This is a genomic window from Halocynthiibacter sp., from assembly GCF_049608145.1.
GTDB lineage: Bacteria > Pseudomonadota > Alphaproteobacteria > Rhodobacterales > Rhodobacteraceae > Halocynthiibacter.
This window is the reverse complement of the sequence record NZ_JBMYXF010000001.1, coordinates 1-56,607: the sequence shown is the minus strand read 5'-3', so window position 1 is coordinate 56,607 and position 56,607 is coordinate 1. Positions and strand designations below refer to the sequence as shown.

Annotated in this window: 60 protein-coding genes (1 of these 60 only partly in view); 36 read left to right on the top strand and 24 right to left on the bottom strand. The window is 53.1% G+C overall.

All coding sequences use genetic code 11. The features are described 5' to 3' along the window. The 10 genes from ACPGUT_RS00300 to ACPGUT_RS00255 form a co-directional block, all read left to right on the top strand. Window positions 1-548, top strand: the 3' end of a protein-coding gene (locus ACPGUT_RS00300; RefSeq protein WP_423988159.1) for an OmpA family protein. It extends 1,336 nt beyond the left edge of the window; only the last 548 of its 1,884 coding nucleotides appear in the window; its start codon lies off the left edge, out of view; it ends in the stop codon at window positions 546-548. Further along, a complete protein-coding gene (locus ACPGUT_RS00295; RefSeq protein WP_423988157.1) occupies window positions 541-870 on the top strand; it encodes a hypothetical protein in 330 nt (109 codons plus the stop codon). The genes ACPGUT_RS00300 and ACPGUT_RS00295 overlap by 8 nt, the downstream gene beginning before the upstream one ends. A 1-nt stretch (window position 871) precedes the next feature. After that, window positions 872-2,713, top strand: coding sequence for a hypothetical protein (locus ACPGUT_RS00290; protein WP_423988155.1), 1,842 nt, complete (start codon window positions 872-874; stop codon window positions 2,711-2,713). A 109-nt stretch (window positions 2,714-2,822) separates the two neighbouring features. Next, entirely contained in the window at window positions 2,823-3,191 is a 369-nt protein-coding gene (locus ACPGUT_RS00285; protein ID WP_423988154.1) for a diacylglycerol kinase family protein, read from the top strand. Between the two features lie 116 nt (window positions 3,192-3,307). Beyond that, window positions 3,308-4,288: a biotin synthase BioB gene (gene bioB, locus ACPGUT_RS00280; protein WP_423988152.1), complete on the top strand. Its 981-nt coding sequence runs from the start codon at window positions 3,308-3,310 to the stop codon at window positions 4,286-4,288. Beyond that, window positions 4,285-5,415, top strand: a complete 1,131-nt coding sequence (locus tag ACPGUT_RS00275; protein WP_423988150.1) for an 8-amino-7-oxononanoate synthase — start codon at window positions 4,285-4,287, stop codon at window positions 5,413-5,415. The genes bioB and ACPGUT_RS00275 overlap by 4 nt, the downstream gene beginning before the upstream one ends. Further along, complete coding sequence (gene bioD, locus ACPGUT_RS00270; protein ID WP_423988149.1) at window positions 5,412-6,035, top strand: dethiobiotin synthase; 624 nt, start codon at window positions 5,412-5,414, stop codon at window positions 6,033-6,035. Before ACPGUT_RS00275 ends, bioD begins: the two co-directional genes overlap by 4 nt. Then, window positions 6,036-7,334: an adenosylmethionine--8-amino-7-oxononanoate transaminase gene (gene bioA, locus ACPGUT_RS00265; RefSeq protein WP_423988147.1), complete on the top strand. Its 1,299-nt coding sequence runs from the start codon at window positions 6,036-6,038 to the stop codon at window positions 7,332-7,334. Then, a complete protein-coding gene (locus ACPGUT_RS00260) occupies window positions 7,331-7,948 on the top strand; it encodes a pimeloyl-ACP methyl esterase BioG family protein (protein WP_423988145.1) in 618 nt (205 codons plus the stop codon). The genes bioA and ACPGUT_RS00260 overlap by 4 nt, the downstream gene beginning before the upstream one ends. Further along, window positions 7,945-8,700: a methyltransferase domain-containing protein gene (locus tag ACPGUT_RS00255; protein ID WP_423988143.1), complete on the top strand. Its 756-nt coding sequence runs from the start codon at window positions 7,945-7,947 to the stop codon at window positions 8,698-8,700. Before ACPGUT_RS00260 ends, ACPGUT_RS00255 begins: the two co-directional genes overlap by 4 nt. Here the strand turns inward: ACPGUT_RS00255 and ACPGUT_RS00250 are convergent. The 10 genes from ACPGUT_RS00250 to ACPGUT_RS00205 form a co-directional block, all read right to left on the bottom strand. After that, the gene (locus ACPGUT_RS00250) at window positions 8,697-9,305 is read right to left on the bottom strand and encodes a GntR family transcriptional regulator (RefSeq protein WP_423988142.1); all 609 of its coding nucleotides are present in this window, start codon (window positions 9,303-9,305) and stop codon (window positions 8,697-8,699) included. The two genes, ACPGUT_RS00255 and ACPGUT_RS00250, sit on opposite strands and share 4 nt — an antisense overlap. Before the next feature lie 95 nt (window positions 9,306-9,400). Further along, window positions 9,401-9,856 carry a molybdenum cofactor biosynthesis protein MoaE gene (locus tag ACPGUT_RS00245; RefSeq protein ID WP_423988141.1) on the bottom strand — a complete coding sequence of 152 codons (456 nt, stop codon included), beginning with the start codon at window positions 9,854-9,856 and terminating at the stop codon, window positions 9,401-9,403. Between the two features lies 1 nt (window position 9,857). After that, on the bottom strand, window positions 9,858-10,109 hold the full coding sequence (gene moaD / locus ACPGUT_RS00240) for a molybdopterin converting factor subunit 1 (protein ID WP_423988140.1): 252 nt from the start codon (window positions 10,107-10,109) through the stop codon (window positions 9,858-9,860). Beyond that, a complete protein-coding gene (gene pgsA / locus ACPGUT_RS00235) occupies window positions 10,099-10,773 on the bottom strand; it encodes a CDP-diacylglycerol--glycerol-3-phosphate 3-phosphatidyltransferase (protein WP_423988138.1) in 675 nt (224 codons plus the stop codon). Before pgsA ends, moaD begins: the two co-directional genes overlap by 11 nt. A gap of 97 nt (window positions 10,774-10,870) precedes the next feature. Beyond that, on the bottom strand, window positions 10,871-12,781 hold the full coding sequence (gene uvrC / locus ACPGUT_RS00230; protein ID WP_423988137.1) for an excinuclease ABC subunit UvrC: 1,911 nt from the start codon (window positions 12,779-12,781) through the stop codon (window positions 10,871-10,873). Between the two features lie 356 nt (window positions 12,782-13,137). Next, window positions 13,138-14,097, bottom strand: coding sequence for a calcium/sodium antiporter (locus ACPGUT_RS00225; RefSeq protein ID WP_423988383.1), 960 nt, complete (start codon window positions 14,095-14,097; stop codon window positions 13,138-13,140). Between the two features lie 176 nt (window positions 14,098-14,273). Further along, complete coding sequence (locus ACPGUT_RS00220; RefSeq protein ID WP_423988136.1) at window positions 14,274-15,068, bottom strand: S49 family peptidase; 795 nt, start codon at window positions 15,066-15,068, stop codon at window positions 14,274-14,276. A gap of 83 nt (window positions 15,069-15,151) precedes the next feature. Next, a complete protein-coding gene (locus ACPGUT_RS00215) occupies window positions 15,152-15,790 on the bottom strand; it encodes a nucleotidyltransferase family protein (protein ID WP_423988135.1) in 639 nt (212 codons plus the stop codon). Next, complete coding sequence (locus tag ACPGUT_RS00210; RefSeq protein ID WP_423988134.1) at window positions 15,787-16,791, bottom strand: molybdopterin-binding protein; 1,005 nt, start codon at window positions 16,789-16,791, stop codon at window positions 15,787-15,789. Before ACPGUT_RS00210 ends, ACPGUT_RS00215 begins: the two co-directional genes overlap by 4 nt. A gap of 9 nt (window positions 16,792-16,800) precedes the next feature. Then, window positions 16,801-17,355, bottom strand: a complete 555-nt coding sequence (locus ACPGUT_RS00205; protein ID WP_423988133.1) for a LuxR C-terminal-related transcriptional regulator — start codon at window positions 17,353-17,355, stop codon at window positions 16,801-16,803. A gap of 90 nt (window positions 17,356-17,445) precedes the next feature. Here ACPGUT_RS00205 and ACPGUT_RS00200 point away from each other — a divergent pair, with 90 nt between their 5' ends. After that, window positions 17,446-18,750, top strand: coding sequence for an acetylornithine deacetylase/succinyl-diaminopimelate desuccinylase family protein (locus tag ACPGUT_RS00200; protein ID WP_423988131.1), 1,305 nt, complete (start codon window positions 17,446-17,448; stop codon window positions 18,748-18,750). A 14-nt stretch (window positions 18,751-18,764) separates the two neighbouring features. Here the strand turns inward: ACPGUT_RS00200 and panC are convergent, their stop codons facing one another. Continuing rightward, window positions 18,765-19,631 (bottom strand): pantoate--beta-alanine ligase, encoded by an 867-nt coding sequence (panC, locus tag ACPGUT_RS00195; RefSeq protein ID WP_423988129.1) that lies wholly within the window; start codon window positions 19,629-19,631, stop codon window positions 18,765-18,767. 5 nt (window positions 19,632-19,636) lie between these two features. Continuing rightward, window positions 19,637-20,467, bottom strand: a complete 831-nt coding sequence (panB, locus tag ACPGUT_RS00190) for a 3-methyl-2-oxobutanoate hydroxymethyltransferase (protein WP_423988127.1) — start codon at window positions 20,465-20,467, stop codon at window positions 19,637-19,639. A 158-nt stretch (window positions 20,468-20,625) separates the two neighbouring features. Here panB and ACPGUT_RS00185 point away from each other — a divergent pair, with 158 nt between their 5' ends. The 7 genes from ACPGUT_RS00185 (at window position 20,626) to ACPGUT_RS00155 (ending at window position 28,772) form a co-directional block, all read left to right on the top strand. Further along, window positions 20,626-22,116 (top strand): ABC transporter substrate-binding protein, encoded by a 1,491-nt coding sequence (locus ACPGUT_RS00185; RefSeq protein WP_423988125.1) that lies wholly within the window; start codon window positions 20,626-20,628, stop codon window positions 22,114-22,116. Between the two features lie 63 nt (window positions 22,117-22,179). Then, window positions 22,180-23,130 carry an ABC transporter permease gene (locus tag ACPGUT_RS00180; protein ID WP_423988124.1) on the top strand — a complete coding sequence of 317 codons (951 nt, stop codon included), beginning with the start codon at window positions 22,180-22,182 and terminating at the stop codon, window positions 23,128-23,130. Further along, the gene (locus ACPGUT_RS00175; RefSeq protein ID WP_423988122.1) at window positions 23,127-23,960 is read left to right on the top strand and encodes an ABC transporter permease; all 834 of its coding nucleotides are present in this window, start codon (window positions 23,127-23,129) and stop codon (window positions 23,958-23,960) included. Before ACPGUT_RS00180 ends, ACPGUT_RS00175 begins: the two co-directional genes overlap by 4 nt. Beyond that, entirely contained in the window at window positions 23,957-25,558 is a 1,602-nt protein-coding gene (locus tag ACPGUT_RS00170; protein ID WP_423988120.1) for an ABC transporter ATP-binding protein, read from the top strand. Before ACPGUT_RS00175 ends, ACPGUT_RS00170 begins: the two co-directional genes overlap by 4 nt. Then, window positions 25,555-27,012 (top strand): aldehyde dehydrogenase family protein, encoded by a 1,458-nt coding sequence (locus ACPGUT_RS00165; protein WP_423988119.1) that lies wholly within the window; start codon window positions 25,555-25,557, stop codon window positions 27,010-27,012. Before ACPGUT_RS00170 ends, ACPGUT_RS00165 begins: the two co-directional genes overlap by 4 nt. Window positions 27,013-27,021: 9 nt before the next feature. Next, on the top strand, window positions 27,022-27,762 hold the full coding sequence (locus ACPGUT_RS00160; protein WP_423988118.1) for a glucose 1-dehydrogenase: 741 nt from the start codon (window positions 27,022-27,024) through the stop codon (window positions 27,760-27,762). Between the two features lie 5 nt (window positions 27,763-27,767). Next, window positions 27,768-28,772: a P1 family peptidase gene (locus ACPGUT_RS00155; RefSeq protein WP_423988382.1), complete on the top strand. Its 1,005-nt coding sequence runs from the start codon at window positions 27,768-27,770 to the stop codon at window positions 28,770-28,772. 100 nt (window positions 28,773-28,872) lie between these two features. On the opposite strand, the gene hemN is transcribed toward ACPGUT_RS00155, so the two are convergent. Then, window positions 28,873-30,225: an oxygen-independent coproporphyrinogen III oxidase gene (hemN, locus tag ACPGUT_RS00150; RefSeq protein ID WP_423988381.1), complete on the bottom strand. Its 1,353-nt coding sequence runs from the start codon at window positions 30,223-30,225 to the stop codon at window positions 28,873-28,875. A 100-nt stretch (window positions 30,226-30,325) separates the two neighbouring features. Between hemN and ACPGUT_RS00145 the strand changes: the two genes are divergently transcribed. Then, window positions 30,326-31,453, top strand: coding sequence for a phosphonoacetaldehyde reductase (locus ACPGUT_RS00145; RefSeq protein ID WP_423988116.1), 1,128 nt, complete (start codon window positions 30,326-30,328; stop codon window positions 31,451-31,453). Between the two features lie 55 nt (window positions 31,454-31,508). Here ACPGUT_RS00145 and ACPGUT_RS00140 read toward each other — a convergent pair whose 3' ends face one another. The 3 genes from ACPGUT_RS00140 to ACPGUT_RS00130 are packed head-to-tail and all read right to left on the bottom strand — an operon-like array spanning window position 31,509 to window position 33,122. Then, window positions 31,509-32,417 (bottom strand): rhodanese-related sulfurtransferase, encoded by a 909-nt coding sequence (locus tag ACPGUT_RS00140; protein WP_423988115.1) that lies wholly within the window; start codon window positions 32,415-32,417, stop codon window positions 31,509-31,511. A gap of 59 nt (window positions 32,418-32,476) precedes the next feature. Continuing rightward, the gene (locus tag ACPGUT_RS00135) at window positions 32,477-32,878 is read right to left on the bottom strand and encodes a hypothetical protein (RefSeq protein WP_423988114.1); all 402 of its coding nucleotides are present in this window, start codon (window positions 32,876-32,878) and stop codon (window positions 32,477-32,479) included. Between the two features lies 1 nt (window position 32,879). Beyond that, complete coding sequence (locus ACPGUT_RS00130; protein ID WP_423988112.1) at window positions 32,880-33,122, bottom strand: hypothetical protein; 243 nt, start codon at window positions 33,120-33,122, stop codon at window positions 32,880-32,882. Window positions 33,123-33,225: 103 nt separating this feature from the next. On the opposite strand from ACPGUT_RS00130, the gene pncA reads away from it, so the two are divergent. The 3 genes from pncA (at window position 33,226) to pncB (ending at window position 37,500) form a co-directional block, all read left to right on the top strand. Then, window positions 33,226-33,831, top strand: coding sequence for a bifunctional nicotinamidase/pyrazinamidase (gene pncA / locus ACPGUT_RS00125; RefSeq protein ID WP_423988110.1), 606 nt, complete (start codon window positions 33,226-33,228; stop codon window positions 33,829-33,831). Window positions 33,832-33,907: 76 nt separating this feature from the next. After that, complete coding sequence (locus ACPGUT_RS00120) at window positions 33,908-36,157, top strand: ATP-binding protein (RefSeq protein WP_423988108.1); 2,250 nt, start codon at window positions 33,908-33,910, stop codon at window positions 36,155-36,157. A 50-nt stretch (window positions 36,158-36,207) separates the two neighbouring features. After that, window positions 36,208-37,500 (top strand): nicotinate phosphoribosyltransferase, encoded by a 1,293-nt coding sequence (gene pncB / locus ACPGUT_RS00115; protein ID WP_423988107.1) that lies wholly within the window; start codon window positions 36,208-36,210, stop codon window positions 37,498-37,500. A gap of 8 nt (window positions 37,501-37,508) precedes the next feature. On the opposite strand, the gene ACPGUT_RS00110 is transcribed toward pncB, so the two are convergent. Continuing rightward, window positions 37,509-38,861, bottom strand: coding sequence for a FliI/YscN family ATPase (locus ACPGUT_RS00110; protein ID WP_423988106.1), 1,353 nt, complete (start codon window positions 38,859-38,861; stop codon window positions 37,509-37,511). A gap of 91 nt (window positions 38,862-38,952) precedes the next feature. Here ACPGUT_RS00110 and ACPGUT_RS00105 point away from each other — a divergent pair, with 91 nt between their 5' ends. Genes ACPGUT_RS00105 through ACPGUT_RS00065 form a run of 9 tightly spaced genes read left to right on the top strand, consistent with a single transcriptional unit; the run spans window position 38,953 to window position 43,531 of the window. After that, on the top strand, window positions 38,953-39,339 hold the full coding sequence (locus ACPGUT_RS00105; RefSeq protein ID WP_423988105.1) for a FlgB family protein: 387 nt from the start codon (window positions 38,953-38,955) through the stop codon (window positions 39,337-39,339). A 12-nt stretch (window positions 39,340-39,351) separates the two neighbouring features. Then, on the top strand, window positions 39,352-39,744 hold the full coding sequence (flgC, locus tag ACPGUT_RS00100; protein ID WP_423988103.1) for a flagellar basal body rod protein FlgC: 393 nt from the start codon (window positions 39,352-39,354) through the stop codon (window positions 39,742-39,744). Window positions 39,745-39,755: 11 nt separating this feature from the next. Then, complete coding sequence (gene fliE, locus ACPGUT_RS00095) at window positions 39,756-40,046, top strand: flagellar hook-basal body complex protein FliE (RefSeq protein ID WP_423988102.1); 291 nt, start codon at window positions 39,756-39,758, stop codon at window positions 40,044-40,046. A 9-nt stretch (window positions 40,047-40,055) separates the two neighbouring features. Beyond that, window positions 40,056-40,322, top strand: coding sequence for a flagellar biosynthetic protein FliQ (locus ACPGUT_RS00090; RefSeq protein WP_423988100.1), 267 nt, complete (start codon window positions 40,056-40,058; stop codon window positions 40,320-40,322). Between the two features lies 1 nt (window position 40,323). Beyond that, complete coding sequence (locus ACPGUT_RS00085) at window positions 40,324-41,043, top strand: flagellar hook-basal body complex protein (RefSeq protein WP_423988098.1); 720 nt, start codon at window positions 40,324-40,326, stop codon at window positions 41,041-41,043. Window positions 41,044-41,055: 12 nt separating this feature from the next. After that, window positions 41,056-41,841: a flagellar basal-body rod protein FlgG gene (gene flgG / locus ACPGUT_RS00080; RefSeq protein ID WP_423988097.1), complete on the top strand. Its 786-nt coding sequence runs from the start codon at window positions 41,056-41,058 to the stop codon at window positions 41,839-41,841. Continuing rightward, complete coding sequence (gene flgA, locus ACPGUT_RS00075; protein ID WP_423988095.1) at window positions 41,841-42,266, top strand: flagellar basal body P-ring formation chaperone FlgA; 426 nt, start codon at window positions 41,841-41,843, stop codon at window positions 42,264-42,266. Before flgG ends, flgA begins: the two co-directional genes overlap by 1 nt. A gap of 12 nt (window positions 42,267-42,278) precedes the next feature. Next, the gene (gene flgH, locus ACPGUT_RS00070; RefSeq protein ID WP_423988094.1) at window positions 42,279-43,007 is read left to right on the top strand and encodes a flagellar basal body L-ring protein FlgH; all 729 of its coding nucleotides are present in this window, start codon (window positions 42,279-42,281) and stop codon (window positions 43,005-43,007) included. Between the two features lie 14 nt (window positions 43,008-43,021). Further along, window positions 43,022-43,531 (top strand): flagellar basal body-associated FliL family protein, encoded by a 510-nt coding sequence (locus ACPGUT_RS00065; protein WP_423988092.1) that lies wholly within the window; start codon window positions 43,022-43,024, stop codon window positions 43,529-43,531. Between the two features lie 5 nt (window positions 43,532-43,536). On the opposite strand, the gene ACPGUT_RS00060 is transcribed toward ACPGUT_RS00065, so the two are convergent. The 7 genes from ACPGUT_RS00060 to ACPGUT_RS00030 form a co-directional block, all read right to left on the bottom strand. Further along, window positions 43,537-45,087, bottom strand: a complete 1,551-nt coding sequence (locus ACPGUT_RS00060) for a polyamine aminopropyltransferase (RefSeq protein WP_423988091.1) — start codon at window positions 45,085-45,087, stop codon at window positions 43,537-43,539. A gap of 78 nt (window positions 45,088-45,165) precedes the next feature. Next, window positions 45,166-45,741 carry a hypothetical protein gene (locus tag ACPGUT_RS00055; protein ID WP_423988089.1) on the bottom strand — a complete coding sequence of 192 codons (576 nt, stop codon included), beginning with the start codon at window positions 45,739-45,741 and terminating at the stop codon, window positions 45,166-45,168. Window positions 45,742-45,773: 32 nt separating this feature from the next. Further along, window positions 45,774-47,066 (bottom strand): rhomboid family intramembrane serine protease, encoded by a 1,293-nt coding sequence (locus tag ACPGUT_RS00050; protein ID WP_423988087.1) that lies wholly within the window; start codon window positions 47,064-47,066, stop codon window positions 45,774-45,776. Continuing rightward, on the bottom strand, window positions 47,066-47,467 hold the full coding sequence (speD, locus tag ACPGUT_RS00045) for an adenosylmethionine decarboxylase (RefSeq protein WP_423988085.1): 402 nt from the start codon (window positions 47,465-47,467) through the stop codon (window positions 47,066-47,068). The genes ACPGUT_RS00050 and speD overlap by 1 nt, the downstream gene beginning before the upstream one ends. 108 nt (window positions 47,468-47,575) lie before the next feature. After that, the gene (locus ACPGUT_RS00040) at window positions 47,576-50,086 is read right to left on the bottom strand and encodes a hypothetical protein (RefSeq protein WP_423988083.1); all 2,511 of its coding nucleotides are present in this window, start codon (window positions 50,084-50,086) and stop codon (window positions 47,576-47,578) included. A gap of 118 nt (window positions 50,087-50,204) precedes the next feature. Next, window positions 50,205-50,858 carry an ABC transporter ATP-binding protein gene (locus ACPGUT_RS00035; RefSeq protein WP_423988081.1) on the bottom strand — a complete coding sequence of 218 codons (654 nt, stop codon included), beginning with the start codon at window positions 50,856-50,858 and terminating at the stop codon, window positions 50,205-50,207. Window positions 50,859-50,869: 11 nt separating this feature from the next. Then, entirely contained in the window at window positions 50,870-52,150 is a 1,281-nt protein-coding gene (locus ACPGUT_RS00030; protein WP_423988080.1) for a sugar transporter, read from the bottom strand. Window positions 52,151-52,329: 179 nt separating this feature from the next. On the opposite strand from ACPGUT_RS00030, the gene ACPGUT_RS00025 reads away from it, so the two are divergent. The 5 genes from ACPGUT_RS00025 to ACPGUT_RS00005 all read left to right on the top strand — a co-directional run. Then, window positions 52,330-53,061: an ABC transporter permease gene (locus ACPGUT_RS00025; protein WP_423988078.1), complete on the top strand. Its 732-nt coding sequence runs from the start codon at window positions 52,330-52,332 to the stop codon at window positions 53,059-53,061. A 201-nt stretch (window positions 53,062-53,262) separates the two neighbouring features. Further along, on the top strand, window positions 53,263-54,405 hold the full coding sequence (locus ACPGUT_RS00020) for an NAD-dependent epimerase/dehydratase family protein (RefSeq protein WP_423988076.1): 1,143 nt from the start codon (window positions 53,263-53,265) through the stop codon (window positions 54,403-54,405). Then, entirely contained in the window at window positions 54,405-55,319 is a 915-nt protein-coding gene (locus ACPGUT_RS00015; protein WP_423988074.1) for an NAD-dependent epimerase/dehydratase family protein, read from the top strand. The genes ACPGUT_RS00020 and ACPGUT_RS00015 overlap by 1 nt, the downstream gene beginning before the upstream one ends. Further along, entirely contained in the window at window positions 55,301-56,296 is a 996-nt protein-coding gene (locus ACPGUT_RS00010) for a class I SAM-dependent methyltransferase (RefSeq protein ID WP_423988072.1), read from the top strand. The genes ACPGUT_RS00015 and ACPGUT_RS00010 overlap by 19 nt, the downstream gene beginning before the upstream one ends. A 7-nt stretch (window positions 56,297-56,303) precedes the next feature. Next, window positions 56,304-56,607, top strand: a 304-nt coding sequence (locus tag ACPGUT_RS00005) for a hypothetical protein (RefSeq protein ID WP_423988070.1), incomplete at its 3' end; no start/stop codon positions are given.

Here is a 56,607-nt window from a genome sequence, read left to right as displayed (position 1 = left end):
CCGATATTGCCCGTGTGCTGTCTGAAAAATTGGGAACCTCGGAAGATTTCGCAATTGATGTAGAATATATCGAAGCCCTTGACCCCCAGGCAGATCTGCCCACACCAGAAGAATGTGTCAGCAATATCAACGCAGTTCTAACAGAAACCAAGCTAGCGTTTTCTCCGGGTTCGGCGAATATTGCATCAGGCAGCGGCGATACATTGCGCGCCATCGCGGATATTCTGAACAGCTGTTCCCACGTGAAAATGGAAATTTCTGGTTACACAGACAGTCAGGGTCGCGAGGCGATGAACCTGCAACTTAGCCAGTCCCGCGCGGATGCGGTCTTAAACGCCCTGATGGCGCGTCGCATTCTGACAGCCGGACTGACAGCAAAGGGTTATGGCGAAGAAAGCCCAATCGCTAGCAACGAAACCGAAGCCGGCCGCGAGGCCAACCGTCGTATCGAATTTGTCCTGGTGGAAGATGCCCCTGTAGAAGAAACCACAGAAGGCAGCACAGGCGAAGAACAACCGGCAGAGACCACAGAGGCTGAAAATGAATAACAGAACTGAACTGATCCTCATCATCGCTGTCATCCTGTTTGTGACGTTTCTTCTGGGCTGGTTTGCCCATTGGCTGGTGAACAAATTCACCCGCGTCTCCCAAGGAGATCTGGGAGAGCTGGATCAAATGGCACAATCCCTACAAGAAGCCGAAGAAACCCGCGACCAGGCCATCACCTGGGCCCATCAGCGCGAAGCCGAAGTTACCAGCCAACTGGCCCAGACCGAAGCGGAATTGTCCGCCGCAATGGATGGGCTGCGCGCCGCGCCCCAAGAAGCCGAAGAACTGCGCAGCTGGATCGAACGCCAGAACCAAAGCTGATATGGCAGGACCAGTCAGCACAGCAAAGCAGACCCGTTTCTTGGGCGGTTTGTTTGTCGTGTTTCTGGTCGCGAATGCCCTTATCAGTTTTTCCGGGCAGGCCTCTCTGCAGGCTTTAGGCGCGGGGCTGGCCATTCCTGGCGGAGGGTTCCTTCTTTCCATATTTGATGATGGCGGTTTACGCTGCCTGGGCCTTCCTGCCTGGGCCGGACATCTTGCAGCCTTTGTGCTGGTAGCTGCCGTTTTTGCAGGGTCTGTCATTTTCTGGTTTGGCGCAGGTAATATCATTCTGCCACCCTTGGTCTGGATCGGCAGTGCAGCCCTATCTGCCTGGTTGGCCCCGCCTGTCTATCTGCAGGCCAGCCACTGGCAGCTCCATTCCGGCCCAGTGCTGTTGTTGATCATAACAATCCTGCCCGTCCTGCTATCATACGTCAGACCGAAATCATCACGGCCTGCGGCAAGCACTTTCCAGCGCTCTATCTCATCGCCATTGGATCATAAAACCCTAGCCCTTGGACGCTTTGCGCTTGATCGCGCCCTGCAGCCGGTCGATCAGTTTGAAGGGTTTCAGTTCATTGATCAGTTTCAGACCGCCGCCACACGATATCAGATCGCCCAGGCAGGTTATGCACTGGCCTTATTAAACAGCCGCCTGCCCGCATTCCGTGGATATCTGCACCGGGCGCAGATGAATTTAATCCAAAAGCAGTGTGACCCGCGCATCTGGCGGTACTGGCAATATGAAAACGCCTGGGGAAACTTTGATCTAAACCCCGATCCGGTTGCCCGTGATAACATTATGTACACAGGTTTTCTGGCCGCCCAGATCGCGATGTTTCAGCGCCAAACCGGTGACATGCGATTTTCACGCCCGGGCGCCCTATCCCTAAAGTCGGGCAAACATCATTTTAGCCATGACCACAGCTCCCTGATTGATGCGCTGTTTCGGGGTTGGCAAACATCAGAGTACACCCTGATGCCCTGCGAACCGAACTGGATTTACCCACTTTGCAATGCCATAGGCGCAAGCGCTGCCATTGGCACAAACCAAGCGAAATGGCAGACTATCGCCCCCGGGTTCCGGCAGTCACTGGATCAGGAATTCACGGCAAAAGACGGGCGTATTCTGCCGTTCAGATCTTCCCGAACAGGTATTCCATCCCCACATATCGGCGGCGCAGTGGCAGAAGCCTATCCTGCACTATGGTGGAACACCAGTTTCCCTGATGTCGCTGCACATCAATGGGACATCGCCCGCAGAAATGCCGTTGATGGCATCGAACTGAACCTGAAACACTTTTGGAAAGTTGATACGGGCGACTATCGGTTGTCCCGCGCCGCAAGCCTTGCTGGCTTCGCCGCCGCTGCCGCGGAAATGGGCGATGGCGATGCGCGGGGCCTTGCACTTTCCGCCCTTGAAGACACCTGCCCCCATCACATAAGCGGCAACGCCCTAATGCGACCAAACGCTTCTGTTTTTGCCCATATGACGGAACTGATCGCCCGCCTCAATGAGGGCAATTCTATTCGCAACCTTATGCGCAAACCACTTGGCGCCCCAGACGGTCCCCTGCTGGATACGCAACATTATCAGCACCTAATCGTTTCCCGCGCAGAACATAAACACACAACGCTGCAGATCACCCTGCATCCAGTATCCCAGTGGGCGCAGGATCTGCATCTGCGCATCAGCAATCTAAAAACAGAGACCCCGGTCACCTGGCGTGGTTCAATTTCCGGTGGGGCAACCCCTGATTCTGACGGGGTGATCGACATTCCACTTTCCCCAGAGCTTTCCCACAAAAGTGAAATCCAGATTATCGTAGAGCAGCAAACATGACCTGTTGTATTTTCCTTGCAGGCTTTCTTGGCTTGATTCCCGGGGTGCTACGTCACCGAAGCCAACGATCCGCCCGTGCAGTCACTTGGACACCTGAAAAGGACACGCAATGCAGGCTATAAAAACCTTCCTTTTCAATCGTCTTAAAAGTGTTGGTTATGCATTGGATGGCCTGCGGTTTATGCTGGGCAGCCAGCATAATGCGCGGGTGCATCTTGTTTTGGCGTGCTTCACAGTCGCGCTGGCCTTCATCACAGGGCTATCGCAACAGGACTGGCTATGGGTTCTTCTAATGATCGGACTTGTCTGGTTTGCCGAGGCCATGAACACAGCCTTTGAACACCTGTGTGATGTGGTTTCACCGCAGTTTTCAGAAGACGTGCGCCGGGCAAAAGATGTCGCGGCGGGGGCTGTGTTGATCTGCGCCGCACTTGCCGTTGTCACCGGGTTGATCATCTTTCTTCCCTACTGGATTTAACGCCCTTCACGCTGATCATCGTTCACTTTTTAAGGCGGGGACGAAAGTTTGCTTGTGTTTTGAAAAATTATCGATAAAAAATTACACCAACATGATATGGGGTGAAATTATCGATAATGAATAATACAGCACAAAAATGGACCCGCGAAAGCGCACAAAAGCTTTATGATCAACCATTTATGGAACTTCTGTATCAGGCGCAGACCGTACATCGTACGCACTTCGATCCAAACCGCGTACAGATGTCTCGCCTTCTATCGATAAAAACTGGCGGCTGCGCCGAAGATTGTTCTTACTGTTCGCAGTCCGCACGCAACGGGGCAAACCTGCCTGCATCCAAGCTAATCGAAGTGCAGCGCGTTCTTTCAGAGGCCAAAAAAGCACGAGATGCCGGGGCAACCCGATATTGCATGGGGGCCGCTTGGCGCGAGCCCAAAGAACGTGACATGGATGCGCTGGTGGCCATGATACAAGGCGTTCAGGATCTTGGCATGGAAAGCTGTATGACCCTTGGCATGCTGGACAACAGTCAAGTGATCAAACTGAAACAAGCGGGTCTTGACTATTACAACCACAATATCGACACCTCTGAACGCTACTACCCAGAGGTCATCACCACCCGCACATTCGCCGACCGGATCGACACGTTGAACCGCGTACGCGAAGCCGGGATCAAAGTGTGTTCCGGTGGAATTCTGGGTATGGGCGAAGAAAAAAGTGACCGCATTGATATGCTGATCACCCTTGCGAACTTGCCCGAAGCCCCTGATTCCGTTCCCATTAACATGCTGATGCCCCAGGCCGACACACCCTTGGCCGATGCGGAACCCATTGAACCCTTTGATTTCGTACGCGTCATCGCCCTTGCCCGGATCATGATGCCAACATCCCACGTACGGCTGTCCGCGGGGCGCACTGATATGTCCGACGAAATGCAGGCTATGTGTTTCTTCGCGGGGGCGAATTCTGTCTTTGTAGGTGATACATTGCTGACCGCAGAAAACCCCGAAAGCAGCGAAGACATGGCGCTGTTCAACAAGCTGGGCATCCTGCCAATGGAAGCGGAATGCAAGGCAAAGGTTGAGGCAGCCGAATGAATGCTGTCACCCGGTTGGGCGGTATGCTGCAGGCCCTGTCTGCACGCAGCCGCCGCCGATACCTGACACCTGCACAGGGGCTGGATTTTGCATCCAACGACTACCTTGGGCTTGCATCATCAGTCGCCCTAAAGACGGCCGCACAACACTTGCTGGATCAGGGCGTGCCCCTTGGTTCTGGCGGGTCGCGCTTGCTGCGAGGCAACCACGCGCAACATGAAGCGCTGGAAGCAGAAGCCGCCGCCTTTTTCGGCACCCAAGCTGCTTTGTTCATGGGCGGGGGCTTTCAGGCCAACCAAGCAATTTTCGCAACACTGCCCGCCGCCGGAGATCTGATCCTACATGATGCGTTGATCCACGCCAGCGCCCATGAAGGCATCCGCACAGGTCGGGCCGATAGCGCCGGCTTTACGCATAACGACCCAGCAGATGCACGTAAGGTGCTTGCGCGATGGCGCAAAGCTGGCGGCACGGGACAGGTCTGGATTGCCGTGGAAAGCATCTATTCCATGGACGGCGATTTGGCCCCCCTTGAAGATCTGGCCACAATTGCCCGCGCAGAAAATGCGGTGTTGATCGTGGATGAAGCCCATGCCACCGGGATCTTTGGACCAGCAGGCCGGGGGCTGGCCCATAACCTGAACGCAGATGTTTTGACCTTACATACCTGCGGCAAAGCGCTTGGCGTAGCGGGTGGGTTGATTTGTGGTGCTCAGGTCATGATCGATACGCTGATCAATCGCGCACGCCCCTTCATTTTCGCAACCGCCCCTTCGCCGTTCAACGCGGGCCTTGTGCGCGCCGCCCTTGGTTTGCTGAAAAGTAACCAGGATTTGCAGGCAACAGCACATAACCGCATGATCCACGCCCATAGCGAGGCGCGGCGTCTGATCGGGCTTACGAACCTGCGCAGCCAAATTATCCCTGTGATCATTGGTCTGGATGATCAAACAATGGCACAGGCCGCACGTCTTCAGGAACAGGGGTTTGATGTGCGCGGCATTCGCCCCCCCACCGTGCCTAGGAACACCGCAAGATTGCGGGTGTCTGTCACTGGCAACGTGGATTGCGCTGATATCACCGCCCTATTTGAGGCTATTTCCAGACAAAAACCGGAGACAAAATGAAACGACTGGTTATCACCGGAACCGACACTGACATCGGGAAAACCGTATTTGCAGCCGGGCTGACTGCGGCCCTGAATGCAACCTACTGGAAGCCGGTTCAATCAGGCCTTGCGGGCAAAACCGACAGCGAAATCGTCGCGGAATTGTCTGGCCGCCCAACCTTGCCCGAAGCCTATCGCCTGCCCCTACCCGCATCCCCCCACCTGTCCGCAGAAAACGCCGGGGTTGAGATTGAAATTGATCGCCTGTTACCACCAACCATCACAGAAACCCTGATCATCGAAGGCGCAGGCGGACTGATGGTCCCCCTGAACCGATCCATCTTTTATCTTGATTTGTTTGCGCACTGGAAGGCCCCGGTCATTCTGGTTGCGCGCACCGCCCTTGGCACGATCAACCACACAGCCCTGTCCCTGATGGCCCTGCGCAACGCTGGCTGTGATGTCATCGGCGTTGCTTTTGTTGGCGCGGCGGAACCCGCCGTTGAACAGACCATTGTTCAGATGTGCAACATCCCACATCTGGGACGCCTTGACATGATCAGCCCCCTGACATCTGCCGGCCTGACCCGCGCATTTGAGGCCATAGATCTGGCGACAATCCGAAAGGCCCTGGGATAGATGCAAACAGATCTGACACCGCTGGAATTTGATGCCCGCCACCTGTGGCATCCCTATACCAATGTTGCAAAACTAGGGCCGATGCATCTTGTGACCGAGACTTCAGGCATCTGGCTGACGCTTGCGGATGGCACCCGCGTGATCGACGCCATGTCATCCTGGTGGTGCAGCATTCACGGCCACCGGAACCCAGTGATCACCAACGCCATGAAGCAACAGCTGGATCAAATGCCCCATGTGATGTTTGGCGGGCTGACCCACAATCCCGCAGTCGATCTGGGGCGAAAATTGCTCGGGCTGTTGCCAGACGGGCTGGATCGGATTTTTTATTGCGACAGCGGATCTGTGTCTGTCGAAGTTGCCCTAAAAATGGCCGTGCAATATCAGATGGCCAGGGGGCATACGGGCAAGACAGGCTTTGCCACGATCTGCGGCGGCTATCATGGGGACACATGGAAAGCCATGAGCGTCTGCGACCCTGAAAATGGCATGCACGGACTGTTTCGCGGCGCCTTGTCGATCCAGCATTTCCTGCCGCGTCCACCTGTACGCCTCGGGGAAACATGGCCTGAAGATCCCAAGGAAAACGGGTTGACCGCGCTGGATCAGCTGCTGACCGAAAAGGGATCTGAAATTGCTGCCCTGATCCTTGAACCTATGGTTCAGGGGGCTGGTGGCATGTATTTTTACCATCCGGAATGGCTGCGCCAGGCAAAGGCGTATTGCGATGCCCACGATGTCTTGCTGATCTTTGATGAGATCGCCACTGGGTTCGGTCGTACAGGCAAACTATTCGCCATGAACCACGCCGAAATCACACCGGATATTCTGTGCCTTGGTAAAGCCCTGACAGGTGGGCATATTTCCTTTGCCGCGACGGTCACAACGGAAACCATTGCGCGGGGAATTGGTGAAAGTGCGGCGGGTGTCTTTATGCACGGCCCCACCTATATGGCCAATCCGCTGGCCTGTGCGGCGGGCATTGCCAGCCTCAGCCTTCTGGAAGACGGGATCTGGGAAAATCAGGTGGCCCGGATCGAAACACAGATGCGGGATGAACTGGAAGCCGCCCGCGCGCTCCCCGGTGTTGCAGATGTACGCGTTCTTGGGGCGATTGGCGTGATCGAAATGCAGGAAACTGTTGACCCCGCACAAGCCCACCAACTGGCCCCAGATACCGGTATCTGGCTACGACCATTCGCAAAAAACATCTACTGCATGCCGCCCTTCATCATTTCCCCTGACGACTTGAGCCGGGTGACATCCGCAATGGTTTCGCTTGCGAAAGGGGCGTCATGAAACAGCAATGGCTACAACGTTCTGGCACAGACGACCTACTGCTGATTTTTGGCGGCTGGGGTATTGGCATTGAGCCTTTCGTGGGGGTCAATGGACCGCGAGATGTGTTGTTCGTCGACGATTATCGCGAATTAGACACTATTTCCGCCCTAAATGATTATGCGCATGTGTCTCTTCTTGCCTGGTCTTTTGGCGTGGCTTCCGCGACACATTGGATCACACAGACCGGCGCAAAGCCTGATTATCTTGTGGCAGTGAACGGAACCTTCTGGCCTGCAGATGCCACCCGTGGCATCGCACCTGACGTGGTTGAGGCAACCGCTAGCGGATTGAACACCACAAATTTTACAAAATTCTGTCGCCGGGCTGGGTATCGGGGTGAGATCCCAAGGCTAAACCATGACACTGCACGTGACGAGTTACGGGCGATTGTAAAACGCGGACCGGCCCCGGAAATTGCCTTTGACCGGATTTGGATTTCCGAACGTGACCGCATCATTCCACCCACAGCCCAGAAAGCCGCCTGGAGCAGCCAGAACCACGCAATCCGGCATATCAACACAACACACACACCCTTTGCAACAGGGCTGACCTGGCAGAGGTGGCTGACATGAAAATGGCCCCTGCAGATCATGTGGAACACAGTTTCAGCCGCAGCTTTCAGACCTATCACAACTGCGCACGACAGCAGGCCCAAGTCGCAGATCATTTGGCCTGCCGACTGTCTGTGCACACACCCAACCGCCGTTTCAAAAATGGTTTAGAAATCGGTTGCGGCACAGGGCATCTAACCCGGGCGTTGTTACGTCATTTCAGCTTTGACACCCTGTCCCTGAATGAGCTGGTGCAAGATGCCCGCGGGGTTGCAGATGATGCAGGTGCTGCATTTCTGCCCGGCGACATCCGTGAAATTCCATGGCCAGACCATCCCGACCTGATCACCGCCGCATCAGTGATACAGTGGATGGAAAACCCAGGGGATCTGCTACGTCACGCAACCGAGGCCTTGGCCCCAGGGGGATGGCTGGCCGTTTCGGGGTTTGGCGCAAAACAGTATCAGGAATTACCCCAAGCGGACGGATCACAGCGGGCCCCCGGCCTGTGTTCGCCGCAGGATCTTGCTGAATGTTCTGACGGATTGGAGATCCTGGAGTGCCAGGAAGATGTTCGTCAGATTTGGTTTGATACCCCACTTCAAGTGTTACGACATCTACGCCAAACCGGGGTGAATGCCGGAAAATCACGCCATTGGACACGCCGGGATTTGAACCAATTTTGCGATCGATATGACCAGAGATATGCAGTTCAGAATCGCGTACCACTGACCTATCACCCGACGTGGATTATCGCGCGCAAACCCGGTTAAGTCAGTCTGGCCAGGTGACGCTGTAAAACTGATGACGCCCGGTTTGCGTCCCGGGCACGGATGGCTGTGATGATGGCCTGGTGGTCCGGGTCAGAACGGGGTTTCCAACGATTTGCGTGGCGGGCCAGGAAATGTCGGGCATAAAGCAGTTGCAGATTATTAATCTCATCAATCAGGCGCGGCATGCCACATCCGGCGATAATTGCCATGTGGAAAAGACGGTTGGCATCTTCCCAATCCTGCGCATTACCGGCCGTGTCACAGCTGACCTGATGTTCAACCGCTTCCGATATCTGTGCTGGGGTTAAATGTGGGACCGAATGGATCAGGGCAACAGGTTCCAGCGCCAATCGCATGACTTTCAGCTCTTCCACCGAAGCACGATCCAGAGGTGCAACGCAGATACCCCGACGCGGCTGCACAACGGTCAGGCCTTGTGCTGCAAGGCGCAGCAAGGCTTCGCGCGCGGTGGCCTGACTGACGCCAAAATCGCGTGAAATCGCATCTTGGCGCAGTTTTTCCCCTGGGGCATAATCCCCACACACCACTTTACGGGTCAATGCCCGTGCAACCTGATCGGATTTTTTGTCGTGTGTTTCAGCCACGGTGTAATATCTTTTGATAACCCTGTTATCCGAGTTATACGACTTGCCCCACCGATAGAAGAGAAATTCGGACCTGCCCCGAATTTTGCCGTAGTTTACTGGGCTTTTTCCCACCGACTGAGCGCATCTTCATCCGCTGCTTTGCTGTCGACCCATGCGGTGTTTTCCGCAGTCACTTCACGTTTCCAAAAGGGCGCGCGGGATTTCAAAAAATCCATTAAAAATTCGGCGGCTTCAAAGGCGTCTTTGCGATGCTTTGATCCCGTAGCAACCATCATGATCTGGTCACCGGGGCGCATTTTTCCATACCGGTGAATGATAAGACAGCCAGACAATTCCCAACGTGCGCAGGCATCCTGTGCAATCTTTTCCAGCGCCTTTTCCGTCATGCCCGGGTAATGTTCGATTTCCATCACTTCAAGCGGCGCACCGGGCAGATCCCGCACAAGACCCGTAAAGGTGACAATCGCACCCGCGCCGTCTTGGGCATCGGAAAACGCCTGGGCTTCGGTGCCGAAATCAAATGGGGTGTCCTGAACGCGAATGTCCATGTCAGCCGCCTGTCATGGGCGGGAAAAACGCCACTTCGCGGGCGCCAACCAGTGAGGCATCGAAATCAGTCAGTTCTTGATCCACAGCCACCCGAAGCGAGGTCAGGTCAGAAAATGCCGCAGCGTAGCCGTCACCTTTTGCGACCAGTTCTTTCACCAGATCACCCGTTGTTGCAGCCTGTGTTTCTAGGTTTTCACGCGGCACACCAATGCGTTCCCGCAACCAAGCAAAATACAGAACATCAAGCGTCATCATCTTCTTCCTTCAGGAATGGGCGGGCCTTGGCAAAGTAATCCCACCCCGTGATCAATGTCAGAATAGCTGCGCCCCACAACAGGGCAACGCCGCCATGCCAGGTGACATATTCACCGTAATAGGCCCGGACAATATGAAATTCATCTTCGATCTCACCTGCAAAGATCTGATCGACCAAGGCAGCATCCATACCGGCAACATGTGAGACCAGAGAATGTTCAAACATCCCGCTGGCGAAGAGAACGGCAATCGCAACCATCTGCACCGTGGTTTTCCATTTCGCCAGTTTAGTCACCTTCAAAAGCCCTGCTTTTGCGCCCAGAAATTCCCGCAGGCCGGATACGAAAACTTCGCGGAAGATGATGATCGTGGCGGGCAGCAGGATCCAGGGGTTCATGCCAGAAAATCCAGTGATTACCAGCAGCGCAATCACCACCATCGCTTTGTCAGCGATCGGGTCCAGCATCGCGCCGAATTTGGTTTCCTGCGCCCAAGCGCGCGCCAGATAACCATCGACAAAATCGGTGATCGCGGCAGCTGAAAACAGCAAAAGCGCGAACCAATCCGCCCAGGGTCGGTTGAAATACAAAAACATCACCGCAACCCCAGGGGCCGCAAAGAGACGCATAACAGTCAGAATATTTGGTAGGTTCCAGATCATAGTGTCTTTGTACTCGCTTCACAAACCGGGGGAAAGGCAACAATGATACGCAGGCCCCCACGCATTCCGTCGCAGCATAGCAGGGTTAACGCGGGGGTCAGCCCTTTTCATGGAAATGCCCATAAATCACTTCAGCCAAAGCATTTGAGATACCATCCACAGCTTTCAGATCCTCAAGCCCAGCCCTGCTGACGGCTTTCGCAGATCCGAAGTGGGCCAGCAACGCACGTTTGCGTGTGGCCCCAACGCCGGCGACTTCGTCTAGCGGTGTCGCGCCGATGGCTTTAGACCGCTTCGCGCGGTGTGTACCAATGGCAAAGCGGTGCACTTCGTCCCGCAGACGCTGGATGAAATACAGCACGGGATCATTACGTTGCAGGGCAAAAGGACGTTTTCCAGTGCGATAAAATTCTTCCTTGCCGTGATCCCGATCAACACCTTTGGCCACCCCAACCATCTCGATATCTTCCACGCCAAATTCACGCATGATTTCACGTACCGCTGATACCTGCCCTGCGCCACCATCAATCAACAACAGATCAGGCCAAGCGTCCGTTTCTCGGTTGGGATCTTCTTTTTGCAAGCGTTTAAAACGGCGTGTCATGACTTCTTTCATCATGCCAAAATCATCGCCCGGGGTCAGGTCATCCCCCTTGATGTTAAACTTGCGATACTGGCTTTTCATGTAACCTTCGGGTCCGGCCACGATCATCGCCCCAACCGCATGGGCGCCCTGAATATGCGAGTTATCATAAGCTTCGATCCGCTTTGGTGGGGCCTTCAGATCAAAAGCGTCTGCCACACCACGCAACAATTTCGCCTGGGTCGCAGTTTCCGCCATCTTGCGCGCAAGGCTTTCACGGGCATTACGCATGGCGTTATCAACCAGATCCGCACGCTCCCCCCGCTGGGGCACAGACATTTCGACCTTACGACCCGCTTTCTGTGCCAGGGCCTCAGCCACCAGGTCCGGATCATCCACAACGTTTGAGATCAGAACCAAACGAGGTGGTTCGCGGTTGTCATAGAACTGCGTGATGAAAGCCTGTAAAACCTCGCTGGGATCGGCACCTTCATTCCCCTCGCCCCCCTGCCCGGTGCGCGGATAGAAATCCTTATTGCCCCAGTTTTGGTTCGCACGAATGAAAAAGACCTGCACACAGGCTTGCCCACCTTCCATATGCAGGGCGATGATATCGGCTTCGGCCACATTCTGCGGATTGATGCCCTGGGCTTGCTGCACCTGTGTCAGCGCATTGATACGGTCACGAAAGGCCGCGGCGCGTTCAAATTCCATCGCATCGCTGGCCACCTGCATTTCCTTTGCTAGGTTCGCCTGAATGCCACTGGTACGCCCCTGTAGAAAATCTCGCGCGTCTTTCACAGAGGCTGCATAATCTTCGGTGCTGATTTTACCACAGCATGGCCCGGTGCAGCGCTTGATCTGATATTGCAGACACGGGCGGGTGCGGCTGTTGAACATACTATCGGTACAATCGCGCAGCATAAACACACGCTGCAACTGGTTCAGGGTCCGGTTTACAGCCCCACCAGATGCAAAGGGACCAAAGTAATCGCCCTTCGCCTTACGTGCACCACGATGTTTTTTGATCTGCGGGAATTCATGATGGCCCGTCAGCATGATCATGGGAAAGCTTTTGTCATCCCGCAGCAGCACGTTGAAATGTGGTTTCAGCTGCTTGATCAGGTTCTGTTCCAATAGCAGCGCTTCGGTTTCGGTACGCGTGGTCAGAAACATCATGCGCCGGGTCTGGGAAATCATCCGCAGAATACGCGGGGTATGGCCATTCGGGTTTGCGTAATTTGACACGCGCTTTTTCAGGCTGCGCGCTTTACCCACATATAGGATTTTCCCGGTCTCATCCAACATCCGGTAAACACCGGGCGAGTTGTCCAACGTCTTCAGATAACTGTGCACACAGGCATGACCAACCAGAGGTTTGCCAGCTTCATCTATTGGGAAATCAGTGTTTTCAGTGTCTGTCATTCGGATTTTTGTGATTCTGTTCTGGCTGCAATCTTATCGTAGCTGACACAAGATAAAACATATCAACTGTTTCTGTGGATAACTCCGGGGGTAACTTTCCCTGAGTGTGACCAGACTGCGGAAAATAACGGCTTTCGTCGATTTGCCTAATTTTTAGGCAGTTTTTCAAGTTATTGTTTTTAAAGGTAATTTTAACTTCACCCTCCAAACAACTGATAACATTAATATTTTTGTTACGGTATTGTAACGCCTCTTTAACGCCGTGCACAAGTTGTCGCAGGATTTGAATTTCCGTCATCTTCACTGCTGTGGTTAACGTTTTGTTAACGCATCTCAGACAAGCGAATCCAGCGCCGTTAGCTCAGGATTGCGCAAATATATGCGACGTAAAGCACACAGAAGAAGATGCCCCAAGCCCGGGTGATATTCCAGCGCAGAAAGACAAAAGGGAACAGCATCAGCGACGCTGCCAGCATCACCCAGATATCCAATTTCAGGAATTGCGGATCCACGGGAATATCCCCGATCAGAGAGGCGATCCCGATAATAGCCAGCAGATTAAACATGTTTGACCCGATGACATTTCCCAAGGCCACATCCGCCTGACGGCGCAGAGCAGCCATCACTGTTGTCGCCAGTTCCGGCAAGGATGTGCCCACAGCGACCAGTGTCAGGCCGATGACGGTTTCACTGATACCAAAGTCACGGGCGATATCCACCGCCCCTTCGACCAAAAGCTCCGCCCCCAAAGGCAAGCCAATCAGGCCCAACACCAGAAACAAGCCGATCTGCCAGCCCGGCATGTTTTCATCGGCACCTTCAAGTTCTTCGAGTTCATCACAAGGGGCACAGTCACGCCCGGCCTTGCGGTGGCGGTTCGCCTCGCGTGCCTGATCGAACAAAATATAAGCCAGGACAACCAGCAGACCGATCCCATGCATCCAGGTCAGCGGCCCGGCAAAGCAGACACCGATAAAAATCAACGTGGCCAAGATCATGTACAGGTAGGTTTTGCGCGTATTACACTCACTGGAATGCAATCCGGTCATAATCGCGGGCACACCCAGAACCAGCAAAACATTCGCTGTGTTTGACCCAACAACATTGCCCATCGCGATACCCGGCGCACCTTCGGTCACCGCCTGAATGGCAATTAGTAATTCGGGTGCAGAGGTGCCAAAAGCCACGATTGTCAGACTGACAATCAGCGCAGGAATGCCCATGCGCAACGACAAATTCACAGCGCCTTTCACAAGCACATCGCCCGCCAAAAGCAGAATAATCAGGCCAAGCCCCACGAAGATCCAGTCCATCACAGTCGTCAGCCCTTTTTGGTTCCGCACGCACAGGGTCCGCGACCAATGCGAAAGCGTCCGCAGCGCGGACATTTCTGTTTCTCAATTGCTGCCTGCCCCGGAAAGCGCAGTTTGCCAAACATGGCAAGTACCATCATTCCAACCAGAAACAGAACAACAATTTTAATAATCATCCGTTAAAGCCCGTATCGCGCGAATTCAATTCGCTCTTCTACGGCGCCCGCCATACCTTCAGCAGCACTGGCCCCAAACCGGCCCAGAAGACCGCGTTTTACGCCATATGTTCGAAAGTTACATTTCTCACCAAACCGGTCTTTCATCACGGTTTTCATGTGACCAAGGCCATCAGCAAGCCCGGCTTTCACCGCCTGCGCCCCGATGCGTACTTCGCCATTAAACAGGTCCTGATCCGCGTCCAATTTACCGGCACGTCGGGTTTTCACATGATCGATAAAGACATCGTGAATTTGTTCGAGGATTGTCTTCAGGCGATCCACATCTTCGGGATTTTCAGCCTTAAACGGATCCAGCATCGATTTTGACGTACCCGCGGTATAGACGCGCCGGTGCACACCATGACGTGCAATAAAATCTTCCAGACCAAACCCGGCGGAAATCACCCCGATTGATCCCAGAACAGAACTTTGATCCGCATAAATTTCATCTGCTGCAGCGGCCAACCAATAGCCCCCGGATGCTGCGACATCCTCTACAAAAGCAAAAACTGGCACGCTTTTCTCATCTGACAGGCGGCGAATGCGTGCCCCGATCAGGGATGACTGCACCGGCGATCCCCCCGGAGAATTGATAATCAGCGCCACAGCCGAAGGCTTGCCTTTGGAAAAGGCCTTTTCCAGAACTGGGCCGATCTTTTCATCAGACAGGCCACGGTTGCCGGCCGAGATCACGCCAGACAAGCGCACCACAGCAACGGTTTTTTCAGATTTGAGAAATGGGATCCAGCGTTTCATCCTCTTCATGTAGGCGGGCGGGCCATCGGGAACAAGGTTCTTCGCGCATGCCATGCGACAAATTGTGTCGCCGGGGCCACGCATTATGACGGGAATTCCTGTTGTTTTTTCCCCTGCCGCGCCTCCCAGGTCGTCCAAGCGTCGGGCGTATCTAGATCTGTAATCGCTCCATCGCGTGGCGTATTGATATGCTGCACAATCCCTTTTTCCCGCTGTAAAATGCCCCTAGCCCCCTGATCCCCCTGTGCCCGACCCAGTTCTGCAAACCAGCTGCTGCCGAACAACACAGGGTGCCCGGGCGTCCCGTCGGCGCTGGCGGCCCGAATGATAGCTTGTGACCTCACGTCATCCGGCACGTCAGCAAAGCAATGAATCAACGCATTGTAATGATCTACCGTCAGATCTGGCATATCAGCCAAAGCGATGATCACCGCGTCCCCGCCTTTCATGTCCGCGATACCCGCAGCCAGAGATGCCCCCATACCATCCTGCCAATTGACGGCAAAGATCGGGCAGGCGCGGCTGGCATTCACAATTTCCAGACGTTCAGGTTTCTCACCGGGCAGCACAACAGACACATGTTTTGCCGCGCTGGCACAGGCCTTTTGCAAAGAACGTTGCAAAAGAGGCTCTCCCCCCGCAAGACGCATCAGCTTGTCTTCGCCCTGCATTCGTCGGGATGCGCCGGCCGCCAACAGTATGATGTGCACATCAGCCGTCATTTTGCTTGTGTCCGCCGTGGTGCGCCACGTTCAGGAACATCTTTCAGCAATCCACCCGCCCCCATCGCCGCGAAATCTGCATCCCCAAGTTCCAGCCCCGCCGCCACACGTTCCAACACCCAATCCGCACCATTCAAGGCCAAGGCACGGGCACATCCCGGAAGACCAATCACAGGTTTGCCCAGAAGCTCGCCCAGAAACAGCAGATTTCCCGGGTCGACGGGCATGCCAAATCGCGTAACAATTCCCCCCGCTTGACACAGTCCCGCAGGCGCAACATCCGCGCGATCTGAGGTTGCAGAGCCTGTCAGGATCAGAAACACATCCGGGGCATGGGTGGCCTGCATTTCTGACAATGCCGTCTTGAGATCCTCTTCGTGATGATCGCAGACCTGCACCTGAACAAGCTGCCCCCCCAAACGTTCAACACGTTGACGGGTGGCATCTTCTGCCTTGGCAATCAGGCTTTCCTTCATGCCCCGCACACGGGTCAGCACAAGCCCCCAGCGCAGCGGGCGAAACGGGGCAAGTGACATCAGCGGCGGGGTATCACAGGCCCGTCTCACGGTCTCTGCAGGAATAAAATACGGGATCATTTTTGCGGTCGCCACAAGAGAGCCTGCGCGCACATGGCTGTATTCTGGCAATGTCGCCAGTGTTACCGCCTCATCCACCTGGTTCAGGGCGATGACCCCGGGCACATCGACCTGCAGAAGACCATCCATCCCCGCGATCAGATTTACACGCCCATGCACAGGATCTGCACAATGCAGGCCTTCCCCCCTGATTGTCGCGGCAATCCGTGCGGCGGCCTCATTTTCCCCGACATCACCGGGATCGGCCCGGGCGATAGAGACCCCGTCAACACCCGCAGCAGTCAGCGCGACGATATCTGACGCCCCCAGAATACAGCCCTTTTTCAGACGCAGATCATTGATGTTCAGACTATGGGCAAGGGTTGCGCCTTCAGCCTGGTCAACCGGGCAATATCCAAATTTCATGCAGCCCCCTCAAAAATCACCACGTGACAATTTTGACAAAAGCTCGGTCACATTGCGTACGTCCAGCTTCTTCAGCAAACGCGCCCGTACATCTTCAATAGTACGCGGTGACAAGCCCAGCGCCTTGGCAATTTCTTTACTGGTTTTTCCCTGACTCAGGAAAACCACAACTTCCCTTTCGCGCGGGGTTAGGCGCACGCCCGCAGTCGCGTCTGAAATTGCCGCATAGGACATCACAACACGCGCCAACGGATCGGCCGGGGTTAATGTACGGGCGCGAAACCGACACCACGTCGCAACCCCGCCTTCCTTTGCCAGCAGACGTTCATCTGTGTAAATTTCGCCACGTTTCAGTGCATCCATGCCAATATCGCGAAAATCTTCAAACTCCCGCGCACTGCCGTATAGTTCGCGAAACGACAGGCCAATCAACATGCCTTTGCTACGCCCGGTCAGGTCCGCAAACACCTGATTCACGCTGCAGATCATGCGGTTTTCCGTCAAGACAATACCAAGAGGCGCCAGATCAAAGGCAAGAGCATCCACATCTGTTGAAATATCCATACCGGCCCTCCTGCGCCGTGATCCTACGGTATTGATACCGTATCATTTCTGCGTAAACCTGCAAGTGCGATTTAGGGACAGGAACATCCATTGACCACGATTGACAACATCTCTGATCTGATTGCCCGGGAAATAGAAGCCCGGCGCGATGATCTGATTGCTTTGACACAGGATCTGATCCGTATTCCAACCCTGAACCCACCAGGTGAAAATTATCTTCTGATCTGCGAATACTTGGAAAACCGACTGAAACGTCAAGGCTTTTCTGTGGAATTGGTCCGCGCCTATGGCACCCCTGGAGACAGTGATAAGTACCCACGTTGGAATATGGTCGCGCGATACGAAGGCAAATATCCCGGCGAATGCGTCCATTTCAACAGCCACACCGATGTCGTAGATGTGGGCCAAGGTTGGACATTTGATCCCTTTGGCGCAGAATTGCATGATGGCAAAATTTACGGACGCGGGGCCTGTGATATGAAAGGCGGACTCGCGGCGTCGATCATCGCAGCAGAAGCCTTTATTGCGCTTTTCCCAGACTTTGCCGGATCCATCGAAATCTCGGGGACTGCGGATGAAGAAAGCGGCGGCTTTGGGGGCGTTGCCTATCTGGCCGAGAAAGGGTTTTTCGCGCCCCAGCGTGTACAACATGTCATCATCCCAGAACCCTTGCAGAAAGATCGCATCTGCCTGGGCCACCGCGGTGTCTGGTGGGCCGAGATCGAAACACATGGTGAAATCGCCCATGGGTCCATGCCCTTCCTTGGGGACTGCGCCGTCCGGCACATGGGGGCGGTTGTGAATGAAATGGAAGAAAGCTTGTTTCCGGCCCTCGCCCAAAAACGCACCGACATGCCCGTCGTTCCCTTGGGCGCGCGGCAATCGACCATGAACATCAATTCCATCCACGGCGGTCAGGCGGAGCAGCCCGAAGATTTCACCGGCCTCCCCTCACCCTGTGTGCCTGACAGTTGCAAGATGATCGTCGACAGACGTTTCCTAATCGAAGAAGACATCAACGATGTGCAACGTGAGATCACAGATGTGTTGGATAAGGTCGCCGGGGAACGCGAAAACTTCCGCTATGACATCCGTGAAATGCATCGGGTTCTGCCGACGATGACCGAAAAATCTGCACCCGTTGTAGAAACCGTGTCCCGTGCGATTTCAGATGTGATGGGGAAAGACGCCGAATATGTTGTTTCCCCAGGCACCTATGACCAGAAACACATTGATCGCATCGGCAAGTTGAAAAACTGCATCGCCTATGGACCTGGCATTCTAGAACTGGCCCATAAACCGGATGAATATATTGGTGTCGATGACATGGTCGAAAGTGCGCGCGTCATGGCACAATCCTTGGCCGAACTTCTGCCCCGGCCAGGGATGGATTAACCATGTCTGCGCGATTATCCCTTCACAGGCACTTCGATATTGTCGATCAGCCGCACACCCGCAAGCCAGGCCGCCGCAAACAGGCGGGCCGGGCGCGTGGGAGCTGTCAGAAGAGTGAAATCATCATGGGCGCGGATCTCGAAATATTCCACTTCGGTGAAATCCGCGGCCCGCAACCGGGTCATCGCAACACCCTGCAACGTCGAAAATTCTGCGCCGCCCACCAACGCCTCAACCGTATCTGTCATTACCTCATGCAAGGTTGCGGCCTTCATCATGGCATGGTCCGACAGCAACAGGTTGCGCGACGACATCGCCAAACCGGTTTCTTCGCGCACGGTCGGGCACCCGATGACTTCGATATCAATGTCCAGATCCCGCGCCATGCGGGTAACGATCATCAGCTGTTGAAAATCCTTTTCCCCAAAGAAAGCCTGATCCGCCGCTGTCTGCAAAAACAGCTTAGCAACCACCGTTGCAACCCCATCAAAATGTCCGGGGCGATGCGCCCCTTCCATCACGTCAGTCAGGCCCGACACGGAAACATTTGTTGTGAAATCAGATGGATACATCTGTTCCCCACCGGGAACCCAGACCACATCCACCCCCACGGGCGTCAATTTGCGCGCATCTTCCACCTCGGTGCGGGGGTAGTTCGCAAGGTCTTCCGGGTTATTGAACTGTTTCGGGTTCACAAAGATCGTCACAATCACCCGGTCACAACTCTTTCGCGCAGCCCGTGCCAAGGACAGATGTCCATCGTGCAGCGCGCCCATAGTTGGCACAACGCCAATGGTTTCACCGGCGCGTTTCCAAGCACGCGTGATCTGGCGCAATTCATCCAGCCCGCGAATGATCCGGGGCGGCTGTTGTGATGTCATATCCATCATCCCTTTCCGGGTGCCTGATCCGCAAAGATATGCTCTGGCCCCGGGAAGCTGCGCGCGCGCACTTCCCGGGCGTATTCGGCAATCGCGGCCTCACCCTGCGTGCCAAGCTCTGCATATCTTTTTACGAATTTCGCCTTAAACGCCGTGAACAAACCCAGCATATCATCCACCACCAAGATCTGCCCGTCACAGCCCGCCGATGCCCCGATCCCAATCGTCGGAATATCAATGTCAGAGGTGATCTGATCCGCAAGATTTGCTGGCACTTTCTCAAGCACCACAGCAAAGGCACCAGCCGCTGCCACAGCCTTTGCATCTGTGATCAGCGCAGCACCGGCATCACCGCGCCCCTGCACCTTATAACCGCCCAATGTATTGATCGACTGCGGTGTCAGGCCGATATGGGCCATGACCGGAATGCCGCGCATCACCAGAAACGCGATGGTTTCGGCCATATGCGCGCCACCTTCCAATTTAACCGCCCCCGCCCCAGTTTCCGCCATCAGACGGGCGGCATTGCGAAACGCGTGTTGCGGGCTTTCTTCGTAACTGCCAAAGGGCATGTCGATAACCATCATTGCCGATTGCAGCCCACGTGCCACGGCCTGACCATGCATGATCATCATGTCCATGGTCACACCCAAGGTCGACGGCAGTCCGTGCAGCACCATACCAACGCTGTCGCCCACCAAGACAAAATCGCAATGATCATCCATCATCTGCGCCATTGGCGTGGTATAGGCGGTCAAACTGACCAGCGGATCCCCCCCTTTGCGCCCCCGAATGTCATCGGGAAGCGGGGCGGTTTTATGGGCTGTGGCACTCATCAGGGGCTCCGGCACTTTGCGGCATTGCCCAAAACATATAACACTGACGACACCGTAATTCTACGGTATAAACCAAATAAGACGTAGGGGAACTGCCGCAAGACTTGCGCAACGGCCAATTCGCAACAAAACTACGGCCAGAACAGAGGGAGATGACAATGAAGAAACCAGGGACATTTACCAGAATAACCGCAGCCGCTTCTTTTGCCGCACTGATCGCAGGTGGGGCATTTGCCGCTCAGACTGAATTGACCATAGGTCTCCAGCTGGAACCGCCACATCTGGATCCGACCAGCGCCGCTGCTGGGGCAATAGATCAGGTGGTGTATTCCAACATTTTTGAAGGTCTGACACGATTTGGCCCGGATGGCGCTGTAAACCCTGGCTTGGCCGAAACCTGGGAAATTTCCGAAGATGGTCTGACCTGGACGTTCAATCTGCGTCATGGCGTGACTTTCCACGATGGCACAGATTTTGAGGCAAGCGATGTGGTTTTCAGCCTGGATCGCGCCCGGTCCGAAGACAGCACCAACGCACAAAAAGCCCTATTTGAAGGCATTGCATCCGTAGAAGCCGTCGATGCGCATACCGTCAAAATCACCCTGACCGCACCCAACGGGAACTTCCTGTTTAATCTGGCCTGGGGCGATGCCGTGATTGTTGCTCCAGAAAGCATTGAAAACATCACCACAAAACCCGTGGGCACGGGCGCGTTTACCTTTGCCAATTGGGTACAGGGCGATGCGATCACCATCCTGCGCAATGACGCCTATTGGGGGGATGCGCCTGCGCTGGAAAGCGCGACATTTAAATTCATCTCAGAACCTTCTGCGGCGCTGAACGCCATGATGGCAGGTGATGTGGATGCGTTTTCTGGCTTTCCGGCCCCTGAAAACCTAAACCTATTCGAAGCCGACCCGCGCTTTCAAGTTCTCGTCGGTTCGACCGAAGGGGAAACAATCCTGTCGACCAACAACAAAATGCCGCCCTTTGATAATGTGAAGGTGCGTCAGGCCCTGGCCCACGCGATTGATCGCCAGGCAATTATCGACGGGGCAATGTTTGGCTATGGCACGCCTATTGGCACGCATTTCGCCCCCCACAACCCGGATTACGTCGATCTGACGGGGCAATCCGAATATGACCCGGAAAAAGCCCGCGCCCTGCTGGCTGAGGCGGGTTTTGCCGAAGGGTTTACTACCACGCTGAAACTGCCGCCCCCCTCTTACGCCCGTCGCGGCGGAGAGATCATCGCAGCCCAACTGCGCGAGGTCGGGATTGAAACCGAGATCAGCAATCTGGAATGGGCACAATGGCTGGAAGAGGTCTTTCGCGGCAAAGATTTCGGCCTGACGATCGTCAGCCATACGGAACCTTTCGACATCGGGATTTACGCGCGGCCGGAATATTACTTCCAGTATGACAACGCTGAATTCCAGACGCTGATGGATACGCTGACCGCCGAAACCGATCCCGCCAAACGCAGCGAAATGATCGCCACGGCACAGCAGACCATCGCTGATGATTATGTGAACGGTTATCTGTTCCAGTTGGCATCCCTGTCTGTCGCAAACGTTAAGATCCAGGGGCTCTGGGCCAATGCGCCGACACAAGCCACCGATCTGACCGGCGTAAGCTGGACCGACTGATACCGACCCTGACCTTCCCCGGCGACATATGTTGCCGGGGGCTTATTGAACGCCGGAAACCCCATGCTTCGCTATATCCTGAAACGCCTCCAGGCGCTTGTGATCAGCCTGATCATCGCAAGCCTTGTCATTTTTGCCGCCGTGGAAATCGTGCCCGGTGATCCAGCATCTTTCATGCTGGGCATCAATGCGCAGGAAGATACGATCATGGCGCTGCGGGAACAGTTGGGGCTGAATGTGTCGCTGTGGGAACGGTATTTTTCGTGGATCACGGGCATGATACAGGGGGATTTTGGCACCTCATATACCTATCGCACCCCCGTGGCTGAGATGATTTCCGAGCGCATGATCATATCAGGCCCGCTGGCGCTGTATGCTCTGACGCTGTCGACGCTTATCGCCTTTCCTGCGGGCATCATTGCAGCCACGCGACGCGGATCTGTTGCCGATGTATCGGTCATGGGGATCACGCAACTGGGCGTTGCGATCCCCAATTTCTGGTTTGCCATGCTGATGGTTGTGGTCTTTGCCATCAATCTTCAGTGGTTCTCTGCCGGTGGGTTTCCCGGCTGGGATGCTGGTTTTTTCGCGGCGATGAAAGCCCTGACATTGCCCGCCATTGCCCTGGCCCTTCCCCAAGCATCCATCCTTGCCCGCGTCATGAGATCCGCCTTGTTAGACACTTTATCTGAAGACTACATCCGCACCGCCCGCGCCAAAGGCCTGACCCGTCGCCAGGCCCTATGGCGGCACGCATTGCGCAATGCGCTGATCCCCGTTTTGACCATCATTGGGTTGCAGTTCGCGTTTCTTCTGGCGGGCGGCATTATCATTGAAAAAGTCTTTTTCCTGCCCGGCCTTGGACAGCTGATCTTTCAGGCCATCACCCAGCGGGATCTGATTGTAGTGGAAAGCGTGGTGATGATTTTGGTCTTTGCGGTGATCCTTGTGAACTTCGCCGTTGATCTTGCCTATGGCATTGCCGATCCACGCCTGCGGAGGGCCCGGACATGATCCGAATGCTCCTGAGATCCCGCAATTTCACCCTTGGTCTGATCCTGACACTGATCTTTGCCTTCGCGGCCCTGATCAGCTTCGCCTGGACCCCATATGACGTCACCACAGTTGATATCGCCAACCGGCAACTGCCCCCTGGCTGGCCCAACCTGCTGGGAACCAATCAATACGGGCGCGATGTTCTGTCGATGATCATGATCGGCGCGCGCGTGTCGATTGCTGTAGCGCTGGTTGCGGTTGGCATTGGCATGGTGATTGGCGTGCCGCTTGGCCTGGCCGCGGCCGCGAAAAAAGGCGGGCTGTGGGATGAAATCATCATGCGCGGCAATGATCTGGTTTTCGCCTTTCCATCCCTTGTGATCGCCATTCTGATCACCGCTATTTTCGGGCCCTCTGCCATCAACGCCATCATCGCCATTGGTATCTTTAACATCCCGGTGTTCGCCCGTATCACACGCGGCGGGGCGCTGTCTTTGTGGGAACGAGACTATATTCTGGCTGCCCGCGTTGCAGGAAAATCCCCGACCCGGATTTCAGTGGAACATATCCTGCCCAATGTCATGAACCTGCTGATTGTCCAAGGCACCATCCAGTTCTCCCTTGGCATTCTTGCCGAAGCGGGCCTGTCTTTTGTCGGTCTAGGTGTGCAATCCCCGACCCCCAGCTGGGGGCGAATGTTGGCCGAAAGTCAGACATTGATTTACACCCATGCCTATCTGGCCCTGTTTCCAGGTCTTGCGATCGTGCTGACCGTTCTGGGGTTAAACCTGATGGGAGATGGATTACGCGATACGTTTGATCCCAAAGTCAGAAAGGCCCGATCATGAGCCTACTGACAATTAGTAACCTGTCCATGAAAATTGGTGCGGTGAAGATCCTGCACGATGTCAGCATGTCTGTCGCCCCAGGTGAAATCCTAGGCGTGATTGGTGAAAGCGGATCTGGCAAATCCATGACTGCGTTTTCTGTGATGCAATTGCTGCCCGATGCCGCGACCTGTACTGGTGCGATCACTCTCGCAGATACCGAGATCTTAAAGGCATCCGAATCTGATCTTTGTGCCATTCGCGGCAATGATGTGGGCATGGTGTTCCAGGAACCCATGACCGCGTTGAACCCCGTGAAAAACATCGGGGATCAAGTGGCCGAAACCATTCGTATTCATGAACCAGGCGTCAGTAAGCGCGACGCCCTGGACCGCGCCCGCAAAGCCCTTGATCGCTGCGAGTTACCCGAAGATCGCTTTCCTCTGACCCGCTATCCACACGAAATGTCCGGCGGTCAGCGTCAGCGTGTAGTCATTGCCATGGCAATTGCCCGTCACCCGAAATTGCTGATCGCGGATGAACCGACCACAGCCCTTGATGTCACGACCCAGGCCGAAATTCTGACCCTGCTGAAACGGCTGGTGACGGAAGACAACATGGGCCTCATGATGATCACCCATGATCTTGCGGTGGTGTCGGATATGGCCGATCACATCGTGATTATGAAAGATGGCCAAGTGGTCGAAGAAGGCCCCGCCGCGACCCTTTATAAGGACATGCAGCACCCCTATACAAAGGCGCTGTTCGAAGCCTCGTCGCATCAACCCGATCGCACGGCACCCGTCCAAAAGAAACCTCTTCTGCAGGTGCGCGGACTGATCCGTGACTATACCCTTCCACGCACAAAACTGTTTGCAGCCCCCGGTAAGTTCCGCGCGGTGAATGACGTAAGTTTCGAAATCAAACGCGGCGAAAGTCTGGGTTTGGTGGGGGAAAGCGGTTGCGGAAAATCGACCCTAACACGGGCGATTTTGGGGCTTGAAGCCATTCAAGGTGGCGAAATTATCCTTGATGGTGCGCCCTTGTTTACAGATAGGCAGATCAACCGTGTCGCCCGGCGCAAGATGCAAGTGGTGTTTCAGGATCCATACGGATCGTTCAACCCTCGCTGGAAGGTTTCCCGACTGATCACAGAACCTTTTCATCTATTGGACAACCCGCCCAGGGGGCTTGCCATGGAAACCGCAGTTGATCAGGCTTTGAAATCCGTTGGACTGTCCGCAGATGACAAACACAAACATATTCACGAATTTTCCGGTGGTCAGCGCCAGCGTATCGCAATTGCCCGCGCTCTGATCACACGCCCAGAACTGATCATCCTGGACGAAGCGGTTTCCGCCCTCGATGTATCCGTACGCGCCCAGGTTCTAGACCTTTTGGCAGAGCTTTCACAAAAACACGGGCTGACCTATTTGTTCATCTCTCATGACCTGTCTGTCGTGCGTACAATCACCGACCGGGTTCTGGTCATGAAATCCGGGGAAATCGTCGAGACCGGGGAAACAGACACTGTTTTTGACACACCACAACATCCCTACACCCAGGCTTTGATCGCAGCTGCACCCCGCCTGCCTGATGACTTAAAGGAAACAATATGACCCTTTCCCAGGACCTCTGGTTCGACACAGATAAATGCTTTGTTAACGGCCACTGGATTGCCCCTGTAACCGGTGACACATTACCTGTCGAAGATCCGTCAACAGGGCAGATCACAGGTGCAATTGCACGGGGAACAAAGGCAGATATCGACGCTGCCGTCCACGCCGCAGAAAACGCCCTTCAAGGGGACTGGGGCAGAATGACAGCTGTGGAACGCGGACGTATCCTGACGCGGATCGGGCAACTTGCCCTGACCCGTGTAGACCAACTGGCCCGCATAGAAGCGCAGGACGTTGGCAAACCTCTGACACAGGCGCGGGCCGATGCTGTGGCCCTTGCGCGGTATATGGAATTCTACGGGGGCGCTGCGGATAAAATTCATGGTGAAACAATCCCTTACATGGATGGCTATACGGTTTACACCCTGCGCGAGCCCCACGGTGTAACCGGCCATATCGTGCCGTGGAACTATCCGATGCAGATCATCGGTCGCAGCGTCGGGGCAGCGTTAACCATGGGCAATGCCTGTGTACTGAAGCCCGCAGAAGAGGCCTGCCTGACGGCACTTGCCTTTGCCGAAATCGCCCGTGAAGCGGGCCTGCCCGCAGGCGCCTTGAACGTGGTACCGGGCCTTGGCGAAGAGGCGGGCGCCGCCCTGTCATCCCACCCAGGCGTGCATCACATTTCCTTCACGGGCTCCGTGGGCGTTGGTAAACTCATCCAACAGTCCGCCGGTGACAATGTTGTGCCCGTCACCTTGGAACTGGGTGGAAAATCCCCGCAATTGGTGTTCAAAGACGCGGATATTAACGAAGCCTTACCTTTCCTTGTCAACGCAGGCATTCAGAACGCGGGTCAAACCTGTTCCGCTTCGTCCCGCATCTTAGTGCAACGCGCATGTTTTGATGAAGTCTGCGAAAAAATGGCCATGTCTTATGGCGCATTGAAAGTCGGCCCGGCTTTGTCAGATCTGAATGTCGGCCCGCTGATTTCCGCCCGTCAGAAAGAGATCGTTTCTGGTTTTCTTCATGCAGGCGACACCCTTGAGAAAATCGGCGAAGGCCAGATCATCGCAGATGCACCGGATACAGGTCATTATGTTGCGCCAACTCTGTTTGCTCCGGTCGATGCCCGTCACAGCCTTGCGCAGGACGAAATCTTTGGACCAGTGCAGGTGATCATCCCGTTTGACGATGAAGAAGAGGCCGTAAAGATTGCAAACGGAACGGATTTTGGTTTGGTGGCTTCGATCTGGACTGACAGCGGTGCGCGGCAAATGCGTCTCGCAAAACACCTGCGTTCAGGGCAGGTATTTATCAACAACTACGGCGCCGGGGGCGGGGTTGAACTGCCCTTTGGGGGCGTCGGAAAATCCGGTCACGGCCGAGAAAAAGGCTTTGAAGCCTTATATGGATTTTCCACCTTAAAAACCGTCGCGGCGAAACATGGATAAGGCAATATCATGAAACTTAAAGGTAAAACAGCAATTGTAACCGGCGGTGCATCAGGCTTTGGTCTGGGGATTGCCGAGAAATTCATCGCAGAAGGAGCAACCGTTCTGATCGCTGACATCAATGGCGCCGCGGCAGAGGAAACTGCACGTGGCATCGGCGCATTCGCGGCGCAATGCGACGTTTCAAGTGACGCCGATGTTGGCAGGTTGACCGCGACGGCACTGGTGAAAATGGGCCGCATCGATGTACTTGTGAACAACGCTGGTATCACCCATTTGCCCGCCGCAATGGAAGATATTTCTGAGGAAGATTTCGATCGCGTCCTGAATGTAAACACAAAGTCGGTGTATCTGGCGGCAAAACACATCGTTCCCCTGATGAAAGCGCAGGGATCTGGGGCAATTCTTAACGTTGCCTCCACAGCTGGGGTCAGCCCACGCCCCCGATTGTCATGGTATAATGCATCCAAGGGCTGGATGATCACCGCGACCAAAGCCATGGCTGTGGAACTTGCCCCCGCAGGTGTACGCGTCAACGCGATCAATCCTGTTGCCGGCGAAACACCATTGTTGAAATCCTTCATGGGGGAAGACACGCCCGAGATGCGCGAAAAATTTGTTTCAACCATCCCAATTGGACGTTTTTCCACCCCACAAGACATGGGCAATGCCGCTGCTTTTCTTTGTTCAGAGGAGGCCAGCATGATCACCGGCGTAGCAATGGAAGTCGACGGCGGGCGCTGCATATGATCCCCATGCAACCTGGCCCCCGCAACCTGATCACCGATGTCCAAGGACTGCGCGTGGGCAATGCGGATAACACGGAACTGAAATCCGGCACCACAGTTCTGGTTGGCGATACGCCTTTTACGGCCTCGGTTGATATCATGGGCGGAGCACCAGGCACACGGGAAACCGAACTGCTTGATCCCCAGCGGACCGTAGAACAGGTTGATGCGCTGGTCCTGTCCGGCGGTTCCGCCTTTGGTCTTGATGCCCCGTCCGGCGTCAGTGACGGGTTACGCAGCATCGGGCGCGGATTTCAGCTGGGCCCTGCCCTGATCCCGATTGTGCCGGGTGCCATTATTTTTGATCTGCTGAATGGCGGAGACAAAGCTTGGAGCGAAAACCCTTACCGTGCCCTGGGGCGGTCGGCACTCAACAACGCTTCAGAAAATTTCTCTCTTGGCAGTTATGGCGCGGGTAAAGGCGCGGTCACAGGCAATTGCAAAGGGGGGCTGGGCTCTGCCTCTCTCGTCATGCCTTGCGGAACAACTGTCGGGGCGCTTGTTGCCGCAAACCCCATTGGAAATGTGGTCACAGCGAATGGCCATTTTCACGCGGCAACTTTCGAAATCGGCGCTGAATTTGGTGGATTAGGCCCTGATCCGCGTTCCATCGGATGCCTGCCACATCACAGCAAGAAGATCGCAAAAATGATGGAACTTGCGGCGGATGCAAATCAAGCCCCCACCGCCAATACAACCATCGCCATCGTTGCAACCGATGCCACCCTGACCAAAGCCCAGTGCAAACGTATGGCTGTCATGGCACAGGACGGTCTTGGGCGCGCAATTGTGCCCGCCCATTCCCCGATGGATGGTGATCTGATTTTTGCAGCCAGCACAGACAAACGCCAAGCACCCGAACTTGCTGACCTAGGCCACGCAGCTGCTATGTGCCTTTCACGTGCAATTGCCCGTGCCGCCTGGGAAGCCACACCGGAAGAAGGTGATGTTCTTCCCTGCATTCGAAGTTGATCTTCTATCCGCCGCTCCCACACGGGTACATCTTACTTATTTCATCTTGCAAGAAATACTCCGGGGGTACGGGGGCTGGCCCCCGCACTGGCATTTCCGATCAAGAGGCCTTGGAATAGGTTCCCGCATCGCGTGTATAGGCATCATAACGGCTGGCGATGATCCGGGTTAGAGGACGCCCTTCTTCTGTGATCCGCAACAGGGCGCCATCTTGCACCACATATGGTGAAAACTCTGACGCAATCATGTTGTGCAGATCTATCAGATCTGACGCCTGTTCAAACTGTGAACCAAGTAGGCCTAGATCCAGTTCAAAATTACACATCAGCCCGTCAATCACCGCTTTGCGCAGCAAATCATCCTTCTGAAAACGATGCCCGCGGGAACCGGTCAGAACGCCTGCTTCTACTTTACCGGTCCACGCACCGGTCGCGGGTGCATTCTGCAGCCAACCTTCCTTAAAGGAAGAAATCGAAGACGCCCCGATACCAATCAGCGTATCACAATGATCAGCAGTATAGCCCTGAAAGTTCCGCCGTAGACGGCCTTCTTGCAAAGCCAGCGACAATTCATCATCCGCCTTGGCAAAGTGATCAATGCCAATCGCCTGATAGCCCGCATTGCGAAACATTTCAGCGGCGACTTGAGACAATGTATAGCGTTCCAGATCACCTGGCAGAGTTTCTTCTTTGATCAACTTCTGGCGTTTGGCCATATGGGGCACATGGGCATAGCCAAACAGCGCCATACGGTCAGGATCCAGGGCCAGCACCTTCGCGACTGTATCGCGCATGTGATCTTCTGATTGAAATGGCAGGCCATACACCAGATCAGCGTTCAGCGAATGGATCCCAGCCGCACGCAGCATATCCACACAATGTTTTGTGACGTCCCAAGGCTGATGGCGACCAATGGCTTCCTGCACATCTTCCGCAAAATCCTGAATGCCGATAGAGGCCCGGTTCATGCCTTCCAGACGCAACGCCTCGATCTTCGCCGCATCGACCAAAGTAGGGTCTATTTCAACGGAAAATTCAAATTCGTCAGCAGGTGGGAAAACTGATTTCACCGCCTGGGCCAGGTCATGGATCATCTCAGGCAACAGAATAGTCGGCGTCCCACCACCCCAATGCAGACGCCCCATTTTCACGCCCTTTGGCAGGCGCGCGCGGATCATCTCCAACTCTGCCTTCAGCGTTTTCACATAACCCGCCACGGGTGACATAGTTTGGGTGCCCTGGGTACGACAGGCGCAAAACCAGCAAAGCCGTTCACAAAACGGCACGTGGACATAGACAGAAACCGGTTCACACGGATCCAAAGAAGCCAGGCATTCCGCCTGAAAATCAGCCCCTAGATCAGTTGAGAAAACGGGTGCGGTGGGATAGCTCGTGTATCGCGGTACACGGGCATCAAACAGGCCAAGACGGCGAAGATCAGATATGCGTTCCATCAGGGTAATATATGGATTCGCAGACAGGTATTCTTTGCGCTGGATCAACCCCGCAGGTACGGTCTCTCTTGACGCATTAAATGAATCACGGGAATTTCAGATGCAGCGGATCACTGGCCTCAACTCTCTCGCAAAACTGCCCGAACTTCTTTTACCTTATCACCATAGCAGGGTTCTGCTTGTGACTGGAAAGGCCTCCTATGTGACCAGTGGCGCCCAGCAAGTTGCAGAAACCGCCCTGAAAGACATGGATGTCCTTCGCTTCAACGACTTTGAGATAAACCCGAAAATCGAAGACGCCATTCGCGGGGCAGATCTTGCACGTCACAAAGGCATCGATCTGATCCTGGCAATTGGCGGCGGCAGCGTTCTGGACATGGCGAAACTGATCAAAGCGTTTTATGCCAATCCCGATGCCTCAGAATCTCTAGCCAAGGGAAAAACCCCTGTAACAGACCCTGATATCCCCCTGATCGCAGTGCCTACCACAGCGGGATCGGGCAGCGAAGCCACCCATTTCGCAGTGGTCTATATCGGGGGTGAAAAATTCTCACTCGCGGCCCCGTGCTTATTACCAGATCGCATCATTCTGGATGGCGTCTTGCTGGCCAGCGCCACACCTTATCAAAAAGCCTGCAACATTTTAGACGCCCTTGCGCAGGCCATTGAAAGCGCCTGGGCTGTAGGTTCAACAAAAGAAAGCCGTGACACAGCCTTTCGTGCCATTGATCTGATCACGCAGCACGCCCACGCGATGGTTCGCCCTGATGCTGACCCCGCGTCCCTTCAGGGCCTGTCCGAGGCGGCCAATCTGGCGGGGCAGGCAATCAATATTTCAAAAACCACCGCCGCTCACGCCTGGTCTTACGGCATCACCGGGCAATACGGCATCCCTCACGGCCACGCGGTTTGGCTGACTTTACCGATGATATTTCAGATCCATGCACAGGCAAGGAACCAACAGATCTCAGACCCACGCGGCCCTGCACATCTGCGGAAAATTATGGCGCGCCTGATGCAGGCCCTGTCCATCGACAGAACGGATCAATGCTGTGCTGTTCTACGTGGGTTTATGGAAGACCTGGCCGTGCAACATGATTTGGAAAAACTTGGCCCAAACACGATTAAAAAACGCGGTACGCTGTCACAACTTGCCAATATGCAACGCATGTCAAACAACCCGATCCGGCTGAACCCTCAGAATATTAAGGACATCTTCAGGATCTAGGCCTGGCAGGTAAAGGATCACCTGCCCAAACAGTTTAGTGACCTTAAAAATGCGTTTACGCGCGCGGGCCCACATGGCTTTCACCGCGGGCTTTGGACAAGGCGATCTGTTTCTGACGTTCACGGAAACGCGTTTTTCGATCTTCTGATGTTTCATCAACGCAAAGATGGCAGCTGACACCTTCTTCATATTCCGAACGTTCCAGATCTTCAGGCAGGATCGGACGGCGGCAGGCGTGACACAGGTGATGTGGCCCTTCTACCAAGCCGTGACCAATGGAAACACGCTGATCAAAGATAAAACATTCACCTTCCCAGGTGCTTTCTTCTTCCGGCACTTCTTCCAGATATTTCAGAATGCCGCCTTTCAGGTGATAGACGTCTTCAACACCTTGGCCCATCAGATAATTCGTGGATTTTTCACAGCGAATGCCGCCGGTACAGAACATCGCCACACGTTTATTGTGGAAACGGTCCGCGTTCTTTTCCCACCATTCCGGGAATTCACGGAAGGATTTGGTTTCCGGATCAATCGCCCCTTTGAACGTACCGATGCCAACCTCGTAATCATTGCGGGTATCGATCACCACAACATCATCTTGGGTGATCAGATCGTTCCAATCTTTTGGCTCGACATAGTTCCCAACAGAGGCCGTCGGATCGACATCAGGTTGCCCCATTGTGACGATCTCTTTCTTAAGCTTCACCTTCATGCGGTTGAACGGCATCTCAGACGACGGGCTCTCCTTATGAATAAGGTCAGAACAGCCCGGCAAAGCCCGAATATAGGCCAGCATCCGATCAAGGCCAGCACGCGTTCCCGCGACTGTTCCGTTGATCCCTTCCTTCGCAAGAAGAAGTGATCCTTTGATCCCCTCTTCGTCGCACAAAGCCTGAAGCGGCCCCTGCACGGCAGGCGGGTTATCGATACGGGCGAAGTGATATAGTGCGGCTACAATAGTCATGGGGCGGACATAGGCCGATCTGGTATCAGGATCAAGTTAAAGCTGGTTGTTCCGCTTTCTCAGGCCAGCTGTATTTCAGGAAGAACTGGGATTTTCCGCGCCATGTCCGAAGCAAGGATTTCCTTCGTATACCAAACAGTCAGCACGTCCTTTTGTAACAATTCTGGACAGCAATCTGGCAGATCCTCTGCCGGGACATCCGGATGTAATACCATTTTCTGAGCAATCACGCTGAGAAAGGCAAAGGTCACCGTCGCATTAAACTTTTCAGGCACACCAGCTTTTGTAACCAGGGCCTTCAGACCACTGGCATAAAGATGGGCCGCCTCAAAGAAATCGTAATTTTGCAAGGCGTAAGCCGCGCAGATCACATGGTCGCGATGGGTAAACGTGGCAGGGTCAAGCGATGCATCACAAAGGGTTGCAAAGCGATGACCAATGTTCGAGTTGTGACCGTTCATTTCATTTTTCCCTCAGCCGGTGGCTGTCTTGCGCTGTCAGGTCAAGATCATAGACCCCTTTCAAGGCTTCAATTTTCCCTAGGGTTTCATCTGAAAACGGTGTTTTCCCTTCAAAACAATGCAAAGCCATGCCTTCGATCAGCTCAGCCGTAGACATATCCAAATGCTCTGCCAGCCCCTTCAGAACTTTCAAAAGCCGCGTTTCAATCCGAAAACCGGTTTGCGTGCGTGTCACTGTTTTCATTTAGCCATTCTTTCGATTGATACCTTGGTACCAATATAACGATTCTCACATATTGACCAGCCCTCTTTCACCCCCTACCAATTTCACATCTAGGGAGGCCCACATGCGCGCATCACACGAAGCATTGATTGTTATCGACGTTCAGAACGATTTCTGTCCCGGGGGCGCGCTTGCCGTTTCTGAAGGGGATCAGATTGTTGCAGAGATCAACGGCATGATGAATGAATTTTCCACGATTGTTCTGACCCAGGACTGGCACCCAATGGGGCATTCTTCCTTTGCGTCATCCCACGACGACAAAACACCCTTCGATATGATCGACATGCCTTATGGGCCGCAGGTGCTTTGGCCGGATCATTGCATTCAGGGCAGTACCGGCGCGGAATTTCACCCTGATCTGCGCATCGATCCCGCAGATATGATCATCCGAAAAGGACTGAATCCTGCAATCGACAGCTATTCCGCATTTTTTGAGAATGATAAAACGACGACGACCGGCCTGGAAGGTTATCTGCGCGCCAAAGGGATCACTCAGGTTACCCTCGTCGGCCTCGCCACTGATTTTTGTGTATACTATTCTGCGATGGATGCAGAAAAGCTGGGATTTACGACCACAGTTCAGACCAGCGCCTGTCGTGGCATCGATATGGATGGATCTCTGGCCAAAGCTTTGGCGGACATGCAGGCCAGGGGCGTAAACCTAACATAAATTCGGCTAACACTCTTTTTTAATACGATTCTGTCAGGTTGGCGGTGCATGCGCATTTCCAGTCTGGCCGGGTTTCATGAGTGAAAACAACGAATCTGCAGAAGAAGCTCTGATCCGCTTCGACGAACGAAACACCTCTGACGGGTTGTTTCTGCGCTATGCACGTGGGTACGTCGCGGCCTTCCCAATGCGCCTTGCCCTGTATCTTTTCGCAGCATCCTTGCTGGGTTTGGTTACATCGGCATCACTGGCATTCACATCTTTTGCAATCGTTCTGTTTGGGGACTGTATTCATATCAGCAGCCTATTGTCGGACCGAAAGATATCAATCGGAAAGTATCGATGTTCCGGCATGCGACGGGATGTTCAGCGATTTACAGCTGTGGTTCATGCGATCTGCGCATCTGTGGGTGTTTTTATGGTCTGGTGTGCGACGGATACTGGTGACACTCGTTTTTTCGCCTTTGTCTGCATTACCACGTTGATCATCCATGCCAGTATAACCATGCCATTTTTCCCCTGGGGCAGTCGCCTGCGTCTTACGGTTTATTGCCTAGTATTGGGCCTGCTGATCCTAAATGACATCCTGTCAGCCCCCAGTCTGGCAGGCGATCTGGCTTTCGATCTGATTGCCATCGCATTGTTCAGTGCTATGGCTGTGATGCTTATGGTCAGTCGATATCAAGGTTTCAAAAAAGCACAGACTGCTAAACGTCATCTTTTACGGGAAAAGCTTGAAGCGGAACAGGCAAGCAATCGCCTGATTGAAAGTGAAAACCTGACACGACAACTTGCACTCGTGGCCCGAAATGCCAGTGATATTGTTGTAATCACCGAACCTGATGGGCATATTTCCTGGGTCAACGACGCCTTTCAAACCTCAACGGGATACGTTTCGGATGATGTGATTGGTCGTCATATAAAGCTGTTGAACGGGCCGAAAACCGACCCTGTGGTTGTGAAAAAACTGATCCAGGCACGCAAGGACAACGAAGGCATCCGCACCGAAATTCTGAACTATGATAAATTCGGAAACACCAAATGGTATGAAATCAGCATTTCCCCGGTTTTTGATGATATGGGCATTCTGATAAATTTCGTGTCCATCGAACGCGATATCAACGCGATCAAACAACGGGAACAAGATCTGGCTGACGCGCGCAGAACCGCCGAAGAAACGGCCCGGGCCAAGACCAATTTCCTTGCCACAATGAGCCACGAAATCCGGACGCCTATGAATGGAATAATTGGTGTATCCGACCTACTTCTGGAAACAGATCTTGATGGCGACCAGCGGCATCTGACCGAAACGATATCTGAATCCGCGGCCTCGCTTCTTTCTATTATCAACAGCACCCTAGACCTGACAAAACTTGATTCGGGTCGGGTTGAACTGGAAAATATCGAATTTAGCCCCGGCAATATTGCATTGAAGGTTGTCGAACTGCTGCGGCCAATAGCGATGGGAAAGAATGTTGACCTGCAATTTGAATGTACAGATTTGATCCCGGACCTGGTACGGGGTGATCCTGCACGCTTTCGTCAGATCCTGATGAACCTAATTGGCAATGCTATCAAATTCACATCCAAAGGTCGTGTGACCTGCGAACTGGCTTCGCATTCCAGCACTGACGGAACCAATATTGTCGCACGAATTTCGGACACGGGCATCGGTATTGCTTCGGATAAACTTGGCAGCATCTTCGAAGAATTCACCCAGGCTGATTCCAGTGTTTCGCGGCGCTTTGGCGGCACGGGCCTTGGTCTTAGCATTTCCCGGCGGCTGGCCCGCGCGATGGGGGGGGATATCAATGTAACTTCTGAACTGGGCAAAGGATCGGAATTCACTGCGGAACTTCCTGTCAAAACAGCCGGGAACAGTCAAACATTCGAACAATCCACCGGACAATCAATGCCAGTATTAAATGGCAAAATGGTGTTGGTGGCGGACGACAACAAAACGAACCGGTTCATACTCAGCCGATTGTTAAAAGAAACGGGCGTTGATCTGAATTTCGCAACCGATGGCTTCGAGGTGGTTGACACTTTCAGAAAGAAAAAGCCCGACCTAATTTTAATGGATGTATCCATGCCCGGGAAAGACGGCCTTGAGGCCACCCGAGAAATCAGACGACTGGAAGTGGAAAGGCAGCAAGAGATAACCCCCATTTTCGCACTGACTGCCAATGCATTTGCAAGCCACCGACAGGAATGTGAAACTGCGGGCATGAATGGGTTTCTGACCAAGCCAGTAAAAAAAGATGTCCTTGTTGGCACCCTATCAAAAATATTCTCTGACAGATCTGGAAATTCCCTGACGTCCTGAGTAGCCTGCGCCATGGCCTGGCAGTATCGGGCGGTTCCGAGGAAGAGAACATGGTAGATATCGCCACGCGCGTTTATAATCACAAATGGAAGATCGATCCGATTGTAAGGTCTCTGATTGATACAGACTTCTACAAGCTTCTGATGTGCCAGTCAGTGTTTCGCAACAAACCCGATACCACGGTAACATTCAGCCTGATCAACCGTTCAAAATCAGTGCGCCTGGCGGAACTGATCGATGAAGGTGAATTGCGGGAACAACTGGACCATGTACGGTCATTGTCGCTGTCACGCGGAGAAAGTACATGGCTGCGAGGCAATACATTTTATGGCAAACGCCAGATGTTTCGCCCCGATTTCATGGAATGGTTCGAACAGATGCGTCTTCCGGATTATCACTTGGAAAAACGTGATGGTCAGTATGAATTGACGTTCGAAGGATCTTGGCCTGAAGTCATGTTGTGGGAAATCCCCGCCCTTGCGGTATTGATGGAACTCCGCGGCCGCGCGGTTCTGAATACGATGGCAAAATTTGAACTGCAGGTGCTATATGCCCGCGCGATGACCAAACTTTGGGAAAAAGTTGAAGCCCTGCGCAGTGTTGAAAACCTGCGCATCGCTGATTTCGGGACGCGTCGACGTCACTCCTATTTGTGGCAAGACTGGTGTGTTCAGGCCATGATGGAAGGTCTCGGTGATAAATTTGTCGGCACCTCGAATTGCCGTATCGCAATGCAACATGACATCGAAGCGATTGGTACCAACGCACATGAATTGCCAATGGTATATTCTGCCCTTGCCGAAAGTGACGAAGCCCTGGCGCAGGCTCCATATCAGGTTCTTGCGGATTGGCGCGACGAACATGATGGTATGTTGCGGGTCATTTTACCTGACACATATGGAACTCAGGGCTTCTTGGATCGTGCCCCTGAATGGCTGAATGAATGGACAGGCATTCGCATCGATTCTGGTGATCCGGCGACGGGTGCGGAAAATGCCATTCGGTGGTGGAAATCCCGCGGCGAAGATCCACGCAAGAAACTGGTTATCTTTTCCGATGGTCTGGATGTTGAAAAGATACGTGAACTGAATACCCAATTCCAAGGACGTGTCCGGGTATCATTTGGTTGGGGCACCTTGCTGACCAACGATTTCCGCGGGCTTGTTCCCGGAGATGCCCTGGCACCGTTTTCGATGGTGTGTAAGGCTGTCAAAGCCAATGGCCGTCCAACTGTGAAACTGTCAGACAACCCCAACAAAGCAATGGGACCCGAAGAGGAAATTGCGCGATACAAACGTGTTTTTCAGGTCGGCGATCAAACTGCCCAAGATGTATTTGTGTAAAACGCTTTTCACACGTTTTCCGGTGAAACCGCAGCACGCAGTCGCGTAAAACTGTCGCTGCAATTCCCTGCTTCATCTTCGGATAGGAACCCTTCCAACAACGGATAGACCCGGATGGCTTCATCCACCGCCGGGTCTGAACCAGCGGCATATAAACCTGCCTGAATCATCATTTCAGAACGGTCATAGGTCCCCAAAAGATGACGCGCAGCTGTGATCAGAGTATTTTCCTCTGCACTTGCGGCTTCGGGCAGACTACGGGAAACCGAACGCAAAAAATCGATTGCTGGGAAACGCCCCCGTTCTGCAATCTGGCGATCCAGAACAACATGGCCATCTAGGACACCACGCAGGATATCTGCGATGGGTTCATCCATATCAGACCCTGCCACCAGAACGGAAAAAATTGCTGTGATATCTCCAGCGCTTCCCGCACCTGGCCCGGCACGTTCACAAAGTGCCATGATTGTATGAGAGGTAGAGGGCGGGAAGCCTCGCAAAGAGGCCTGTTCGCCTGACGCAAGCGCCACTTCGCGATGCGCTTCGGCAAAACGTGTGACTGAATCAGCCAACAATAGTACATGTAATCCCTGATCCCGGAAATGTTCCGCAACAGACATTGCCGTCAGGGCGCACCGCCTGCGAACCAGAGGGGACTGATCCGAAGTTGCCGCGACAACCACTGACTTTGCCATGCCTTCCGGCCCCAGCACATTATCAACAAATTCGCGCACCTCTCGCCCACGTTCGCCAATCAGTGCGATGACAACAATATCCGCCTGCATGCCGCATGCCAATCGTGCCAGCAGTGTCGACTTTCCGACGCCGGAACCAGAAAACAGGCCGACCCTTTGCCCCCGCACGATCGGCAGCATTGTGTTAAACGCCGCCATCCCGGTTTCCAAGCGCCCCCCAAACCCACGTCGTTCTGTTGCCTTTGGTGGAGTTTCGCGCAGGGAGCGTTCTTTCACACCGCGCATCAAAAAGGATCCATCGATCGCCCGACCGGAAGGATCAATCACGTGACCAATCCAGCCATTATCCGGTGCAATAATTGTCGGGCCAAGCAAAACAACTTCGTCGCCGATGGCGGCACCTTCAAGAATTTCATCCGGCATAACCGTGATCAGGCGGCTGTTCATCTGAAGAATTTCGCCTGATACCCTGGCACCCTTGCGGTTTCGGATCTGAACCTGATCCCCCAGTCCCGCAACAGAAGACAAGCCTGACACAATCAATGTGTTACCTAAAATTTCGTCAATTCTACCAATAGGTTGCACTGCCTGAAGGACGGCGATTTCGGCAACAAGCCCCTGCATTTCAAGACTATCTCTGCACGGTGATTTCAGCCCATTTGTCATATCTCGTCTTTCTGACGTTGTTCTCTCTGAAACTATTTCTAAAGGAATCAGGGTTAAGGCTTAGTTGAAACCGCACGTGGGAGAAGCCCCGATGCTTAATAAGATAGAAATCTTCAACATGGCCCAGGCCATGGCACAACACGCAGCAACCCGACAGACAGCGGTTGCTCAGAATGTGGCGAATGCTGATACTCCGGGCTATCGGGCCCGGGATGTTGCATCTTTTGCCGAGACATATCAGACCCAAACATCACAGGGGCTTCGCGCGACACGCAGCAGACATTTTCTGCCAGGCGAAGACAGCTTTTCCGCCCAGACCCGTATAAGTGCGACCCCGGGAACAGAAAGCCCCAACGGCAATACGGTTTCTCTGGAACAGGAGATGCTGAACGCCACCGATGTCAAACGGCAACACGACATGGCGCTGACCGTTTATAGCAGCTCTCTCAATATTCTACGCACAACCATTGGCCGATAGGAACAATTCAGGATGAGTGATTTCAGCAATACTCTTGCCCTTTCCGCCAGCGGTATGAAGGCGCAATCTATGCGTCTGCGGCACGTATCCGAAAACATCGCAAACGCAGATACCCCGGGATTTCACCGGAAAACGGTAAGCTTCGAAGAAGTGATTGCCCGGGGAACAGGCACCGGACAGGTGCAAACAGGTCCGGTGCAACTGGACCGCAGCGCGCTGGTGCAGGTCTTTGACCCTTCGCATCCGCTTGCTGATGAAACAGGCCATTACGATGGATCGAATGTCGATCTGGTGGTCGAAATCGCAGATGCGCGCGAAGCACAGCGCAGCTATGAGGCGAACCTCAAAATGTTTGATCAGGCACGGCAAATGTCGTCCAGCCTGCTTCAGCTTCTGCGCCGTTAAAGGAGACCAGAATGGATATCCGATCTACTATCGCGGCCCAGCAATATACTGCGACGCGTCCAGCCACTGCCCCTAAAACGGGGGCGGATGGCGCCGCATCCGGGTTTGAAAAAGCTGCTGGTGATTTCGCCCGCACCCTTCAACAAGGAGAAGAAACAGCAAAAGCCGCCATGACTGGTGGCGCAGATTCCCACGCCCTTGTCCAGGCATTGGCCCAGACTGAACTGGCCGTGGAAACAGCGGTGACTGTCCGTGACAAAGTTGTGGAAGCCTACCAAGAAATTCTACGGATGCCGGTGTAAGGGCCTGATATGACTGAATCCATGTTCTTCGATGTTTTGCGTCAGGGCCTTTGGGTCGCAGTGATTGCGTCAACACCAATTCTGACAATCGCGCTGTTAACCGGCGTCATAGTTGGCCTTTTTCAGGCCCTGACATCGGTTCAGGAAATGACACTGACATTTGTCCCAAAGCTTCTGGCCATTGTACTGGTCTTCTGGTTCTCCATGAATTTCATGTCCCGGACCCTGACCAGTTTTTTCCAAAACCAGATCATCCCATTGATCGCAGGAGGGTAAGATGGACAACGCAGGCTACACCACACTGACACGGCAATCCGGCCTGATGCGGGAAATGCAGACCGTTGCAAACAATCTGGCCAATATGTCCACCAGTGGATACCGCCGTGAAGGTCTGATTTTCGCAGAACATGTTAAACGACTGGAAGGGGAAGCTGACAGTCTTTCCATGGCGACAGCCACTGCCCGGAATACATCTATGATACAGGGGGCCCTGACGCAGACCGGGGGCACCTTTGATTTTGCCATCGAAGGTCCTGGTTTTTTTCTGATCGAAACCCCAGCTGGTGACAGGCTGACCCGGGCAGGCAGTTTCACCCCCAGCCCAGAAGGGGAACTGGTCACCCCGGAAGGACATCGCCTTTTGGACAACGGCGGATCCCCAATTTTCGTTCCGCCGGACGCGGCCCGGATCAGCCTTGCCGCCGATGGAACGCTTTCCGCTGGCGAAAATCCACTTGCCCAGATCGGTCTGTATCTGCCCGCTGATCCAAACCAGATGCAACGCGAAGACGGGGTCCGTTTCATTTCCGTGGCCGGCGTCGAACCCACTGAAGGCAGCGCAATTCTGCAGGGCTTTGTTGAGAATTCAAACGTCGACCCTGTCGCTGAAATCACCCGGATGATCGAAGTGCAGCGTGCTTATGAAATGGGCCAGGGCTTTATGGAAAAAGAAGATGAACGGATCCGCAGCGTTATGCGCACGCTTGGGTCGTCATAAGGAGGGAAGGTCATGCGTGCACTAAAAATTGCGGCCACAGGAATGAGCGCCCAGCAAATGCGGGTGGAAACAATTTCCCAGAACCTCGCGAATATGAACACCACGGGTTACAACGCCCGCCGTGCTGAATTCGCCGACCTGCATTACCAGCAGATGACACGCCCCGGCACGATTAATGCAGCAGATGGCACCGTGGTGCCAACCGGCGTGCAACTGGGCCTGGGTGTACGCCCCACATCGGTTTCAGTGCAGCTGGCGCAAGGATCCCTTTCGGCAACGGGCGGAGATCTGGATATCGCAATCGAAGGCAATGGCTATCTTGAGGTCACGATGCCCAATGGGGCGTCTGCCTATACCCGGGACGGCGGTTTAAAACGCAGTGGTGAAGGGCAGATTGTAACATCCGATGGCTATCCCGTTGTGCCTGACATCACAATTCCAACCGATGCCCGCAGTATTTCCATCAATGCCGAAGGTGAAGTTTATGCCTATTTCACAGGACAGGTGCAGGCCCAACAAATCGGGGCGATTACACTTGCGAATTTCACGAATGCCAAAGGGCTTGAAGCGGTGGGGTCCAACTTATTCCTTGAGACCCCAGCATCGGGCCCCGCAACGGTTGGCACTCCGGGCATCGATGGCCTAGGCACATTGCGGCAAGGCTATCTGGAAGATAGTTCAGTGGACGCTGTGCGCGAAGTCACCGAACTGATCGAGGCCCAACGAGGGTATGAGTTAAACGCCAAAGTGATCACCGCCGCCGATCAGATGCTTGGCGCAACGACGCAGATCCGCTGATGAGATATTTCATCCTCATACAAGCAGTTGTTGCCATTCTGGCCAATGCCACCCTTGCAGATACGCTTGTCGCAGCCCGAACAATCCGCAGCCAGACCGTTCTGGGCCCGTCAGATCTTGTCGTAGCTTCCGGCGATACACTGGGCAGCTTCACCCAAATCAGCGACGTCAATGGGTTGGAAACGCGTGTCACCTTATACGCAGGCCGCCCAATACGCCCCGGCGATGTTGGCCCCGCCGCCGTCATCGGGCGCAATCAAGTGGTTCCACTGGTCTACAGCGCAAATGGATTACGGATCACCACCGAAGGGCGCGCGCTTGATCGCGCGGCACCTGGAGAATTTGTCCGCATTATGAATATTTCGTCCCGCACCACGGTAAATGGCCGCGCCATGCCAGATGGTTCGGTTCTTGTACAAAACTGATAAGGAAATCACATGACACGCAGCTGCCTGTTGCTCATCTCTCTTCTTTTTATCAGCGCCTGTTCCCGGCTTGAAAATGTCGGACGCGCACCTGCATTTATTCCACCAGAAGGCGGGGCGGAACAAACTGCGATGGTCAGTCCCGGGCTACCCGTTTCACTTACCCCGACACATCCGATCGATGATGCATCTCTGTGGACGCGAACCCGGGGTTCATTGCTGGGGGATCGGCGGGCATCTTTACGGGGTGACATTCTGACAGTTGTGATTGAAATTGATGACAAAGCTGAAATTTCAAATGCAACCAACAGATCCCGGTCAGGCAATGAAAGCATGGGCATTCCCCAACTTCTTGGCCTGCCGCAACGCATTGCCGAAGGCTTGCCCACGGGCGCCGGTGTCGATCCGATGGTTCAAACCAATTCAAACAGCGCATCCGCCGGCAGCGGCACGGTCAGCCGCAATGAAAAGCTGGAATTGCGGGTTGCGGCAACTGTTGTCGAAGTCTTACCCAATGGTGTTCTGGCCCTGCAGGGATCACAAGAAGTGCGTGTAAACTTTGAACTGCGTGAACTTCTTGTATCCGGCTATGTGCGTCCGGAAGATATCTCTCGGCAAAACGAAATCACTTACGATAAAATCGCCTCTGCGCGCATTTCATATGGTGGCCGTGGTCAGATCACCGATGTGCAGCAACCCCGTCTAGGTCAGCAAGTTGCAGATATTATCCTGCCGTTCTGAGAAGGAATTTCAAAATGGGTAAAATTCTCCCCATCATTCTTGCCCTGATCGGAACCGGTGTTGGCATCGGAGCTGGCGTTGCCTTACGCCCCCCTCCCCCAGACCCGATTGAAATCCACCCATGCGGTCCAGGGGATCAGACCGGACATGAAACAGAAACGGCAACTGAACCAGAACCTGCTGAAGGTGACGAAGCAGCCACAAATGAATACGTGAAACTGGCCAATCAGTTTGTTGTGTCCGTTGTCAAAGATGAAGAAATCGTTGCACTTGTGGTTATGTCGCTAAGCATAGAGATGCTGCCCGGCAACACCGAACCTGTGTATCGTCAGGAACCCAAACTGCGAGATGCCTTTCTGCAGGTTATGTTCAATCACGCCAATATTGGCGGATTTGACGGGGCTTTTACGGACAGCAATAAAATGACATTGTTGCGTGATGCATTGCTGGAAACCGCAAGACGCCAGTTGGGCGAAGCAGTGGTCAACGTATTGATTCAGGATTTTGTACGGCAGGATCTTTAATCGCGTTAGTAGTTTTTCTGATCCCGAGCGTATTCTTCGTAAATCGTTGGATTGAAGATCGAATTCACATGCACGTCACGACGGGGAAGCAGGTCATTAGAAAAAATCCGGCTGGCCGCGAAACTGGCATCAGTCAGAGACCGCAGCCCATCCGGAAAAGCCGAAGGTTCGGTTGCCGAGTTGCGCGAGGCAAGATTAAACCCCCAAATCCCAAAAGACGGAATACCAACCTGATAACTGACCACCGACGGGAAGATTTCATTCAAAGTTGTCGCAACCGTCCAATAGGAATGCGGCGCAAAAAACGGCGATGAGCTTTGAGAAACGATCGTGCCATCTTCCGCCAAAACGCCCGCAACCATTGCATAAAATTCAATTGAATAGAGTTTTGACAACGCTTCGTTATGGGGATCGGGAAAATCAATAATGATCCTGTCGTAGACTTGGTCCGTTTCCTTCACATAAAGAAACGCATCCTGATTATGCACATTCACCCGCGATGATAGCATACTGCCTTCGTTTAACCTGATCATAGGGGCAAACTCACGGCCCAGTTCAGTCATCTCTGGATCTAGGTCGACGAGATCAATACGCTGAACATCAGGATATTTCAGGATCTCACGAATGGCGAGACCATCCCCTCCGCCAAGCACAAGAATCCGCTCTGCCGGGCTTTCCCCCCAAGACATGACGGGATGTACGAGGGCTTCGTGATAACGATATTCATCAGTTTCCGCGAATTGCAAATGGCCGTCGATGAACAACCGGATATCATTTTTCTGCCAGGTGTTGGTTACCACCAGAGATTGGTACGGGGACTGACTGCGCCAAACCACCTGGTCGAAATAAAGGTGATCCTGCGCAAATGCCGTAATCCGGGACGCCAGCAATGTCAGACCGAACAACAACAAAATTGTACCAACGGCGAGAGCAACCATGCGTTTTGGTTGTTCAAAATGATCCCGCAGCCAAAAGACGTTTAGCAAAGCAACCATCGCATTGATCAGGCCAATTGCAAAAGACGCCGTGATCAGACCAAGCGAAGGCAACAGCAGAACAGGAAAAGCGACAGATCCGATTAACGCCCCAATATAATCGAGAGACAATACATCCGCGATCGATTCACGCGTTGTGGAACGTTCCGACAAAACCCGGGTTAAAAGAGGAATTTCAAGACCAACCAGAAAACCAATCGCGGAAATAAAGGTAAACATCCCAACGGTGTACAGCCAGGGCGCAAAGGGAAACAGCATGAACAATGCAATACTGCACAGCCCGCCAATCAAAGCCAGGATCAGCTCCACGCATACGAAAGCCGCGATAAGGTTCCCCATAATGAAACGCGACACATAGGACCCCACGCCCATAGCAAACATAAAAAAACCAATAGTCAGGGAAAACTGGTAAACAGAATTGCCCAAAAGATAGCTGGAAACTGTTCCGATAATTAATTCATAAACGATCCCACAAAGGGCAACGATCATGATTGAAATCAGCAGAACCATTGCCTGACGTTTGGGCAGATCCTGGTATCGACCGTGAGATGCATTGGGCATAAGTTTCGCCTCAGAATTTTGACAAAAGAAAGCCCGGCCCCCACAGGGAACCGGGCAAAACGCCATACTGGCGCTAAATTATTTACCTGCGCGCGGCCCGCCGGAACGGGCGCTGCGTGGTGCCTGATATTGGCCACGCGGGGTGACGTTGCGGTTATTGAAGCTGTTTGCTGCAATCCCAGCGCCACGTTGACGGCCCAGCAGATTACCCAACAGCATACCGGTCAGAAAACCTGTGCCCGAAAAACGCAAACCAGAAGAGTTGCCCGCCACATCGGTTGCGATCAGACGGTTGTTTGCTTCGTCGATTTCAACAGTGAAAACCTTGCCTTCACCATCATCCTGTATGCCATTGCCATTCGCATCAGCAAAACCAAGGAACATGGCGTCTGCCTGAATAGTCAGGCCAAGGTTTTTTGCGTAAAAACGCGGTTCTGCGTTCAGAACGCTGGTGTAATACCCCGTAAATTCGCCCATCTGATCTTCAGAAATAGAATCGAAGTTATTTTCTTCGAGGTATCCCTGATAATTCATCAACGCAAATTCAGTGCGATCCAGAACCTGTCCCAGATCCGCAGTCTGCTCAGATTTACAACCCAGAAGGACAAGACCGGCAACACCAAGCGCAACGATATTTTTCAATTTAGAGGACATAACTTCGACCTTTGTACATGCTTAAAGTAAGTTCATTTACCGACAATAGAACATTCCCACCAGACCTGATGCAAGCCCGAACTGTAGTAATCGTTCAATTGCCCAGCTTTTGCTAGACCATGTGACTCAAGTGCCGCGCCGTTCGCATCTGACAGGTCAGACGGAATAGCCAGAAGTGCCTTTTTCGCGCGATCTTGACGCAACCGTGCCAACACGTTTTCCAGACCGGATACCCCTTCGGGGGCCTCTTTCCAACGCAATCCCATTACCTGATCTGATTCGGCTTCATGTCCATAGCCCTGAATATGCAGGCCCGTATCTTCAGCAGCAGGAAAGGCATCTGTTGCAGGCGCTTCGGGATTATTAAGGCCGTAAATAATTTTTGCTTCCCGTGCGCCATGAAAACCGGAAAGTGTCAGTTCAACTTCGGCACCGAAATCTTCGTACATGCGATGCGCATCAGCATACAGAGGTGTGCCAAAATCATCGTAATCGCTTGTGGCAATAAAGATTTTTCGGATCCCACGATCTTTCAGCTTTCCCAGCAAGCCGTTCATCATTTGGCTGCCGTATCCTTCGCCCGTATGTGATTTGGCCAAGTACGTCCAGGACAGCCAGGCCACATCATGCACCTGTTCATCAAGACCAAACCCAGTGACACCCAGAACCTGCCCCTTGTGAAACAGAACAAACATCCCATCCAAGCCTTCATCCAAAAGCGAACGTTCAGCTTCCAAGGCATCGTCTTCGTCGGTTTCATTGATAATCGCAATCACAGGCGACAAATGCGTCATTTCCATGGGCTTCAGTACCGGGTCTTTGCTGCCAAAAAGAGATCCAAACATAGCGTATCCTCCGCCAATCAAAATTGAGGTTATATGGGTATAAATCGATAGGGTTTCACTTTGAAACACAATTTCGGCGAGTAAAACAATCGCAAGAATGCACCAGGTCTGGGTAAGCTTTTCCGCTGACGCTTCAGAGATCAATGCATATCCAAGCAGACCATAGCCCGCCGCAGACATCCCAGCGAAACCAGGGCCCGAAAAGGTGAACTGCGTCACAGTCCCAAGAACTGTACAGGCCGCCACAAGAAGCGCAGTTTTTGTCGCCCCTATTTGCCATTCAGTTTTCGCACCAGCGATGGCGATAAAACCCAGGTTCATCATAAGATGCAGACCACTGCCGTGTCTGACTACGGCCCCGAAACTGTCTGACAACGTGTTCAGCCCAGATGCAGTCAATAACGGCCCTTGGACAATCCAGGACAGCAAGGCAATTGCGCATAAAACCGGTGTGACACGTAGCCTGAAGATATCAGACATCAGGGGGTGATTTCCAAGCTGGTTGCAGCAAGGCGATCACCACGATCCAAACGCTGAATTTGTTCTTCGCGTGGGCGGAAGTGCTGCTTTAACACAGCTAAGCTTTTCTCAGCGTCAGCGTTCCCACACATAAAGATATCGATGGCAACATAGTGATGTTCCGGCCATGTGTGCACCGAAATATGCGATTCCGCCAACAATGCGAACCCGGTAAATCCGTAGCCTGCACCAAAATCATGCAAACGCATTTCAAGAACGGTTGCATTCGCAGCATTTGCAGCCCGACGCAGCACATCAGAAATATCTGACATATCCAGCAGGTTCTCGGCGTCATAAAAATCTGCAATGACATGCTGCCCCAGCCGCTGCGGAGGCCTGAATTCAGAGGAAAGAGTGTTCATTATGATTGGCTACCTGGAAAATAAAAACTGAAATTGCCTGAACAATTTCCAGCTACATATCACAGAGACCCACCCGGTCAAATATTGTACTCAGCTCATTTCTGGCGATTACAGAATAAAATCGCTGACATCCAGATCCGCCACAAATGCATCAATCAGGTATACGGTATTGCTGCCAAGGTCTATTTTCACTCCGCCGGTTTTTTGTTCAAATAGGACCTGAACATCAGCAAACCCTGTAAACCCAAATGCCGTAAAATCCAGTTTATCAACGCCATCCGCATAATCCATCACACGATCATAACTGCCGGCAATCGGCGCGAAAATAAATGTATCAATGCCGTCGCCCCCGGTTAGATTATCTTCCCCCGCGCCGCCTGATAGGCTGTCATTGCCATTTTCTCCAAAAACAAAATCGCGCCCATCACCACCGGAAACAATATCAGATCCTCCGCCACCGAAAACGTCATCACTACCGCCCCCGCCCAATACAGTGTCATCGTCACGGTTGCCAAAAACACGGTCATCGCCGTCCCCCGCATCAACGTAATCATTGCCTTTGCCACCATAAAGATAATCGTCGCCAGCACCGGCAGATAGAGTGTCGTTTCCAGCAAGCCCGGACAGGCTATCCGCACCGTTCCCGCCTTGCATTATTTCATCCCCATTGTCGTCGCCGACAATTTTGTCATCTCCTTCGCCGCCCAACATCGTGTCATTGCCGCCCTTGGATTTCAAAATATCATCGCCATCACCGCCAATCAGCATGTCATCGCCAGCCCCCCCGGCCAATCGATCATGCCCCAATCCGCCCTCCAGCGTGTCATTACCATCTTCACCGTACAGCTGGTCATCCCCGTCACCACCCGTGATCTGATCGTCTCCGCCACCGGATTGCACAAGATCATTGCCAGCCCCGCCATCAATAACGTCAGCCCCGGTTGTTGACGTCAGATGATCGTTGCCATCGCCACCATACAGTTGGTTCGCACCACCAGCCCCCACAATGTCGTCATTTCCACCATTCCCATAAATAACATCGGCACCACTGCCCCCAATCAGTGTTTCAGCAAGGGCTGTGCCATGCTGTTCATTGGTCCCGATCAACATTGGCCGGTTGGCACCGTCAAAACCTGCGCCAAAAACATCCTCTGATGTCAGACTTGTGCCCCCCATTGTTTCAATTGTCAGCAGATCATCCCGATAAGAAATAGTCGCACCTGTGGTCGTCGACGTGAATGTCAGCTGTGCGGGATAGTAAAGCCACTGAAAATGGCTGAGATCCAGGCGGTCAATGCCTGCCTCAAAATCTTTGATGAAATCATCCGCACCATCTTCTTCGAATACAAAAATATCCGCGCCCGCACCGCCCCACATCTGATCAACGCCAGAACCATCATAGAGAATATCATCGCCATCATGGCCGTATAATTTATCATACCCTGAACCACCATATAACAGGTCATGTGTGCCCAGCCCGTCTAGACGTTCCCCAGCCGCAGTCCCAATATAGCTTTGACCGTAATTCGCAGCATTCAGCGAAAACTGTGTCACCCCAAGTTCAGTTTCTGAGGTTACGAAAATCTGCACCTGCCCCCCGATCACGACGGCGGCTATTTCAGCAATATTATCCAGTGTTGTTGTCAGACTATCCGCAAGGGTTTCCAGGTGAAGCAATGTTCCATCAGGTAAGAGCGTAAACAAACTAATGCCATCATCGCCACCCCCAACCAGCACAAAATGCTGGCTGCCAATATTGAACGACGCCAAGGCAGAGGCATCCTGAAATCGCGTATTCAGGGTGTCGATGATGTGGTCGGTCACATTTAGCGTTCCATTTGCTTCTACCTTCAGAATCGTAAGGGAATCACTGCTGGAAGACGCCAACACCACATAGGTTGCACCGTTGTAATCCATCACTTGCATCGCAGAAGGGGTGTTCACCCCCACCTCAAGCGCCGCCCCAACGGAATCTACAAGGGTCGGTGCGCCGGTTCCCGCATCGACGCTGTATGAACTGATACCGTCTTCGGTTGCGGACGCCGTCAGAATGAAATCATTACCTCCCGCGTTGACGATTAGAAGGTCCGAAATATCCGCGCTGTAACTGTCAGATGCATCTGACACTGACAACGTTGGCAGACCCGTTATACCGGTGCCTACATCAAAAACATCGATGCCATCACCTGAAGACTGCACCGCATAAACATATACGCCCCCTACAGATGATCCGGCAGTAACGACAGAGGTGTCCTTAACTGACATCCCAGCACTTGTAATTGTTACGGGCGGCGCGATCGTTCCATTGGCGTTCAACACATACCCCAGTAGATCGCCTGCCGCATCCCGCCCCGTAATCGTATAGATTACGCCGTTGATTGACAGAATGCTCTGCTCTCGCCCAGAAAACGCCGTATCGTCTTCGTGGAATAAGGCTGAACCGGCAACGGTTGCGGCCTGGTTTTCCAAAAGTTCATAACTGATGATGCCGCCATTTATTCCTGATGTTCCATAAAGGAACACCCCCTGCGCCGTCACCGAAATGTGGAAATCCGTAATATTGCGATCAACTTCATCAACCCCGGACAACAACACGCCGGATACACTCATCTGCCCCATAATTCACCCTTGCCCTACACTCAGAAACAAGATGGAATATTTTTGCAGCGATGAGATTGCGGGATTTAGGCGAAAGAATGACGCTTATTTACAATTCTTGGCGAAACGCGCAGATGCCTCACGCCATCAGGGTCTCATGCAGATTGATCGCTTCTTCCAAGTCTTCAAAATAGTGGATCTTTCCGTCATTCAGCACACACCCCACATCGCAGAACTGTCTGACCTGCTTCATGTCATGCGTTACAAGAAACGCGCTGCTGTGTTGCATCCGTTCCTGAAACACCTCGCGGCTTTTACGCTTAAAACGGGCATCGCCTACGGCTGTCACCTCATCCACCAGATAGGTATCGAAATAGATGCCCATTGAAATACCAAACGCCAGACGAGATTTCATACCTGAAGAATACTGGCGAACAGGCATATTAAAATGCGCCCCGAGTTCCGCAAAATCTTCAACAAATTCGACCAGCGCATCCGTATCCACACCATAGACGCGGCCGACAAAGCGTACATTTTGCAGCCCAGTCAAATCCCGATGTGCACTGCCCGCAAAGCCAACGGGCCAGGAAATGGCACCTTCACTGATCACCCGTCCAGAATCAGGCATTAAAGTACCCGCGATCATCTTCAAAAGTGTTGATTTCCCTGCACCATTTCCCCCAAGCAGGGCTACGGACACGTCGCCTGGAAATGTCAGGGTCAGATCATTGGTGACATATTTTCGCCCCGTCGGGGTTGGAAAAAACTTGGTCAGGTTTTCCAGTCGAACCATATCCCCCCCCTTCAGCGCCTGTCACGTAGACTGTAATACACCAGAACAAGAATGCCCCACCCCATAGCAACAAACAGCGTGATCAATCCCAGCAGGATGATCCTTTGTGGAAACTCAGCAGATTGCGCCAGTGTCGGATGAATATAAGTTGCTAGGTATCGCGTCTGACGATTGGCGTTTGAACGCGCAAGATCCAACGCGCCACGGGCGACCGTGTAAGATTCTGCGGCATATTCCAGGTCCACAGTCAGCCCTTCGAATTCAGACAACAATGATGCGTAATCGCCCGCCTCGCTGGTGCTTTCGTTATGTGCAAACTTATCTCTTTCTTCCGAAATACGCGTGCGAATGACATCAATCCGGCGACGGGCCTGTATAAGACGCGGATCCCGTTCCTGAGTGGTTTCATTCAGCAAATCGAACTCGACCAGAGCATCCGTCAGACGCAGTTGCAGGCCATTTAGAATACCCATGCGGCCCTGAATATCAGCCATAGGATCCACAATTTTTGTCCGGGTCCGAAAATCTGTCAGCGCCAAACGGCTTTGGCGCAGGCGGTCATAGGCCATTTCAAGATCTGCCATTGCATATTGCATCAAATCTTCCCGGGCAGCCGCATTCAGATCATTCACCATTGCCTGGCTTTCATCAACAATCGCAGCTGCTAATTGTTGCGCATCATCGGCTGAAAAGGCACGCACCTGTAACTCAATCAATCCGGTATTCTGGTCATAAGCCACCCGAACCACACGGTTCCAATACCAGCGCATATCCTCGACAGATGCATCAGGCCAAAGGGAAAACAGCGGATCCTGTTCCCAAGTTTCTGTATATACCCGTTTCAGATCAATACGTTCATGAATGCGTTGCACAATGTCTTGGCTTTGAATGAACTCATATAGAATATCCGTATCAGAAGATGTCGGGCCACCGATAAACTGGCTCAACCCGGTCAGATCAACAGCCGTTGCACCCTGTTCCTGCCGAACAGTGAAACCCGTACTTGAAGCATATTGATCCCGCGCAACCTGCCAGAGATACCAAGCCGACACGGCAATGGGCAGTACAACAAGTATCAGAAAGCTTAACCCAAGTTTCCAATGTCGTTTTCGCACAACCGCAGGCCCGGCAGCCGGGCGAAACTGAACAGAAACCGTGTTTCCGTCTGGTGGGTCGGGTTTTAACTTAGGGCTATTCTGGACAAGTCGGACATTTCCAGCACTGCCTTTGTTACCCGGTATCTTCACTTCACCCGAAGGTTTTTCCGAAACTTCCGATTTGTTCAGTTGCACCACCACATCCCCCCAAGGACCATTACACCCATTCACACAAGTGCATTTAAGCCCATATTTACTCATATTTCGTAAACCGGGATGGATTGATCAGGAGAAACACACTGCAGGTCCCACCGCCCCCCACCCAGAAAATCCGACGCCATCGCAGGTTTGCGACTCCACGGACAATCTTCGCGTTGATTCTACGCGAAATGTCCGCGCGATATGGGCGGTCACCGGGTGGATATGTCTGGGCTGTTCTTGAACCCGTGGGCATTATTCTGATTCTCGCCTGGGGGTTTTCACTTCTTGTCCGCGCCCCGGCCCTTGGAACCAGTTTTATGTTATTTTACGCGACAGGTTATCTGCCTTTCAGCGTTTACCAAAGTACATCAGGTCTTGTTTCACAAGCGTTACAGTACTCTAGGCCCTTGTTGGCCTACCCGGGCGTCACCTGGATCGATACGATCCTTGCGCGTTTTTTCCTGAATCTTTTGACGGTTTCCATGGTCACCTGGATTATTCTGACAGGTATCTGGTGGTTCGGCGAAACCAAAAGTATCGTTACCATTGAACCCATACTTCTGACGATGGTTCTAAGCGCGTTTCTGGGCCTCAGCATCGGCAGTCTGAACTGCTTTTTGTCAGGCATGTTCCCGATTTGGCGGCAACTGTGGTCTATCTTTACCCGTCCTCTTTTTCTGGCCTCCGGCATCTTCTACACCTACGAAATCCTCCCTTATGAGGCCCAGTCTATCCTTTGGTTTAACCCTCTCATTCACATTACTGCGCTCATGCGAAAGGGATTTTATCCGACCTATGATCCTCATTTCATGTCGCTGACCTATGTCACCATCTGGATACTGGTTCCAATGACTGCAGGCGTTCTTTTTTTACGGAAACATCACCGCGATTTTCTAAACGCCTGAAACTTTATCCAAATTTTCATGACCTTGATTAATCTGACTTTAACCTAGTGCAAATAGACCAGTGTTAACCAAAATACTGCGGGAAAACCTGTCCTGAAATTGCATCAGTTCGATGCCAGGACTGACATCAGAATGTCTTGTGTTTTGCAACATCAGGCACAGGAAGTTCGCCGCAGCATGATAACAGAAGGGTATCATAAGATGAAAACACTGGTATTAGGTGGCGACGGATTTTGCGGTTGGCCAACGTCGCTTCACCTCGCGTCTCAGGGGCATGATGTGCTTATTCTAGACAACCTTGCTAGACGTAGTATTGCCGATCGTATTTCGTCGCCCTCTCTCACCCCCATCGCATCCATCGAAAAACGCATTGCTGCGGCACAATCCATTGGAAGTATTGCATTTGAGTTCTGTGACATAGCGACCGATTGCTTGCGGCTGAAAGAAATTTTGGCGCAATTTCAACCTGATACGGTTGTGCATTTCGCAGAACAACGCTCTGCCCCCTACTCTATGCTAGGCGATTCAGAACGTCGTTTTACCGTCGACAATAACATCAACGGAACAAACAACCTGATGTCCAGCCTTGTTGAACTTGGGCAGCGACCACATGTCGTGCATCTGGGTACAATGGGTGTTTATGGTTACAATGATGATTTCGGAGAAATTCCCGAAGGTTATCTGGATGTCACCGTCAAACAGACCCAGAAAGATGTATCGATCTGCTACCCTGGAAACCCTGGATCTATTTACCATATGACAAAGGTTCTGGATCACACGATCATGCAGTTTTACGCTAAAAACTGGGGCTTTCGGATCACAGACTTGCACCAGGGAATTGTCTGGGGCACGGACACAGAACTGACCCGATCCCACCCGCAACTTATCAACCGTTTTGACTATGACGGCGAATATGGAACGGTCTTAAACCGGCTTCTCAGCCAAAGTCAGGTTGGCCACCCCCTGACCGTTTATGGCACCGGAGGGCAATCGCGCGCGTTCATACACATCCAGGATACTGCCCGCTGTATTCACCTAGCGTGCGGGAATGCGCCAGACGAAGGTAGCCTGCCCCAGGTTTTTAATCAGATCGCAGAGGTGCATACGGTTCGCGTTCTGGCACAGATGATCAGTGACAAAACCGGTGTTGAAATTGGTTTTCAGGATAATCCGCGCAAAGAAGCCGCCGAAAACCAGCTCCGGGTTTCCAACCAGGGCCTGCGCAGCTTGGGATTTGAACCGATCACTTTAGACGATCATTTGATGAAAGAAATTGAATCGACAGTTGTCGCCTTCAAAGACCGTATCGATCACAGTGTCATTGACAGCAAGGCCCGCTGGTAATGAAGATCGTCATCACTGGCGGGCTGGGCTTTATTGCTCAAAACCTTGCCATTCATCTCAGATCCCAGTCAGACCACTTTCACCTGACCGCCATTGATCATTTCACAGAGGCATCTGACCAGGAAAAATCACTGTTTGATCAAGTGCACCACAGTTGTTTTTCCGATCCCAGCGCTCTTGCCCATGTTAACGACGCAGATGTTCTTGTGCACCTTGCTGCCGACACCACGGTACAGCAAAGCATTTCCAACCCAACAGGAACCTTCGAAAACAATGTCGTCAAAACACATGTGTTGCTCGAACACGTCCGGCTGAATGCCCCCGATGTGAAGTTCATATTTGCCTCAACCGGGGGGGCCATTATCGGCGACTATGACGGGGCAATCAATGAATCCGTTGTTGCCCGACCACTCTCGCCATACGGCGCATCAAAGCTTGCAGTAGAAGGAATGTTATCGGCCTATCAAGGCGCTTTTGGGATAAAGTCGGCATCCTTGCGATTTTCAAATGTCTACGGCCCAAACTCTCACCGTAAGGGCAGTGTCATCGCCGCATTTTGTAAGATGGTACGCGACACAAATACGCTTCAAATCAATGGGGATGGAAAACAAACCCGTGACTATATCTACGTTGACGATATTGCTCGGGCCATTCACCAGGTCATTCGACAAGACGGGCTTGGTGTGTTCCAGCTTGGCACAGGCACAGGCACTTCGATCCTGACAATCACAGACATTTTCCGAGAGATCCTGCAAACATCTCCGCCAAATCTGACACACGCTGCAGCGCTGACAGGCGAGGTACGTCACAATCAATGCGACATTTCCCGCATTTCAACTGAACTTGGCTTCATTCCGGAATGGACACTTGAAGCCGGAATCCGAAAGACCGCCCAATGGTACAACTTAATATGAATTATCAAAACACCAGCACACCCGCCCCACGCACAATGACCCATGTAGGTCTGGCGTTTCTTGAAGCTCTCGCTGCACAAGTGCAAAACGGATGCATCCTAGAAATCGGGCCTTTGTTCGGCTCCAGTACTCAGGCGTTGGCAAAAGGCCGAAAGACAACTGATACACCGATGCATTCAATCGACACGTTTGAAGCCGCGCCCTGGGTTCGCAAACGATTTGGTTTTGACCTTAGTCGCGAAAAATTTGATGAACACACTCAGGATATTCCGAACCTGACAGTACATCAGGGGTTTTCACCCGATGTGGTGAAGAACACCTGGTCCCACGATATTGGCATGTATTTTGATGACGCCACCCATGGTGATCCTGGCTGGTCTGACAACCTGAACTTCTTCAGGCCTTTTTTCAAGGACGACACGATCATTTGCGGGGATGATTTTGCTGGAGGTTGGCCAGACATCGTTCAAAATGTTTATAAAATCGCTCGGGCAGAAAACATACGCCTGTTCATCATGGGCCGGGTCTGGGCGTTAGCAAAAGAAGACGACCACCGTATTGTAAATGCGGTGAATTCTATCTTCCCTGACCTATCCGAAGTAATGATGGTATGTCATCGGGATAAGGGCGAAATACGCAATCCTGCCGCGGTCTGGAGTTGGGGCGTTCACACAAATGTCGCCTTAAACAGCTTTGGCATAGAAACCGGTGGGAAATTCAAAGGTGCGCTGGAAAGTTACCGTGGGAAAAAGCTTCTCAACTCTGTTCCACTGGATGGATCTCAATTGGACCTTACATCAGGGAACCGGTTCACTCTGCGACTGGCATCCTCTGTTGACAAAACGAAACCGGAAACAAAAATTCAATACTGCACCGTGGATAAAGCAGGAAGAACACAAAACACAAAGTCTCTGTCGTCGGGACAATTTCTGGATCTGCCTGAAACAGAAAAAATCACTGCCATTCGGCTGACGTGAGATCCTGATGCCAGAAACTGGTCTGAGAATTCTGTATATCACGGCAAATGTTCTGGGGGATGCCGGTGCAAACGCTGCTGAGATTTTTCCACGGCTGTCGCGCCAGCACCCAAGCGTCATTCAAACAATTGTGGCAGACTACTACAAAAACAAACCCTTCATTCAAAACCAGCAAGATGCCGAATTCCTGAAACTCAAGCGTCGGCGATTTTCCTGGTTGCAGACGATAATATCCGCAATTCGTATCGCGCGTAAATCTCGTGATGAAAAAATCGATGTCATTCATGTATTCTATCGACAACGCAATGTGG

What these genes read in the sequence shown, in the direction of transcription:
- ACPGUT_RS00020 (WP_423988076.1), top strand. Translation starts at nt 53,263, where the DNA reads ATGAAAACACTGGTATTAGGTGGCGACGGATTTTGCGGTTGGCCAACG.
- flgG (WP_423988097.1), top strand. Translation starts at nt 41,056, where the DNA reads ATGCGTGCACTAAAAATTGCGGCCACAGGAATGAGCGCCCAGCAAATG.
- flgA (WP_423988095.1), top strand. Translation starts at nt 41,841, where the DNA reads ATGAGATATTTCATCCTCATACAAGCAGTTGTTGCCATTCTGGCCAAT.
- ACPGUT_RS00085 (WP_423988098.1), top strand. Translation starts at nt 40,324, where the DNA reads ATGGACAACGCAGGCTACACCACACTGACACGGCAATCCGGCCTGATG.
- flgC (WP_423988103.1), top strand. Translation starts at nt 39,352, where the DNA reads ATGAGTGATTTCAGCAATACTCTTGCCCTTTCCGCCAGCGGTATGAAG.
- flgH (WP_423988094.1), top strand. Translation starts at nt 42,279, where the DNA reads ATGACACGCAGCTGCCTGTTGCTCATCTCTCTTCTTTTTATCAGCGCC.
- ACPGUT_RS00140 (WP_423988115.1), bottom strand. Translation starts at nt 32,417, where the DNA reads ATGACTATTGTAGCCGCACTATATCACTTCGCCCGTATCGATAACCCG.
- bioD (WP_423988149.1), top strand. Translation starts at nt 5,412, where the DNA reads ATGAAACGACTGGTTATCACCGGAACCGACACTGACATCGGGAAAACC.
- speD (WP_423988085.1), bottom strand. Translation starts at nt 47,467, where the DNA reads ATGAACACTCTTTCCTCTGAATTCAGGCCTCCGCAGCGGCTGGGGCAG.
- ACPGUT_RS00065 (WP_423988092.1), top strand. Translation starts at nt 43,022, where the DNA reads ATGGGTAAAATTCTCCCCATCATTCTTGCCCTGATCGGAACCGGTGTT.
- uvrC (WP_423988137.1), bottom strand. Translation starts at nt 12,781, where the DNA reads ATGACAGACACTGAAAACACTGATTTCCCAATAGATGAAGCTGGCAAA.
- ACPGUT_RS00170 (WP_423988120.1), top strand. Translation starts at nt 23,957, where the DNA reads ATGAGCCTACTGACAATTAGTAACCTGTCCATGAAAATTGGTGCGGTG.
- bioB (WP_423988152.1), top strand. Translation starts at nt 3,308, where the DNA reads ATGAATAATACAGCACAAAAATGGACCCGCGAAAGCGCACAAAAGCTT.
- ACPGUT_RS00060 (WP_423988091.1), bottom strand. Translation starts at nt 45,087, where the DNA reads ATGCCCAATGCATCTCACGGTCGATACCAGGATCTGCCCAAACGTCAG.
- ACPGUT_RS00210 (WP_423988134.1), bottom strand. Translation starts at nt 16,791, where the DNA reads ATGAAATTTGGATATTGCCCGGTTGACCAGGCTGAAGGCGCAACCCTT.
- fliE (WP_423988102.1), top strand. Translation starts at nt 39,756, where the DNA reads ATGGATATCCGATCTACTATCGCGGCCCAGCAATATACTGCGACGCGT.
- ACPGUT_RS00205 (WP_423988133.1), bottom strand. Translation starts at nt 17,355, where the DNA reads ATGGATATTTCAACAGATGTGGATGCTCTTGCCTTTGATCTGGCGCCT.
- ACPGUT_RS00185 (WP_423988125.1), top strand. Translation starts at nt 20,626, where the DNA reads ATGAAGAAACCAGGGACATTTACCAGAATAACCGCAGCCGCTTCTTTT.
- ACPGUT_RS00010 (WP_423988072.1), top strand. Translation starts at nt 55,301, where the DNA reads ATGGTACAACTTAATATGAATTATCAAAACACCAGCACACCCGCCCCA.
- ACPGUT_RS00245 (WP_423988141.1), bottom strand. Translation starts at nt 9,856, where the DNA reads ATGGACATTCGCGTTCAGGACACCCCATTTGATTTCGGCACCGAAGCC.
- bioA (WP_423988147.1), top strand. Translation starts at nt 6,036, where the DNA reads ATGCAAACAGATCTGACACCGCTGGAATTTGATGCCCGCCACCTGTGG.
- ACPGUT_RS00120 (WP_423988108.1), top strand. Translation starts at nt 33,908, where the DNA reads ATGAGTGAAAACAACGAATCTGCAGAAGAAGCTCTGATCCGCTTCGAC.
- ACPGUT_RS00055 (WP_423988089.1), bottom strand. Translation starts at nt 45,741, where the DNA reads ATGTCCTCTAAATTGAAAAATATCGTTGCGCTTGGTGTTGCCGGTCTT.
- ACPGUT_RS00105 (WP_423988105.1), top strand. Translation starts at nt 38,953, where the DNA reads ATGCTTAATAAGATAGAAATCTTCAACATGGCCCAGGCCATGGCACAA.
- panC (WP_423988129.1), bottom strand. Translation starts at nt 19,631, where the DNA reads ATGACATCACAACAGCCGCCCCGGATCATTCGCGGGCTGGATGAATTG.
- pncA (WP_423988110.1), top strand. Translation starts at nt 33,226, where the DNA reads ATGCGCGCATCACACGAAGCATTGATTGTTATCGACGTTCAGAACGAT.
- ACPGUT_RS00290 (WP_423988155.1), top strand. Translation starts at nt 872, where the DNA reads ATGGCAGGACCAGTCAGCACAGCAAAGCAGACCCGTTTCTTGGGCGGT.
- ACPGUT_RS00220 (WP_423988136.1), bottom strand. Translation starts at nt 15,068, where the DNA reads ATGAAACGCTGGATCCCATTTCTCAAATCTGAAAAAACCGTTGCTGTG.
- ACPGUT_RS00145 (WP_423988116.1), top strand. Translation starts at nt 30,326, where the DNA reads ATGCAGCGGATCACTGGCCTCAACTCTCTCGCAAAACTGCCCGAACTT.
- ACPGUT_RS00165 (WP_423988119.1), top strand. Translation starts at nt 25,555, where the DNA reads ATGACCCTTTCCCAGGACCTCTGGTTCGACACAGATAAATGCTTTGTT.
- ACPGUT_RS00135 (WP_423988114.1), bottom strand. Translation starts at nt 32,878, where the DNA reads ATGAACGGTCACAACTCGAACATTGGTCATCGCTTTGCAACCCTTTGT.
- ACPGUT_RS00285 (WP_423988154.1), top strand. Translation starts at nt 2,823, where the DNA reads ATGCAGGCTATAAAAACCTTCCTTTTCAATCGTCTTAAAAGTGTTGGT.
- ACPGUT_RS00130 (WP_423988112.1), bottom strand. Translation starts at nt 33,122, where the DNA reads ATGAAAACAGTGACACGCACGCAAACCGGTTTTCGGATTGAAACGCGG.
- ACPGUT_RS00035 (WP_423988081.1), bottom strand. Translation starts at nt 50,858, where the DNA reads ATGGTTCGACTGGAAAACCTGACCAAGTTTTTTCCAACCCCGACGGGG.
- ACPGUT_RS00110 (WP_423988106.1), bottom strand. Translation starts at nt 38,861, where the DNA reads ATGACAAATGGGCTGAAATCACCGTGCAGAGATAGTCTTGAAATGCAG.
- ACPGUT_RS00180 (WP_423988124.1), top strand. Translation starts at nt 22,180, where the DNA reads ATGCTTCGCTATATCCTGAAACGCCTCCAGGCGCTTGTGATCAGCCTG.
- ACPGUT_RS00175 (WP_423988122.1), top strand. Translation starts at nt 23,127, where the DNA reads ATGATCCGAATGCTCCTGAGATCCCGCAATTTCACCCTTGGTCTGATC.
- ACPGUT_RS00275 (WP_423988150.1), top strand. Translation starts at nt 4,285, where the DNA reads ATGAATGCTGTCACCCGGTTGGGCGGTATGCTGCAGGCCCTGTCTGCA.
- ACPGUT_RS00215 (WP_423988135.1), bottom strand. Translation starts at nt 15,790, where the DNA reads ATGACGGCTGATGTGCACATCATACTGTTGGCGGCCGGCGCATCCCGA.
- moaD (WP_423988140.1), bottom strand. Translation starts at nt 10,109, where the DNA reads ATGACGCTTGATGTTCTGTATTTTGCTTGGTTGCGGGAACGCATTGGT.
- hemN (WP_423988381.1), bottom strand. Translation starts at nt 30,225, where the DNA reads ATGGAACGCATATCTGATCTTCGCCGTCTTGGCCTGTTTGATGCCCGT.
- ACPGUT_RS00155 (WP_423988382.1), top strand. Translation starts at nt 27,768, where the DNA reads ATGCAACCTGGCCCCCGCAACCTGATCACCGATGTCCAAGGACTGCGC.
- ACPGUT_RS00160 (WP_423988118.1), top strand. Translation starts at nt 27,022, where the DNA reads ATGAAACTTAAAGGTAAAACAGCAATTGTAACCGGCGGTGCATCAGGC.
- ACPGUT_RS00090 (WP_423988100.1), top strand. Translation starts at nt 40,056, where the DNA reads ATGACTGAATCCATGTTCTTCGATGTTTTGCGTCAGGGCCTTTGGGTC.
- pncB (WP_423988107.1), top strand. Translation starts at nt 36,208, where the DNA reads ATGGTAGATATCGCCACGCGCGTTTATAATCACAAATGGAAGATCGAT.
- ACPGUT_RS00015 (WP_423988074.1), top strand. Translation starts at nt 54,405, where the DNA reads ATGAAGATCGTCATCACTGGCGGGCTGGGCTTTATTGCTCAAAACCTT.
- ACPGUT_RS00050 (WP_423988087.1), bottom strand. Translation starts at nt 47,066, where the DNA reads ATGTCTGATATCTTCAGGCTACGTGTCACACCGGTTTTATGCGCAATT.
- ACPGUT_RS00255 (WP_423988143.1), top strand. Translation starts at nt 7,945, where the DNA reads ATGAAAATGGCCCCTGCAGATCATGTGGAACACAGTTTCAGCCGCAGC.
- ACPGUT_RS00040 (WP_423988083.1), bottom strand. Translation starts at nt 50,086, where the DNA reads ATGGGGCAGATGAGTGTATCCGGCGTGTTGTTGTCCGGGGTTGATGAA.
- ACPGUT_RS00295 (WP_423988157.1), top strand. Translation starts at nt 541, where the DNA reads ATGAATAACAGAACTGAACTGATCCTCATCATCGCTGTCATCCTGTTT.
- panB (WP_423988127.1), bottom strand. Translation starts at nt 20,467, where the DNA reads ATGAGTGCCACAGCCCATAAAACCGCCCCGCTTCCCGATGACATTCGG.
- ACPGUT_RS00260 (WP_423988145.1), top strand. Translation starts at nt 7,331, where the DNA reads ATGAAACAGCAATGGCTACAACGTTCTGGCACAGACGACCTACTGCTG.
- pgsA (WP_423988138.1), bottom strand. Translation starts at nt 10,773, where the DNA reads ATGATCTGGAACCTACCAAATATTCTGACTGTTATGCGTCTCTTTGCG.